Below are 57,671 nucleotides of genomic sequence, written 5' to 3' on the forward strand. Positions count from 1 at the left end.
CTCCTGCCGCCGTCGCTGCGCTGGCTGCCCGCTCCACCGCATTCCTGCTCCGCGGCCGCGCCGCCTGCGCACAGTACTTTGAGATCCCGCGCCAGAGTGGCCGGATCGCAGGAAACGTAGACGATGCGTTCCGGCGCCACCCGCAGGACCGCTTCCAACAGGGCGGGATCACAGCCTGACCGCGGCGGGTCCATGATGACCACGTCGGCGTTGATGCCGGACAGGCGTTTTGGCAGAATTTCTTCCGCTTTGCCGCAGATAAACTCCGCGTTGACGATGCCGTTGATCACCGCGTTCCGGTTTGCGTCCAGCACCGCGGGCTTTACGGACTCGATGCCGATGACTCTGCGGGCATTTCCCGCGCAATACAGACCGATGGTACCCACCCCGCAGTAAAGGTCCAAAACGGTCTCCTCCCCTGTGAGGGCGGCAAACTCCACAACTTTATCGTAAAGCTTTTTCATCTGGACTGGATTGACCTGATAAAAAGACAGCGGAGAAATTTCAAATTGCAGGCTGCCCAGGCGATCAGTGATCGTGGATTTTCCCGCCACGGGAATGCACTCTTTCCCCATCACCACCGCGCCTTTCGCCTTATTTACGTTGATGACCACGCTTTCCAGCGACCAGAACGGTTCCGCCTCTTCGCAGCCGGCTTCAGTCTTCCAACCTTCTCCGGCTTCAGCCCGCCGGTTATCGCCGTCTTCTTTTCCCTCTGCCGCAGATTGATCGCTGCATCCAGCTTCCATGCCAGCCGCCGCGGGCCTTGTTCCGGCCATGTCCAAATTGCCGTTGAAGTTAGACTCATATACCGCGTCGTCCAGCAGTTCCACCAGCCGCTCGATCCGCGGCAGATGATCTCCGTTGACCACAAGAACCACCATCACTTCGCCAGTGGCGAAAGCGGAACGCACCACTACATGTCTCAGCAGTCCCATGTGGTTCTTCTCATCGTACACGCTTACTGTGTTTTCCTCCACGTAACGCTTGACAGCTCCGGCTACAGCCACGGCAGGCGCTGTCTGGATCAGGCAGGAATCGCAGTGCACTACCTCGTGACTTCTGGCTTTATAGAAACCTACGCTGCAGGGACGGTCGTTCCGATATTTTCCTTCCCTGTTCTTTACCAGGCGGCCTGCCCGCACGGGAAATTGTGCCTTATTCCGATACCCTGCAGGAGTCAAAAGCCGCCTGTCCGGTTCCGCGCCGACTTCCGCAGGCATTTCCTGCATAAAGGAAGCCACCTCGCCCGGTTCCATGCCGATCACGTCCCCGATCTCCGGCAGCCCGATGCCGCCGATCCTTCTGAGACGGTCTTCCACCCACTTCTTTTTCAGCGCCAGCTGTCCTTCATATTTCACGCCGGCCAGCGAGCAGCCCCCGCAGACGCCGGCATGGGGACACTCCGGCTCCACGCGCATGGGGGAAGGCTGCCGCAGCTCCGCCACTCTGGCTCTGGCGTAGTTCTTCTTCACCTGTGTGATCTCCGCCAGTACTTTGTCGCCTGGAACAGCGCCGGGGATAAAAACAGCGGCGCCTTCCGCCCGTCCGATCCCCTCGCCCTCGGTGCCCATATCTGTAATATCGATCAAAAATGTATCATTTACTTTCATTTACTCCTCCATATCATAAAACTTGTTCTCCGCCTGTTTCTCAGATCTTTCATCTGCACGCGGAATTCCAGTCTATTCTCATCATCGGCCCTGCGGTCACTGACTCCATCCCGAAAAACGCTTTCCCATTTTCTCGGCGATCAGGCCGCCGATCTCTGTCTTCCGTGTTTCTGTCATGCGATTTTTCTGCAGGATAAACGCCTGGGAATTGTCCCTGAAAATATAAAAATAGCGGTTATTTTCAAAAGCTGACGGGAGATCCTCCCACTTTCCCTGGTGGATCACAGTTCCCCTTACTTCCTGTTCTTCTTCACCTTCTACAGTATCTCCCTGCGCCGTATGGACCGCATCGTCCCCTTCCTCCGGTTCGATCTCCTCGATTCCTTCCTCGTCCAGAACGATCAGCCGCAGACGGTTCTTCACGATCCAGTTTCCCTGAATGGCCTTTGCCGCCTGCAGGCGCTGCCTCCAGATCAGAAAAAGCAGGACCAGCAATGCGATCCCGCCCACAAAACTGATCCACCAGGGCAGATCGGTCTTGCGCAGAAGGATCAGCATCAGTCCCAATACCAGCACAGCGATGAACAGGTTCTGCTGACCGGAGTTCCTCTCAAGGGAACAAAAACTGATAAAATCTCTCTGGTCGGTATTGGACAGTATCACGTCTGTCACTATTTGCGATGTTTTATTCAAATGCCTGTCCTCCCGCCTTTCCGGCCGTTCCTCTATTTAAAGTCGTGACCGCCGCCCCTGCCAGCTGCGCCCTTTCGGCAGCGGTATCATCCCAGTCGCCGTGCCGTCCCTGAAGCAGCGCCATCCGGCCACTGCGTCGTCCCGACCGCTGTGCCATTACAGAAGCAGCGCTGTTATGCAACTCATTTTATCACATTAAAACAGATCCGTACATGGGAATATCAGCGCCGCCCTCACGCAAAAAGCCGCCCTTCAGGGCGGCTTGCCGTCATATTTGCTGCGTTCTCGATCCTCCTTCGCCTTCATCCCTTCTCGTTGGACGGGATAGACGTCTCTTTTGTCTCCGGCGTCTGGCTGCTCAGCCGCAGCAGCGTTTCCGCCAGAATGTCGGCGCCAAGGGCGATATCTCCGTAGTCCGTCCACCCGTCCATGTGATGGCTGATCCCGCCTCTGCCGGGCACGAAGAGGAAGAGCTGCGATCACTTCGCACCGAACACCAGTGTCCCCCTTTTCTTATCCCGCAGAAAGATGAACAGGACAACGGTGGCAACCACGGAAAGCGCGATACCGAAGCAGAAGGTGAGCGGGTAGGCGGCGACGCCCCACTTATCGAGCCAACTGCCGATCATGGCATGCTGGTACACATCGGGGATATAGCCGATGGCCGAGCCAAGACCGATAGCCGAGGCCGCCAGATTCGCGGGCAGTTTTGCCTCTGCAGGGATGGCGAACTGCACGCCGTAGCACATGGAGTTAAACCATGCAGTGATCAGAATGATAGCCATCAGAACGGGCAGCGTCAGGGCCTCGGTGGGAAGAATAACGATAGCGACCAGACATACGGCGGCGACGAGATTGCCAACAATAACAACCTTTGCCGGGGAGCCGATCTTATCAGAAATCATGCCGCCGAGAGGCGCGCCGACGATCTTCATGCCATAAGAGCGGAAGATAGAGAGGACCGCGCCAAAGGTGACCGTGATCCCCAGAACATCGGTAAAGTAAGAAGTGGTATAGCTGATGCAGATCTCAATGCCATACACACAGAACAGGCAGATACCGAAGACCCAAACAGCTTTGTACTTGGCAACAGCTTTGAATCCCTCCAGCAGACCTTTGATGCCGCCGATCTGCTCTTGCTCCTCGTCAACGAAGTTCCAGCCGTTGGCCTTCTGCTCGTCCAACGCGGCTTTGACCGCAAAGTAGCAGAAAACAGCAATCACAAAACAGAAGATCCCAAGGAATACGAACACGGCTCTCATGCCCTGACCGTCGCTGATGGAAGCGAAGTAATCATATATGGGCACCATCGTCAGACCGATGATGAAGTAACCGAGACCGGAGGCGCCGGAATAGAAACCATTCATCCTGCCCTGATACTCAGTGGGAGCCAGGATACGCAGACCCTTGAAAATAGCACCCCAGAACATAAACAGGCTGGTGAAGATCAGACCGAACCAGACCAGGGCTGTGGTCGCATAACTGGGGAACAACACGATCAGGAAGCACAAGAGGCCGGTACCAATCGTGGAAAACAGCAGGACTTTTTTCACATCGTACTTTTCCACCAGAAGACCGCCGATCGGAAGGGAAAAGACTTCGCCCAAGCCGTAGATCGTCAGAAGGAGCCCGAGCTGCTCATTGGTACAGCCGGTCAATTCGATCATGCCAAAATAAAAGGTATATTTGATATATGGGATGGTGAATACGATAGAGTTGATCAAACCGATGGATATAACTGCAAGAACGACCTTTGGGGTCAGCCGGAATGGAGGTTTCTCTAACATGGCAACTTCTCCTCTCTTTGTGAACACATCACATTTTGTGTTACTGTTTGGCGGAACAATTTATCCTATTCCTCTATTTTTCGGGTTCATCAGGCTTCTCAAGCCTGGTTATGGAGATCCCCGTGATACCAAGGAAGATCGAGACCAACGGAGAAATAAAACTAAAGAAACAATAGGGCATATACTCTACCGCAGGGATGCCCAGGGCCGCGACCATCACGGCCGCACAGGAGCTCCACGGCACGATGGGAGAGGTGACCGTAGCCGAATCCTCCAGTGCTCTGGAGAGATTCTGCGGCGCAAGACCCTGCTCCTCGTAATTCTTCCGGTACATCTTGCCCGGCAGGATGATGCCTAAGTACTGATCGCCGGTGATGATGTTGGTCGCAAGACAGGTCAGCACCGTACAGGTGATGAGCCCTCTGACCCCCTTGGTGATCGACAGCACCTTGCTGGCCAGAACATGGAGGATCTGCGTCGTATCAAGGACGCTGCCGAAGCAGATCGCGCACAGTGTCAGAGACATGGACCACATCATTTTCTGGATGCCGCCGCCGGAGAGAAGAGATGAAAGCATCTCGTTTTCACACTCAAATGTGAAGCCATAGTTTAACGCAGTACTGATCGCGCCCAGGTCGTACTTCTGGAACAAGCTGCAGCACACTGCGCCAAGGACCACGCCCAGAAACAGGCTGGGAACTGCCGGCATCTTCAGCGCGCCCATGGCGATGACTACGCAGGGTACGATCAGCAGAACAGGTGAAATGTAAAAACTGGATGCGATGGTCTCCCCGATTTCCGCCACGATCCTCAGATCGCCGCTCCCGCCGCCGTACTTCATTCCCATGAAGAGGAATATGATCCCTGAAATCACAAAGGAAATGCCGCTGCTGACCAACATATGCCGGATATGATCAAAAAGCGTTGCGCCGGATACCGCCGGAGCCAGATTCGTAGTGTCAGACAGCGGGGAGATCTTGTCGCCGAAATAGGCGCCGGAGATAGCAGCGCCTGCTGTGACCGGCATCGGTACGCCAAAGCCGGCGCCGATCCCCAGAAATACAACGCCCATCGTGCCCACAGCGGTCCAGCTGCTGCCGGTGGCCATTGATACGATCGCGCTGACGATCATCGTCATGACCAGAAAGAACTGCGGGTTTAGAATCTTCAGCCCATAGTAGATCAGCGTCGGGACGATCCCGCCCATGATCCAGGCCGCTATCATCATGCCGATGATGCCGAATATCAGGATCGTTGTTGCGATCTCCTGAATACCGTTTCTGATGCTGTCCATGAGGTCATCCCATCTGAATCCCAGCCGGATGATCGCGTACACAGAGATCACCGTGGTGGCAGCGATCAGTGGAATGTGCGCATCACCGCCCAAAATGAAGATGTTGTACATCAGCAGGGCAAGTGACAATGCCATTAAAAGTAAACTCTCTATGAAGGGCGGTTCACTCGTTTTTTTAGCCATAGGGCCCCTCTCTTTCTTATTCTCGAAGAATCACGAGGGCATCAGCTGCCGCAACTCCTTCCCCCTCTGGATAGACGAATACCGGGTTGATATCCATTTCAACCAGATCATTCGCATGGTCCACAGCAAACCTGCCGACGTTCACCAACAGCTGGGCAAGAGCGTCCACATCCAACTTCGGCTGACCCCGATATCCGGTCATCATTTTGAATGCCTTGAGGCTCTGGATCATCTTCAAAGCATCTGCCCTGCTCAATGGCGCCGGGAACAGGGACACGTCTTTGAACACCTCGGTGAAAACGCCGCCCATCCCGCAGAGGACCATCGGCCCGAGGGCCGGGTCGTTAGTCACGCCAACGATCACTTCAGTTCCGCTTTTGAGCATCTGCTGCATCAAAATTCCATTGATCTTTGCATTCGGGCAGTGTTGGACGCAGCTTTTCATGATAGCCTGATATGCGGCCCTTACTTCCTCTTCACTGCGGATATTCAGTTTTACGCCGCCTGCATCCGTCTTATGTAAAATGTCTGCCGATTCTACTTTCATGACCAATGGGAACCCAAGCTCTTTCGCATGGGCAACGGCGCCCTCTTCTGATGTTGCGACCACTTCGTCCGGCACCGGTATGCCGTACCCCTTCAACAGCTCCTTCGAGGAATGTTCGGACAGGGCGGCTTTTCTGCCAGTGTTCTCCGTCTCCGGGATCGCAGCTTCCAGAGAATCGATGTCAGTCTCCTTGAGCCAGTTGACGTATTGAGCCAACTTTGCGATATGCTTGTAGCCGTAGGAACATGGAGCGGTTACCGGTATGCCGACTTCCTTGAGTCTCTGGACGTATTCCGGCATCCTGCCGGACTCCACCGCGGGTATCACGAAGATCGGCTTTGTTACTCGACCCTCCTTTCTCAATTTGATCAGCCCTTCCGACATGTGCTTGACGCACAGGTCCGTCAACTCATTGACGATCGTGATGCCAACGACTGCCATGTCGAAGTTCTCATCATTGATGATGAGTTCCGCGGCATCGGCAAACTGATCCGTGTCGTAGCAGATGTCTGCTGTGGTGTCCAGGGGATTGTTGATTGTGGCAAATTCTGCTAACACGCCCTTGAGGGCTTCCTTGCCCTGTTCTGAGAAATCGGGGTAATTGATGTTGTACATCGCGCCCACATCGCAGGCGACACCGTTCTCGCCGCCGGAGCCGTTCAGCGACACCACTCTGTCGCCCTTGGGCAGTGCGGGGATCGTGTCGATCATGTTGGCAAGGCTGGCCAGATCCTCCAGGTCATCCACCCGAATGACGCCGTACTTTTTGAAGATAGCTTCAAAGGCAGCATCCGATCCGGAGAGACTCCCGGTGTGGGAGGAGGCCGACTTGCTGCCCTTCTCCGATCTTCCGATCTTGAGGAGGATGACGGGCTTCTTTTTCAGCGCGGCCTTCTTCAGGATACTGACAAACTTTTGGGGATTCGTCACACCTTCGATGTAGGAGACGATCACCTTGGTATCCTCATCATCGACCAGGAAATCGATGTAGTCGATGACCTCCACGATCTTGCTGTTGCCGCAGGAGATAACGTAGGAGAAATCTGTTTTTCCACTGTCAAGGAGCAATGTGCAGATCATCCCGCTCTGGGATACCAGGCCCACATGGCCCCGCTTGTGGGGGACTGTCGTCATAAAACCCATGGCGGGGATACTGTCTGGCACGTTGATATACCCGGCGCAGTTGGGCCCCATCAGGGCGATGTCCAACTCTTTGCACAGCGCCTTTAGATCCTGCTCGGCGGCCTTGTCCTCGGGCTTGCCGGTTTCCCCATATCCAGCGGCAAACACCACCGCACCCTTTGCGCCCTTTGCCGCCGACTGACGCAGAAGATCCGGGACTGTTTTCTTGGCTGTCGCAATGATGACCATATCGATGTCGGACGGACAATCCGCGACGCTCCTGTAACACTTGTGACCAAACACCTGGTCTCTGCCGGGATTGACGAGATAGATATCCTTCTCCAGCCTGTCCGCCGCGTGCAGTTCCATCAACTTAACGGCGAAGCCGCCGTAAGTCTCCTTTTCCGTCGCTCCAATGATGGCGAATTTTTCAGGCTTCAGCAGTTTTGTGAGATTCAAAATCGCCCCTCCTTTCCCGTTTATTCCAGGTTATACCCTGCCATGAATGTTTCTATATTCTTTTCGTTGTATTTGCCCTTCCCTGAGGTCTCGAAGTATTCACACATCGATGCAGAAAACTCTTCTCCGGTAAAGATCCCCGCCTTTTTGCAGAAATATCCCAGCATCACGATGTTGGCGCTTCGTTCATTCTTCAGAGAGATCGCAATGTCCGTAACAGGTGCGCAGAATACTTCCACATCGCTCCGGGTGATCTTGTCCTTATCGATGAGCGAGGTGTTCACGAAGAGCGCGCCGCCTGCTTTCATGGTCTCCTGGAATCGGTCAAGAGACGGCCCATTCAGCGCGATGAGAATATCGGGATGGTCGACATATGGGCTTGCGATGCGCTCATCCGAAATCACCACATTACAGTTTGCGGAGCCCCCCCTCATCTCATTTCCGTAGGAGGGAAACCAAGTCACTTTTCGCCCCTGTTTGTATGCTGCGTACAACAATAATTTTCCTGCGGTCAAGACGCCCTGGCCGCCAAATCCCGCACAGACGATACCTTTCAGCACTTGTTTCACCCCCTATTTGTCAATGATCTCACCGGTCTCATAGTGCGGGACCAGTTCTTCTGTGATACGCTTCATGGCCTTGGGCGGCGTCAGGCCCCAGTTGGTTGGACAGGGCACCAGAACTTCCACCAGAGAGAACCCTTTGTTGTCGCGCTGCTTTTCAAGGGCTTTCCTGACCGCCTTCTTGGTTTTGTTCACCTCTCCAGGGCTGGTGATCGTGGTCCTGGCCAGATAGGCAATGTCAAGGTTACGCATGACCTTGATCACGTCAAGATCCAGGCCGTGCTCCTCAAAAGTCCTGCCGTCGGGGGTGGATGCGGACCACTGGCCGAGCAGGGTGGTCGGCGCCATCTGACCGCCGGTCATTCCGTAACAGGTGTTGTTCATGACAAAAAATGTCACGTTTTCATTGCGGGTGGCACAGGCCATGGTCTCGCCCAGACCGATGGCATATGCGCCGCCGTCGCCGGCGATCGTCAAGCAGTACTTATCGGGGCGGACACGTTTCATAGCGGTCAGCGCGGCCCCCATTTTCCCGTGGGGCGGGACGATGGCGTCCACCGCCATGCTGTACTGGAACTGGTGGTTGCACCCGATGTCCGAGCATATGATGGTATCCTGGATGATATCCATTTCGGTGAGAACTTCCCCCAGAATGCGGTCAAAAATGGAATGGCCGCAGCCTGCACAGAACATATTCTCACACTTCATGATTGCAGGAGCCTTTTTCGCAGTCGTTCTCGCCATCTCAGAACACCTCCTGTTCTTTTGCCGTACCGGCCAGAATGTCCTGCGCAAAAGCGACGATCTCATCGATGGCAGGGACCTGGTAGGCGGTGGTTATGGCATAAGTCGGATATTTACTCTTCGTGTAAAGCATAACGTCCTCGCAGAGCTGACCCATCATGTTCATCTCAACGGTCACCAGGGCTTTGCAGCTTCCGGACAGTTCTTCAAAGGCCTTACGGGGAAAGGGCCACAAGGTGATCGGGCGGATCAGGCCCAGCTTGATGCCCTGCGCCCTCGCCATGCGCACCGCGCCCTCCGCCACACGGGAGGAGATGCCGTAGGCGATAAGGACGACCTCCGCGTCCTCGACCATCGTCGACTCCCAGCGCTGCTCCTCCTCGATGATCTTGCGGCACTTGGCGAGATATCTGGCGTTCCACTGATCGATGTCCTCGTTATAAGTCTTGTCGGTTATCACCTTGTTCTTGATTCCGATGGGCGTCCCCTTCACCGCCCAGTCGTACTGGTCGATGCTGTATTCTTTATAGGGTCTCGCCTGGCAGGGCTCGATCATCTGCCCGATCGTCGCGTCCGAGAGGATCAGGACCGGATGCATCCATTTCTCTGCCAGTTCAAAGGACTCATACGCCATATCCATGTTTTCCTGCACGCTGTTCGGGGCAAGGGTGATCAGATGATAATCGCCGTTGCCGCCGCCTTTGACGGCCTGCCAGTAGTTGTCCTGGCCGGCGCCGATAAACCCGTCGCCGATACCGTAGCGCTGTACACAGGCCACCACGCCCGGGAGCTCGGCGCTGACCCAATAGGCGATGCCCTCCTGTTTCAGCGTGAAGCCGGGACCGGAAGAGGAGGTGAACGCGCGGGACCCAAGGGCTCTGGCCGCAAACACCATGTTGACGCTGGCGATCTCCGACTCGCCCTGTACGAATACACCGCCTACTTCCTTTTGGCGCTTCGCCATCCACTCCAGGATCTCGCTCTGCGGTGTGATGGGATAACCGGCATAGAAACGGCAGCCGCCTCTGATGGCGCCCTCTGCCAGGGCCTCATTTCCTTTGATCAATAATGTCTCTGCCATATCGCCACCTCCTACAGTATCTCAAAGACAAGGTCAGGACACATGGCGTAACAGCTTCCACACTGCACGCACTTGCTCTGATCGACCTGAATGGTCACGACTCCTTTTCCGTTTGTATAATCGGACAGAGAGATCGCCCCGATCTTGCAGTTTTCAATGCAGAGGTAGCACCCCTTGCACCGCTCTACATTCAACTTCATTTTTTCTTCCATAGTATATTCCTTCCTCGCGAATCGTCCCGGGATCACATGCCCTGCTTTGCCATCTCCGCCTTAAAAACCCCGGCCAGACGCCGCACGCCCTCCTGCAGCTTGGGGATGTCGTTGGCGGTAAAGTTCAGACGCATCGTATTCTTGCCGCTGCCATCTGCGTTAAAAGACGCGCCGGGGATATAGGACACCTCCGCGTCGAGGGCGTCCTTCAGCATCTTCCCCGTGTCAAAGTTCTCAGGACAGGTCACGTAGAGGAACATGCCTCCATCGGGAACGGTGAACGTTACGCCCGTGGGAAACTCCTTTCCCATGATCTCTACCAGGGCGTCGCATCTCTTCTTGTAGTTCATGCAGATCTTCTGCACATGGGCGTCGATATCGTTTGCCTTCAGGTACTCGCGCACATGGACCTGGGTGAACTGGTTGGACTGGAGGTCGGCGCCCTCCTTGATTTCTTCCAGGCGATCAATAAAATGAGTGTCGTCCGAGACTACATAGGCGATGCGAAGACCGGGAGCCAGGATCTTGGAGAAGGAGCCGAGGTAGACCACCTGGCCCGTCTTATCCAGCGACTTCAGGCAGGGGACATGCTCTCCTCTGAATCTGACCTCGCCGTAGGGGTTATCCTCCAGGATGGCGATGTGTTTATATTGGGGCCGGCTCATGAATTCCAAGAACTCCTCGCGCTTCTCAAGGGGCCACGCCTTGCCGGTAGGATTCTGGAAGTTGGGGATCACATATACTATCTTGGTGTTTGGATTGGCCTCAATAGCGGCCTTTAGAGCATCGATCCGGATCCCGTGCTCATCTGTATCGACGCCTACGATATTGGGTTCGTAGGGAAGCATGGCGTTGAGACCGTCCAGATAACTGGGCTTCTCGATCAGGATCGTATCACCAATATTGACCAGCGCGGTGGCGCACAGGGAGATACCCTGCTGGCAGCCGGTGACGATCAGCATGTTGTTGGGCGTAATTTTCATGTTTTCCAGCCGGTTCAGACGCTCCGCCAGGAGATCGAGCAACTCAGTATCACCTCGGGTAAGACCATATTGCAGCGATTCCATGTAGAGCTCCGGATTGTTGAAAACTGTTTCAGCGGCTTCCTGCAGCTCCTTCATGGGAAACAGGTTTTCATCAGGAAGGCCGCCGGACAGTTTGATCAGGTTGGGGTTGTTTCTGCTGGCAATTTCCGTCGCAACGTCGCGGATAACGGAGCCTCTTACGGTCATCATTCTGTCTGCATAAATCATAATATCCTCCTTTATGTTTTTAGGTCGACAGGTTGAGCAACGGACGATCTTGGCCTGGTCAGGATAAAGGGCAAACATACAGTTATCCCGCCTTCAATTCCCTATAGCAGAATTGAATTCTTATTTTGTGTTTATGATTATTATAGTTAGCTTTGGATGCCTTGTCAACAGCGTTTACGCTTTGCTTTGATTTTTATATATTTTTCAATTACCGCCCAAATAAAAACAGAGAACAGGTCACGAAAGACGCTGTCCTCTGTTTCATTCCGGGGTTATGCACAAAAACCACCGATGGGTGATCCATCGAAACATGAAGAAACACATTTTTACAAAAGAGGTCATCCCCTTTCGTGGAGATGACCTCTTTCGACTGACTCATCAGAGAAGTTGTTGACTCATTTCTGCGCTTACTTCCTGAAGACTGTGTATGATCTTTTCTATTCCGATATCATGGATCTGTCCCATATATCCGCTGACACTGATGGCCATGACGGCTTTTTTTTTGCTCTTCAGCACCGGGCAGGCCAAACAGTACAGCCCCTTTTCATTTTCCTCGTTGTCAACGGCATATCCAAGTTCACGGATCTTTGCGATCTCTTCGATAAACCGCTCCGGGTCAACGATGGACTTATCCGTATGGCGCTTCAGCTCAATCCTGCGAACCGCATCCTCGTCATAGTCCTCCGAAAATGCGAGCAGGGCTTTGCCCACGCCGGAATAGTAGCACTCGTAAGGCTTGCCTAGAGTTTCCGTCACGCCCAGCGCTCTCTTGCCTCCTCGCTCTTGAAGGATGGTGACCGCGTAATATCCCGGGCCTTCTGTATACTCTCTGACCGCGATATTCACTGTCTCCCTGAACTCCTTCGCGATCCTGATCGCATACGGCTTTGCCAACTGGATCAGCGCGGAATTTTCGCTGACGCTCTTTCCCAGCATACAGAGCTTATAACTCAAACCATATTTGGAACTGTCCATGTCCTGATAGACATATCCACGTTCCTTCAGCGTGGATATCGACCGGTGGATCGTACTCTGGTATTCTCCCAGAAATTGGGCGATCTCATTGATGCCCATGAGCCGCTCTTCCTGACAAAGCAGCTCCATAATATCCAGCGCTCGATTGACAGAACTGATCTTCGTGCGTTTCTTTTCTGAATTTTTGTCCATTTACGTATATCCTTCAGCTTTATATTTGGTTAATTATACTACTTGGCCGTGTAAATAAGCAAGAGTTTTTCCCGGGCGTTTGACACTTTGAATTCCGAAAGATCGCGGAAAGCATTGCAATATCCCGCATCCGTGGCATTGTCCACTCCCTCTCAATGGAAAAAACGGGAAATGAGTATAACTGTTCTGAACCGCGCGTCTGACGGGTAAATCGCCTGTACAAAAAGAACGGGCCGAAGCCCGTCCTCATTCTTCATTGCCCAGCCGCACCGGAGCGTCCTGGCCGCCCTGAGGTCTGGCCGCAGGGCGGCCGCTCTGCCGATCTGCCGCCTGCGTGGAACAGCCTGAAGCGCCTGCCTTCCCGCCGTCTCCCATCCTCATCGCTGTCTGGCCGTCATACCGGCCATCCTTTTGCCCCGCGGGCTTCAAACCCTTTTCACAGGTACGCTCTTCAAAAATCTCACGAAGGGCAGCAGACCGATCAGGCATCCCACTATAGCCGGAACGATCCATCCCACCCCCAGCGTATAGAGAGGGATCCTGGCCGCCAGTTCTCCCAGGTACCCCAGGGACAGACCTGCGTTTTCCAGCCCGTTGAGGATCCCGACGAGAAAGGCCAGGATCATGGAAAGCGCATAACACTCGGCTTTTCCTCCGATCAGACGATCCGCAAAGGACAGCAGCACCAGTGTGATCACCGGCGGATAGATCATGATCAGCGCAGGCAGAGTGATCTTGATCATAGCAGTCAGCCCCACGTTGGAAACAGCAAAGCTGAACAGGCAGACCACAAGTAAGATCTGCTTGTAGCTAAACCGCGGCAGAATGGTCTGAAAGTAATCGGAAAAGGAGGAAGCCAGACCGATGGAAGTGGTCAGACACGCCAGCAGAACCGCCACGCCGAGAATGATATTTCCCGCGTACCCGAACAGCTGGTTCGTGACCGCCGCAAGCAGCTTCCCGCCGTTCTCAAACAGCGCCGCGGAAGACGTGACGGCCCCCACATAGCCCAGAGCAAGATAGGTGATCCCCAGGCCGATCCCCGCAAAAACGCCCGTGATCAGCGTATATTTTGCAATATTTCCCGGCTCTTTAACGCCGTAATCCCTAATGGTATTGATGACCACGATGGCGAAGGCCAGCGCGGCCAGTCCGTCCAGAGCCAGATAGCCCTCCACCATTCCCTTGAAAAAGGGCATGGTAGCGTAGTCCCCCACAGGAGCTCCGATGGCCCCGCCAGGGTCCATAAAGCATCCGGCGAATATCACCGCGATGGACACCAGAAGCACCGGCGTCAGGATCTTTCCCACCACGTCCACCAGCTTGCTGGGGTTCAGGCAGAGCAGATAGGTCACAAGAAAAAAGACAGCCGTAAAGAGCAGCGATACCAGAAATCCCGGAGCGCCTTCCGGCAGAAAGGGCGCCGCGGCCATCTCAAAAGATACGGTGCCGGTCCTGGGCAGCGCGAACAGCGGGCCGATCAGCAGATAGACGACGATACCGGGCGCCGCGGCGAACTTCGGGCTCACCTTTGCGCCCAGATCGTTCAGATTCGTTCCCACCAGTACGATGGCTGCGATCCCCAGCACGGACAACCCCGCGTCGGTCACCATAAACCCCAGCACGCCGGATATGAAGTTGGTTCCCGCCTGCTGTCCCAGCGCCGGCGGAAAAATCATGTTTCCGGCTCCGAAAAACATGGCGAACAGCATCAGCGAAAGGGAAAGGATCTTTCCTCCGCCCAATTTTTCTTTCATGATACGTTTCTCCTTCACAGTGATAAAATGTGTGTCTGCAGCCTCCAGAGGAGACGTATCCCTATTTTACCACAATTCGGGGAAAAAGAAACGGGTATCGCTCTTCCATTTTCACCGCCCGCTCTGCGCGGCCCCCATGCTGCGGCTATTCGGCTTACGCCGGCCATACAGCGGCCACCTATCCGTCCCGGGTATTCAGTATTTCTTTCTCTGGATCGCTTTCTCGATCTTGTGAAAACCGTCCACATACCGTCTGTCTCTCACGGCGATCAGCGTGTACAGCGTGTCGATGATCGCCTCCTGGGCGATGCGTGAACTCAGCGCCACGATCCTGTACTGGGTTTCCTTGCTGGCCGTATACAGCTGGATGTCCGTTGTCTTGCTCAGCGGCGAGCTGCCGATGCTGGTCAGCGAAATAGTGACCGCTCCGTTGCTTTTCGCCAGCTTTGTATTGGATACCACGTCCTTGGAGCTTCCAGAATGGCTGATGGAAAAAACCACATCCTCTTTGGTGAGCAGAGATACGGCGATCGTCTGCATGTGGGAATCGGTAAAAGCCGCCGCATCGATCCCCAGACGCATCAGCTTGTGCTGCAGATCCACCGCCACGGAATGAGAGTTGCCCATTCCCAGGATGATGACTCTTCTGGCCCGGGTGATGCAGTCGACCGCTTTGATCAGCGAATCCATATTCAGAGAGTCGTGGGTAAATGACAGTGCCTGCATCGTTCCCTGAAATACCTTGTCCACGATGGCAGAGACGTCGTCGTCTTCAGTGATCTCTTCATGAATATTCTGCATCGGCGTTACAATATCCTGCGCCAGGGTCACTTTAAAATCCTGATACCCGCTCAGCCCCAGTTTACGGCACGCGCGTACCACCGTAGCCACGCTGACGCCGCTGGATTCCGCCAGCCCCGCAACAGACAGATATATTACCTTTTCCGGATTTTCCAGAATATAATCAACTACTTTTTTCTCCGCCTGTCCCAGGGAATTTTTCATCGCTTCCATTCGCAGAAGCAAGGTCGGCAGTCTTTCCGCATTCAAATTCTCACGCCCTTTTCCAATATTTTGTGGCTACATTCTATCAAGATTTTACTGAAAAGACAACAAAAACGGATTTATTTCACGTCGCCCGCAGGCGCTTCTTTTACATCCTTCCCTGCGGCCGCGCGCCGAAGTACGTCTCCAGCTTCTCCAAAAACACCAGGCAGTCCGCGATGATACCAACATCAGCGCAGTCGAAGACAGGAGCTTTTTTGTCCAGATTGACCGCGATCACCCGCGCAGCTCCCCTGACTCCCGCCATGTGCTGGACCGCCCCCGAAATACCGCAGGCGATATACAGCTCCGGGCGGATCGTTTTGCCCGACAGCCCCACCTGCCAGGAATACGGAGCGAGCCCCGCGCCTACCGCCGCCCGGGAGGCGGCCGGAACGGCGCCGATCCTGTCCGCAGCCCGTTTCAGCGCCCGAAATCCTCTGACGGATCCCAGCCCCATCCCCCCCGCCAGCACCACCTTCGCTTCGCTCAGACTTTCCTCCGCTTTTCGCTCAGCGCTGCAGCCTATGAGTTTCAGTGCGGAAGGTCCTGCTGCGGGGAGCGCACAGTCGATAATAACGCCCTGTCTGTCCGCATCCGGCTCCGGTCTGGGAAAGACGCCGCTCTGCACGGAGGCCATCTGGGGCAGCGAATGCCTGCATAGAATATCCGCTATCAAACTGCCGCCGAAGGCAGGTCTGGTCTGCAGCAGCCATCCGTCCTCGACGGAGAGACCCGTGCAGTCCGCCGTCAGGCCTGTTTTCAGCCTGGCAGCAAGGAGAGCGGAGGTCAGCCTCCCGTGGGTCTCCGCGGGAAAAAGACACGCCCAGGGCCTTCCTGACTCCATCAGATCTGCGATAGCCCACGCCTGCAAGTCTTCCTCCGTCCGGAAAAAACGGCTGTGACAAAATCGGTATACGATATCCGCTCCCAGCCCGATCGCTGTCTGCGCTGCGCTTTCCCCCGACATATCTTCAAAGATGACCGCCGCAGCAGAATACCCCAGCGAATCTGCAAGTTCACGGGCTTTTCCGATCAATTCACTGCTTGCAGCCGTCAGCCGGCTCTGTCTTTTTTCGCAGCAGACCCAGATCTCAGAACGTCTGTCTTCCATTCTTTTTATCATTTTGGCTCGCTTTTCTCCTCCGCCTTCCCCACGCTTTTTCTTATCAGTTCAATTCCCTCTTCCACGCTGCAGAAACGGCAGCTTCTTTTCCAGTCCGGGAAAAAGATCCGCCGTACCTCGGTGAAAGACCCGCTGCTCCCCACCTGCTCCCGCGGCAGATCCAGATCTACCCTGCCAAGACAGACCACACTGCGTCCCCCCGCGTGCTGCATGCTCTGTAACGAAGGGAACCTGGGATGGCCGATCCACTCCATTCCCTCCATCACGCCGACCACTGCCGGCAGCGCTGCCTCCACCGTCTCTTCGCAGTATTCCAGCATCCGGCGGAAGCGCAGTCTCCCCTCACCCGCATCTTCTATAGCTACCACATTCGTCACCGCAGGCAATCCCATCATAACCGCCATCTCCGCCGGGACTTGTCCTGTCTCCCCGTCCTGAGTCCGTCTTCCACAGAGGATCAGATCATACGGCCCGCTCATTCTCAGTGCCGCGGCGAGCACGTGCGCCGTGGCGTAGGTGTCCGCTCCGGCGAAATCCGGGTCGGACAGCAGAAACAGTCCGTCGGCGCCCAGCGCTCCCGCTTCATCCAGCAGGGCTTTGGCCGCCTCTGTCCCCATGGTAAATACATCCACTGCGCCGCCCCGCTTCTCCTTTATCGTAAGCCCTGCTTCCAGCGCAAAAACATCAGAGGGGTTGATGACGGAAAAGCGTCCGTCCCTGCGGATCTTTCCGTCCCCGGTCACACTTTTTTCCGCGTTCTCCGGCACTTGCTTCATGCAGACCGCCGTTCGGATCGGCGGCGCGCAGCTCCTCCTTTCCTTCTTTTCCGGCTTCACGCCCTTTTTCCACTCACCCATCATCCTTACCGCTCCATATCCGTGTAGATCTCCGCCAACGCGTCGTGGATCCTCTTGTATATTTCAAAACCCCGCTGATAACGTTTGAAATTTTGCGAGTCCGGCCTGACTACTGTCTCTGTCTCCACGCATTTTTCAACGCTCTCTTCGTAGGAGCTGAAAATGCCCGACGCCACGCCGGCCAGCATGGCGGAACCCAGGGATGAATCGTTGTTTTTTGTCTTGATCATTTCGATCCCAAGCACATCGCTGACGATCTGCCTCCAGAGAGCGCTCTTTGCGCCGCCGCCGATGATGACTGCCTGACTGATATCCAGACCTTCGCGCTCAATGACCTGATAGCAGTCTTTCAGGGAATAGGCGACCCCTTCCAGTAGCGCTCTCGTAAAATGCCCCCTGGTGTGAAAGGATCGGATCCCGGTGAAACTGCCACGCAGACTTGCATCAAAATAGGGAGTCAGTTCACCCTGCAGATAAGGGTGGAAGTACAGGCCGCCGCTCAGCGGCGGTATTTCCGCAGCCGCCCGGTTCATCCGTTCATAGGCGCCTTCCTCCGCTTTTCCGAAAACGTCCCGATACCAGCGATATGACGATGCACAGGATTTGGTCCCTGTACCGGGATACCACAGCCCGGGAATGATATGCTGATAATTCACCAGCCGCCGGTTGTCCAGCGCCCGGTCCGTGACCGGGCAGATCCTGCCTGCCGTGGCCAGCTTGACAGTCATCTGTCCGGTGTGGACTGCACCGTTGGCGTAGATCTCCATCACCGTATCTGTGGATCCTGCAATGACCTTGGTGCCCGGCCAAAGACCTGCCTCCTGACATGCCTTTTCCCCGATGGGACTGAGGATCTCCAGAGGTTCTACGATCTGCGGAAGCATTCCTCTGCGAACGCCTGCCAGCGCACACAGCTCTTCCGACCAGCACCGGTTCGGCACGTCCATCAGCATGGAACCCATGGCCTCTACGCGGTCTGTGACAAAGTCTCCCGTCAGCCGGTATCGCACGTAATCCTTGACGAACATGATCCTGTGTATTTTTCTGAAGTTCTCCTGCTCGTTCTCCCTCAGCCACATGAGCTGAGGAAGAGTCCACATCTCGTTGGGCACATTGTAAGAAAGCGCATAGATCTTTTCTTCCCGGCATTCTCTGAGAAAGGCCGCTTCTCTGCGGCTTCTGGTGTCCGTCCAGTAGATCGACGGCCGGATCACTCTGTCCTCTTCATCTAACAACACCGCCGTGTGCGTGGCTGCGTCAAGACAGATGCAGACGATATCCTCCGGGGCTGCCATGCCCTTTTTCATGACATCCCTGACGTTTTGTACAAACGCCTGGTAGGCGTCCTCCGGATCCTGCTCTGCCCAGCCATTCTGCGGATAATTTGTCGGATATTCTCTCGCCGCGACAGCTGCGATCTGTCCCTCCTGCGTGAGCAGGGTGGCCTTGGCGGATCCTCCGCCAAAGTCAGCTCCGATCAGGTATTTCATGAGTTTTCCCCCTCCCTGCCTGTCTGCTTCAGTCTTCGTAGGGAGGCATTTCCGCGTCTGCCTCCAACACCGCTTCCGCGTAAGCCTCCATTCCTTCCTCCAGCGCATCCTCGGGAATGGTCAGCGGCGGAGTCAGCTTCATGGTGATGCCGGCGCCTACAGCTGCGTAGAACATGAGCCCCTTCTCCACACATTTTTTTGTGACCTCCAGCGCAAATTCAGGCTGCCCTTTTTTCGTCTTCGGATCTGCAAAGGTGCAGGCCCAGGCCAGTCCCAGGCCGCCCACGTAGCTGATCCTGTCCGGTACCTGTTCCTTCAACGCCTTCAGATGCCGTTCTATGATCCTGCCCTTCTCTGCTGCGGCCTCGTCCAGTCTTTGTTCCTTCATATAGCGGATGTTTGCGGCAGCAGCGGCGGCCGCCACCGGACTGCCGGAATGGGTGGATGTCATGGTATTAGGTGCGTACATGTCCATGATCTCCCTGCGGGCAAACACGCAGGACATGGGCAGAGCCCCGCTCAGGCCTTTTGCCGCGGTGATGATGTCGGGAAGAATGCCGTAGTGCTGAAATGCGAACCATTTCCCCGTACGGCAGAAACCGGTCTGGATCTCGTCCATGATCAGCAGAATATCATACTGATCGCAGAATTGCCGAAGTTTCCTGGCGTAACTTTTGGGAATGGGGTAGCACTGTATGCCGTTGTACGCTTCTATGACGATCCCTGCGATGTTTTCATATTTGACTCCGTGGGCGTCGATGGTCTCAAGCAGCGTGGAAAACATCTTATCTTCGTCGAAATCAGGGCTGCTCTCATCGGCCCAGTGATGCTCATAGCCATTGGGCCAGGGGGCCTGAAACACATCCCTGTCCAGGTTGCCGATCCAGTCCTTCAGACTGTCCATTCCGCCTACCAGCTGAGAAGCAAGCGTTCTGCCGTGGAATGCGCTCTCATAGGAGACGATGACCTTCTTCTCCGGCCCGCCCTTCTGCTTTCCGTAAGTTCTGGCCAGTTTGAAGGCGCATTCCACCGCCTCCGTTCCGGCGCTGAGCATAAAGACCTTTGCCTCAGGGATAGGACAGACGCCTACCAGCTCTTTCGCCGCTTCCACCCGCTCTGCTGTGGGAAAGGCGTAGGACGCAAGCAGCGGTTTGTCTGTCATCCGCCGGATCGCGTCGATCAGTTCCTGATTTCCGTGGCCGGAATTGGTGATCATGACAGCGGATGAAAAATCAATAAACCGATTGCCGTACGGGTCGCAGATCTTATAGCCGTCCTCCGTGTGGTCCCACACGATCAGCGGCTGTCCCGCCATGGCCCTGGGTTCGTATTTCTGCATTTCCTCCAGCAGCGGAAAAGATCCGGGGACGGGGATAGGCGTACAGATCCGCCTGTTTGCCGTCTCGATGTGCTTTACATTTCTGGCCTCCATTTCAAAGCCTCTGCCGTTCATAAAGATACCTCCTTCTTCTCCGGGCACTGCAGTCCGGCGTTTTACCTGATCCTCTTGAAGATCTTGTCGATTCTGTCCAGTGTAAAATCGATATCCTCGGCGCTGTGGGCGATGCCGAATCCGTTGTGAGCCGGTACGGGACTGGTCCCGTAATTGTGGAAATAGATCCCTTCCTCCAGGGCTCCTGTCAGAAAACGGCCGTTCAGGTCCGCATCAAATTTTTTCTTTACGGTCCTCCAGTTAAAGTCATCCTCCGGGTCCTCCACACCGAAGTAGAGGCCGAACCGCGCTCCCACGCCTCTCACATGACCCTTGATGCCGTGTTTCTTCATCAGACTGTCGATCCCGCTGTAAAGGGCGTTGCCGATCGATTCCAGACGGTCGTAAAAATCCGGCTCCTGGACCATCTTTGCGCATTCCAGGGCCGCCATCACAGACATGAGCGCTCCGGAATAGGTGCCGCTCACTCCCGCCGGCCCTGTGGGGCCGCCCATTTCCATGATCTCTTTTTTTCCCGCCACCGCCGCGATGGGAAAACCGCCGCCTATGGCCTTTGCCAGCGTAGTCAGATCCGGCGTCACGCCGTAGTAAGCCTGAGCGCTGCCTGGCCGCATACGGTAGCCGCAGATCACTTCGTCGAAGATCAATACGATTCCCTCGGCGCTGCAGAGACTGCGGACTTTTTCGAGGTATTCTTTCTTTGCCGGATAGCAGCCGCAGTTATAAGAGATCGGCTCCATGATGACAGCCGCCGTTTTTCCCCTGCAGCGTTCCACCACCCGTTCCAGCGCTTCGAAGTCATTGAACTCCACGTTCTTTACCACATCTCCGAAGCACGCGGGGATCCCCGCTCCGTCGGGCACGTTGCGGATCTCTCCCACGCTGTCCATGTCGCCTTCTCCATTGTGGTTGTACCAGAGCAGCTCATGCATTCCGTGAAAATGGCCTTCGAACCGGATCACGATCTCTTTTCCCGTGTAGGCCCTGGCCAGACGCAGCGCCGACAGGGTGGCCTCGCTTCCCGTATTTACCAGACGCACCCGCTCCGCGCAGGGGATGATCCTGCACAGCTGTCTTGCCAGTTCAATGGTCTCCTGTGTATCGTATCCCCAGAAAAATCCCCGTTCCATGGCCTCCAGGGCCGCCTTTTTCAGCCTGGGATTCTTATAGCCGAACAGCGCCGGGCCGGCGGAAGAATGATAGTCGATATATCGCTTTCCTTCCGCGTCGTAGAGGTAAGCGCCCTCGCAGCGGTCCATGTAAAGGGGTTGGCCCAGCGTAGCGTTGAAACGCCCTCCCGCAGAACCTCCTCCCACCATATATTTCTGCGCTTCCAGATACATCTCTTTTTGAATTCCCATGCGATCTACCTCCCAACATATTTTGTGATGCCGCCATAGATCAGCGGATCAGCAGGTTCGGCAAAAATGACGTGAGCCCTGGAACGAAAGCCGCTGTCAGGATCACCGCTACAATGATTCCCACTACCACCAGCAGATACGGTATGATCTCCTGGATCTTCGCCTTTGCGATGGTCATGGACAGAAACAGATAAATTCCCACAGGCGGCGTCAGACCGCCCAGCACGGTACACAGGCAGAACATAACGCCAAACTGCGTCATATTGGCCCCCATACTTTCCAGCAGCGGATAGACGATGGGAAGAATGATCGGCATGGCCGCCAGGCTCTCCATAAAGCAGCCCACAAAGATCATAAAGCCGGCGGTCAACAACATGATCATGGTGGTGCTGTCCGTCAGTGAGAGGATGAAACTGCAGATCGTATCCCCTACGTTGGCCAGGGAAAAGATGTAGCCGTAGATGGTGGAAGCGCCGATGATCATCATGACCTGACAGGTATTTTCCGTGGCTTTTTTGAACAGAGGGATGATATCCTTCCACTTCAGCTCTTTATACACGAATGCACCGACGATCAGCCCGTAAATGCAGGCGATGACGCCGGCCTCCGTGGCGGTAAAGATGCCGAAAATGACGCCGCCGATCACAATAAACGGCATGATCAGTCCCCAGATAGAATCCTTAAAGGATCTCCACACCGTTCCCAGATCGAATTTCCCTCCGTAATCGATTCCGTTTACCCTCGCGTAGACATGGCAAAATACCATGAGACACAACCCGATCAGCATGCCGGGCAGTATGCCGCCCATGAACATCCTTCCCACGGACAGGCCTGTGATGGAAGCGAAGACGATCATATCGACGCTGGGAGGAATGACAGGCCCCAGGGATCCGGCCCCGCTGATGAGCGCGGCCACAAACCCAGGTCTATATCCCTTCTCCTTCATCGCCGGCGCCGTCAGACCGCCGATGGCGCTGACCGCCGCCGCGCCCGATCCCGAGATCCCGGCAAAGATCATGTTGGCCGCCACGCAGACGATGCTGAGTCCGCCGCGCAGCCAGGAGAACAGAGAGGATGCAAATCCTACGATCCGCTTGGAAATGCCCGCTTTGTCCATGATCGCGCCGCCCAGAATGAAAAGCGGCACGGCCATAAGCGAAAAGGAGTTCACACCGCTGATGAGCCTCTGCACGATGATGAACAGATCCAGATCCGTTCCGAAATAAATGGCCAGAAAGCCGGAAAGGCCGATGGCGAAGCAGATAGGAACACCCAGAATGATCATCACGATCAGCGATATCACAACGATCGCGATCATTTTGCCTCACCTCCTTCTTTGATCCTCCATGCATGGTAAGGGATGGCGCTGGCAAAGGACAGCAGCATGGATACCGCCCCCACCGGAAAGGACAGATAGACAATGGAATAGGAGATCCCCACCGCAGAAGAATAGGAGCTTCCCATTTTCATCACCAGCTCAACGGACGCGGGCAGCAGCAGCACCAGAAATGACGCGGCCACCAGCCTGGTGATCACATAAAGCACGAACTTGATCGTTCTGTTCTTCAATATGCTCTGCAAAATATCGATGGAAACGTGCCCATCCACCCGGATCGTCAGGGATGATCCGATAAAGACCATCCAGATACAGATAAATCTCATCGCTTCTTCCGCCCAGGTCAGGGAGTCGTTCAGGACATAGCGGCAGAAGACATTCAGGCCCCCGATGGCGATGATCAGCGCGAACAGAATGGCGCATACATACGTCTGGATGTCCGTCAGGGCCTTGTCCAGCCTCTTCAATAACATCATATAGGAAAACACCTCCTTCAGAGGGATGCGGCGCGGGACGCCGGAAAACAGCCGGCATCCCGCATTCCACATTATTTACCGCTGCCCGCCTCCTTCAATTTACCGATCAGATCTCCCAGACCGTAGTCCTCCGCATACTGATCGTAAATGGGCTGCTGCGACGCTACCATTTTTTCGTATTCGCCGTCCTCCAGTTTGTTTACCTCCACGCCGGCCGCCTCCATCACGTCTACGGCCTCATCGTCGGCGGTCTTCCTGGCCTTCACCTGCTCTTCCTGCACTTCCGCGCCCACCTTCAGTATGACCGACCGGTACTCTTCCGGGATCGTCTGCCATTTCTCTTCGTTGACGGCGACGATATTGATAGAACTGATATGCCCGGTCAGCGAGTAGTATTTGGTGATCTCCTGAAGATTGGAGTCCACGATCGTACATGCATCCACTTCCGCTCCTTCGACTACGCCCTGAGAGATGGCCGTATAGACATCGCCCCAGGGAGTCGTGGTGGGATTTGCGCCCAGGTTCTTCCAGGTGTCTACGAACAGCGATACCTCCGGCACGCGGATCTTTACGCCCTTGCAGTCTTCCAGCGTATAGATGGGCTTCGTCTTCATGATCGCGTTTCGGATCGATCCAGAGAAGGAAAAAATGGGACGGACGCCGCTGGGCACCATCATATCGGTCCCCTCCTGCAGCACCAGTTCTCTCATTATCGCCGCCTGACCGTCAAGATCGGAGCACAGGAACGGCAGTCCGAAAACGCCCAATTCCGGTTTATTGATAGCGTTCGCCCAGGATGAACCTTCGCCGAAGGCCATGTCGGTGGTGCCCAGTACCACCTGCTGCATGGTCTCCGCCTCGGAGCCCAGCTGACTGTTGGGAAAGATCGTGATCGTCACTCCGCCTTCCGTCTCCTCCTCCACACGTTTTTTGAATTCCTGGAAATACTGATCTTCGTTGCTGTTTGTGGAATAGATATGTGCCAGTTTCAGTTCGATGGTTTCCGCGCCATCCCCTGCGTCCTGACCGCCGCCCGCCGACCCTCTGGCTCCGCAACCTGTTACCATAGACATCAGCGCTGCCATCGTCAGACATACTGCTGTTCGCAAAAACTTTTTCATAGAATTCCTCCCGTCTGCCGAACCTCAGCGAGCGCTGCATACGCCCGCGTTCTGTCCGGGCTTTGTTCATTCGCTGCACCGTATCCTCTCGTTCAGAAATACAAAAATATCCTTTACCTCTGCCGTCCCGCTGCCTCCCCGAAGCACGGACAGACAGCCCGGACACGCCGTCAGGATCGATCCGGCGCCGATGCGGTCCGCGTCGGCCCGTCTCCCTGAAGCGGTCTGCTCCGCCAGACGGGGCGAATGGGACGCCAGTACCGTACCGCCGCAGCACTTGGTGATCTTCCTGCTCTGTATCATTTCCCTCAGCTCGCAGCCCATGGCCGCAATGATGTCCCTGGCCGCTTCCGTTTCATCCAGATCTCTGGCAAGACGGCAGGGGTCGTGGAAGGTCACGGGGCCTTCCATATCCGCCCTCTCAGCTTTTACTTTCCCCGACTTCAGGAGCTCCGCCGCAAAAACCGTGGCCGTCACCACCTCCGCAGAGAGCTCCAATCCCCAGGCAGGATACTCCTGCCTGAACATGCGGGCGGAGGAAGGATTCAGCACCACGACCCGCTCTGCCCCGCTGCCGTTGATCGCCTCTGCACATCTCACGGCAGTACGCTTCACTTCCGCAGTCTCGCCGATCAGATCAAACAGCTCGTTACCGTCGGCGGGCTCTTCCTCGAACATCAGATAGGAGACCCCTGCTTTTTCCAGTATCTCTCCGAAAGCATCCGCCATCTCCCTGTTTTTCTCAGACAGCCGGGCTCCCCTAAAGAACAGCGTGTCCGCAGTACCCGCGGCCCCGGCGCTTCTCACCTCCCGGACTGCCGCTGCACCGGGTGCATCTCCTGCTTTTAAATGATCGCCGATCACATCGGAGATTTCCCTAGGAGCCAGTCCGCCGGAAGCGATATTTCTTCTCGCCTCCCTGATAAAAACTGGCGGTTCATAGCCTGTCTCACAGGAAGACGCGCATGCGCCGCACAGGCAGCACTGAAACATATCCTCCGCGTATTCCCCCATCAGTTCCCTTCCTTTTTGTTCCATATCCAGCAGCAGCGCTTTTGCTCTGGGCGTATTCGCCTCCCTCCCTGTGACCAGCCCCACCGGACAGAGATGCCTGCACATCCAGCAAAACCGGCAGGCCCTGATTGTATCCATTGCCTTTCCAGATAACATTTTCTTTCCCTCCTTTCCTCGCAATGTCTTATAAGCCCAGCTTGAACGGATTCATAATGCCGTTGGGGTCCAGTTCCTTTTTCAGCGCTTCGAGCGCGATCATGCTCTCACCGTACTGCTCCTTCATCAGCCTGCCGAGCTTCAGACCCACGCCGTGGTGATCGTTCACCACTCCCCCGTTTTCCAATACGGCCCGGATACCGGCGTTCCAGATCTCATTGTGCAGACGCATGGCTTCCTCCGGATCCTGCGGAGGATCTTCGATGATAAATCTGTCATAGATCATCACCCCCCATTCGTACCAGTGAGAGAAATGAGCGATAAAACGAACGCCGCTGAAACTCTCAATGGTTTCTTTTAAGGCCCAGTAAATTTTTTCTATATTCGAGTATGTAGCTACCGTGTCAAGAGTACCGAACATCTTCGGCAGGTCTAGTGCGTGATCGGGATAGAAGAAGGTCACTCTGCTGTCCCACCATTTCTCTCCGTAATCCGACCCCAGATCCATTCCGCCGCGCTCCGCACACATGCGCAGGGCGATCTTCTCTTCGATCTCCACGATCTCCGCATTTCCTTCTACGGCAATATTCATGAAAGCTCCGTCCTTCTCCACCCCCAGAATGCTTTTGATGATCGATCTCGTCTCTTCCTCGTTGTACAGACGCATGATCGAGGGACGGAATTCCTGCAGCAGATCTCTGCCGAAGGCCAGTCCTGCCGGTACGTCAGGAAACAGGAATGCTCTGAATCTTCGGGTCTCAGGCCGCTTAAAGATCTTCATCGTAGCCTGCGTGATCACGCCCAGCGTGCCTTCAGAACCGATAAACATATGTAAAATTCCCGGACCGGAGGAGTGTTTCGGCACCGGAGCGGACCGCAGTATCCTGCCGCTGGGGACCGCCATCTCCAGATTCAGACACTGATCGTCGATCTTTCCGTATTTTGTGGACAGCACTCCTATGCCGTTGTGGGCGAGAAATCCGCCCAGCGTGCTGCAGGTGAGAGAACTGGGGTAATGCATCAGCGAATACCCCTTCTCATTTACATACCACTCCAGCTGCATATAATTGATCCCCGCCTCTGCGGTCACGCACATGGATCTCTCGTCAAATCTGATCACTCTGTCCATCCGTTTCATGTCCAGAAGGATACCGCCCTTTACCGGCAGCGCTCCGCCCTGCGAACCCGCGCCGCCGCCCCAGGGGAACACAGGTATCTTATAATAATTGGCGATGACCAGTATCCTCGACACTTCATCCGCACTGCCCGGGTACACCACAATATCCGCCAGCGGCATCGTCCTGCTCCTGTCCTCCCAGAGCCTTGAAAGCCAGAAATAGTCCACGCTGTGGGTGAGCCGGTCGCTTTCCGAAACTGAGACGTGTTCCCTGCCCACCACATCTTCCAGCTCACTTCGTATCATATGAGACATAAAATCATTCATAGCGCGCTCCTTCCCCTTATGTAATATTAATTCATTATTCAGACAATTATTTTGTAATAAATATATCATACGAGAAACAATATTTCAACTTATTATATTGAAAAATGTAATATTTTTTTATTTCATATTTTCGTTACCGCCCGGAGGGATATCGAAGCCGCAACGGCCATTTGGCTGAAGTCATTTTGCCCCGGCCGTACATGGACCAGGGCTGAGGGCGCACAACAAAAGGACAGCTCTCACGCGCCGATACCGGCGCCCAAAAGCTGTCCTTTTCTTTCTGAATACTATTTCTGCGGTTATTTTTTCCCTGCTCCCGGTCCTCCGTAGGCCGCGCTGCAAAGATCTCTCTCGTCTGGTCCGCACACCTACGTATCTAATTCAAAATAATACAGGATCTTCGTTTCTTCATCGTAGATCGCCAGCGTAAAATTGTAGGAATTCCGTTCAAAGAGCTGGGAATCGTCCTGGGGGTCCAGGCTCTGACTGCTGCGGTCCACAAACCGGTAATACCCCCGCGTCACCGGGGGAATGGCCGGTATGCCTTCCTCCGGTGATTCCACCAGCGATGCGTAATACGTCGTTTCATCGGGCTGCTGGCCGTAGACGGCTCTCTGCAGAGCATCCGTCAGCGGCAGCGGCTTCCAATCCGGGTCTGCGGCCAGCACCGCTCCCAACTCTGTGTCCGCAGCGGAATAATCCATCTCGATATAGGTCCTTCCGTCTCCGTGAAACCCGCCGTGCGTGTCCATACCTCTGATCACCTGGCCGCTCCACACGTCAAACCCCATCAGGTCCGCCGCCCGAAAGAGCTCGTCTCCGCCGGTCCTCTCGCCCGCTCCCCCTGTGAGCTTTTCTGCGATCCGCTCCGCCTGGGCTTTCTGGTAATTCCAACTGCGAAGATCTGTCCGGCTGTACGCCGGCTGTAAGAAGTCTCCCCGTCCCCTCTGGATCAGCGCCGTGTAGAGCTCCTGCTTCAGCCCGGGGTCTTCCGTCTTCTCATATAATTCGTACATGGGCGCGGCCGCAGCGTCGGACAGCCCGCTGAGAGCCGGCACATCCAGATCAGAGAGCGTTCCCTCCTGATAACGTCCGATGTTATAGGAGGCGATCAGACCGTCCGCATTGCTGTAGGTCATAGCCAGAAAACCGATCATACAAGTCAGGGCCAGCCACTTTCCGCAGTTGAAGACTCTCGCCTGCCGGGCCAGAATGATCACGAAGCAGAGGAACATCAGCGCCATGAACGCCGTGGTGTACAGGCGCAGCTGCGTCAGACCGTAGTAATGAATATACATGCCCATCTTGCTCACCGCGGTGGCGATCAGCAGCATGGTCAGCACGCAGAGCGCTGCTGTCACGGCCCGAAGCGCTGCAGGAAGTTCCCCTCCCCTCTCCGTCTCTCCCTTTTTCGGTTTTTCGATCAGCTCCACTGCGCTCCCAGGGTTTTCACCCTGCCCTGGTCCCGATGGGATCGGGCCCTGCATTGTCTCCCGCGCCGACCCTTTCGGCGTCGGTCCGCCCCCGCTTTTTTCTGTGGACTCCGAGAACAGAGCTGCAGCCGCGATCACCGTCAGATTGATCCCCGCCACCGTACAGAGCTGAAAAAATCCCCGCCGGGCGTATTCCGCATAGGTCATGGTCACAGGCAGACTGTTTCGGAAGGCGGAAAACAGGTACGCCGCCTGTGTGGCAAAAAACACCGCATAGATCAGCGTCAGCGCCCCCATGGCCGTCAACGTCATCGCTTTTGGCATGAACCGCACTGCCCGGGCCGCCCTGTCCATCGAATCCTTCGTGATGGCGTCCGTTCTCCTGCCCGTCACATCGCCGTACACCAGTCCGAACAGATAGCAGGCCACCGGGATTCCGAAGATGAATTCCGCCACATATCGAAACATATTTTCAGGAAGAGACCATTCAAAGGTAAAATGGATGCGGCTTATGAGTTCCTCAAAGGCTGCGTCCGCGTCGGCCAGCAGCTCCGTGACCAGTATCAGGACGGGAAGTATGACGACCAGCCCAGCCGCCGCGAACAGAATATTCATCTTTCTGCCTCTGTTGGCAGCCTTCTGTTCGGCGCTGAGAGTCTTTTTTCTGCGCATGCTCTCGAAGAGAGATACGAAATGTCGGCCAAAATTTCCGAAGGGGACCAAAACCATCTGACTGAAAAAGTCGCCCGCCGCATAAAAAGACAGATCGCCGCCGATCCGCCGGCCCGTGGTCACGCACACCCAATAAGCGGTCATACAGTGCAGAAATATCATGTTGAAGGCTCCCAGCACAAAGTTATCGAAAACTGCGAAATTCGCAGCCGACAGCAGCACGACAGCCAGATAAAACAGGCTGGTCCCAGTCTGGCCATAACCGTTCTTTCCCATGTAGCACAGCGCAGCTCCGCAGAAAACCACCGCGAAAAGCGCAGTTCCCAGCCCGGCGGCGCTGACGAAGACCCAGTCCATATAGAGAAAGCCGATGAGCAGCATGCCCCACGCCATCAGCCCCTGTCCCTCTGTCCTCCGGTGTTCCGTCAGCGGCAGGCTCACATTTCCGTTCATTCCCCCCGTCATCTCCGTATCCATATCCCCATTCCTCCGATCTTTCTTTACCGGCGCGCGCGTCCGCCCTCACTCATCCCGATACTCCAGAATATCTCCCGGCTGGCATTGCAGCACCCGGCAGATCTCCTCCAATGTGGAAAAACGAATGGCTTTCGCCTTGTTGTTTTTTAAGATCGACAGATTTGCCGGCGTTATGCCCACTCGCTCAGCCAGATCGCCCGCGGCAATTTTCCGCTTCGCCATGACTACATCGAGATTGACCACGATCTTTCCCACTGTCATCCCCCCCTATATCGTCAGATCATTTTCGTTTTTCAAAATGATCGCTTCCTCGATAACATTTTTTACTACCCGCAGGATCAGGCCGATGAAGGCCGCCGCGATGCCGGCTATGAGGAAGAAGAGATAATAATACGATACGAGAAGGATGACGGCGACGCCGAAGCAGCACCAGGATATCCTCCGCAGCAGAGCGACGTTTTCAGGTATGAAAACCTGGCTCTCTCTGATGTTGACCAGCAGACGGTCCAGACACAGCAGCGCCACCAGCGCTACCGCGCAGGAGGCGATAAGCGTTACCATCAGCGGTTGGGCCACAGACTGGCGTTTTTCCAGATAATACACATATCCGTTCACCAGCCAGGGAGTGCCCACAGCCACTGCGATCACTGCGGCGATCACCAGACGGTTGCAGACCAGCGACAGCGTTACCGATTTTTTCGCATTCCACATAAGTACTTTTCTCCTTGCAGTATAGAATTCTATTTGCGGCGCAGCCCCGAGAGACCAGTCAGGCCGGATCTTCCGTCCGCCGTCGCCCCGGGAATGCGCGCGGGGGTCATGACTTCCCCGCAACATGATAATACTACCAGTCCAAATGAAAGTCAATAATTATTTATCGAAAAACGATAAATAATTATTGACTTTCATGATCAGTTTACATGTCCGGCCATCTGTTCCGAGGATTCTGCAAAACGGGAACCGAACTGCGGCGAGATGCAAAAAAGAAAAAAAAATCTGACTATAACGTCCTGTGATTCGCCGCGCTTTAAACAGGGTAGAAAAATCACATCTTATATTAATCAGAAACTAACGGAGGTACCTCGCTTGAATCCAACCAATGAAGAAGCCACATCGGCACAGATGAATACGGGAACGGCCATCGGATCCGGCCGTCCCTTTGCCTCGCGCACCGCTGGGATCCTGCTGCTGGCCGTCATCGCCACCATGCTGTGGGGCAGCGCGTTTCCCGCCATCAAGATCGGCTATCAGATGTTTTCTATTTCCCCGGGCGACACGGCCGCTCAGCTGCTGTTCGCGGGCCTGCGCTTTGCTCTGGCCGGTCTCATGACGATTCTGTACGGTCTGTTTACCCAGCGCAAGATGGTGTTCCCCTCCCGGGCGAACCTGGGGCCGATCGCCCTGCTGGGACTGGTCCAGACAGCGGTCCAGTATGTATTCTTTTACGTTGGGCTCAGCCATACCAGCGGTGTAAAGGGTTCGATCATCGCCAGCTCCGGAGCGTTTTTCGCCGTTCTCACCGCCCATTTTTTCTATCGCAGCGACCGTCTGAACCTGCGTAAGGTCCTGGGCTGTCTGGCGGGATTTACGGGGATCATTCTCGTCAACCTGCAGGGAAGCGGCGGCCTGGGCGGCGGCTTCGCTCTCAACGGCGAGGGCTTCATGCTCCTTGCCGCCGTTGCCTTCGGATGCAGCTCCATCATCAGCAAGACGGCCACAGAGCGGGGCGATTCCATCACCGTCACCGGTTACCAGCTGCTGATCGGAGGCGTCCTTCTGATCCTTCCCGGACTCCTGCTCGGCGGCCGGTTCAGCGCCGCAGATCCGGCCGCCCTGGCCGTACTGTTTTACCTGGCGCTGCTCTCAGCCGTGGCTTTTACTCTCTGGACCGTGCTGCTCAAATACAATCCCATCGGGAAGGTGGCTCTCTTCAACTTCCTGACCCCTGTATTCGGCGTTATCTTATCGGGGATCTTCCTTGGAGAATCCTTCCTCAGCGTCACCACGCTGATCTCCCTTCTGCTGGTCTGCGCAGGCATCTATCTGGCAGAAACGCAGGGCGGAAAAAAGTCCGCGGCCATCGAGCCCCAGAGCGCGTGCCGATAGATCCGTTTCATCTGGAACACGCTTCGCGTTATTTCCTGCATAAAAAAGTTTCCTTCGGAAACATATTCGCCCTGCGGGCTCCCCTTCACAAGGTGAACTTTTTTGAAACATACGGAAATATCTGCGGACGATATTTCCTATGTTATAAAAAAACGGAGGATCCGCTGCAAATATGCGCGGGTCCTCCGGCCATGTTCCGGCTTTCTAACGCTTCTGATACGAATTCAGATAAAAATCCCTGTACTTCTCCGCTTCCTCCACCGTGAGCGCTCTGCCGCCTCCGGCGGTCTTCACCAGCAGATGGGTCTGGCAGGCCTTTTCCAGTATGAGGGCAGCAGCAAAGGCTTCCTCCATGTCCCTGCCCGCACAGACTGCGCCGTGATTTTCCAGCAGCGCGCCGAACCGTCCCGAGAGTGCGTCAAGAACGTTTTCTGTCAGCAGAGGGCTGCCCGTCAGCGCATGTCTGCTGATGCGGATGCTGGGTCCGATGATCTGCGCCATGTCTTCCAAATAGGGAGGAACGTCCTCTCCCAGCACCGACGCCGTACAGGCGTAGAGCGAGTGAAAATGGATCACGGCGTTTACCTCCGGTCGCGTCCGGTAGATCGCCGCATGCATGGGACTTTCCGATGAAGGTCTGCGTCCCTCAAAGGTGAGATCCTCAATTGACACTGTGGACATATCATCCGGCTCCAGCTTGTCGTAGGGGATGCCGCTGGGCGTGATCACCATCGCGCTGCCGCCGGCCCGGCAGCTCACATTGCCCCATGTCCCGGCCACCAGGCCCAGGCGCAGAAGCTCCTTCCCGCCGCCGCACACTATTTTCTTTGCTTCTTGACTATCCATTTCTGTTCTCCGTTTCGCCTCTCCGCTCCGCGGCCATGCCTTATTGCGCTTCCCTGCTCCGGAGTCAGGCCTTATTACGCGCCGCTCCTCCAGGGCCGGCCCTTGCCCGTCTCCGCCAGAATGGCGTCTAATATGGCGTGAGCCGTCTGCTCTTTACTCATCAGCGGCAGTTCCCGCTCCCAGTTCTTCGTGATCAGCGTCACCACGTTGGTGTCCGTCCCGAATCCGGCTCCGGAAACCTTCAGATTGTTGGCCGCGATCATATCCGCCTTTTTCTTTTCCAGCTTTGCTCTGGAGTTTTCCAGCATGTCCCTGGTCTCCATGGAAAACCCGCAGAGGAACTGTCCCGGCTTCTTGTGTTCGCCCAGCCAGCTCAAAATATCCCGTGTCCTCACCAGCGGTATGCTCATATCGTCCTCTGTCTTCTTTATCTTGTCTCCGCTGCACACGGCGGGCGTATAATCGGCTACCGCCGCCGCTTTGATCACGATATCCTGCTCCCCGGCCTCCGCCTGCACCGCCGCAAACATTTCCGCCGCGCTGAGGGCCTCCACTTTCTTCACAAAGGGCGGAGCCTGAAGGGTGGACCAGCCGCTGACCAGGGTCACCTCAGCGCCCCGCAGCATGGCGGCCCGGGCCAGCTCGTAGCCCATTTTCCCGGTGGAGTGGTTGGAGAGGAACCGCACCGGATCCAGCGGCTCTCTGGTCGCCCCGGCCGTTACCAGGACCTTCCTGCCGCACATATCTTTTTCGCAGGCTATCTCCTTTACAATATAAGAGAGCAGCACGTCCTCCGAGGGCATCTTCCCCTCCCCTGTGTCTCCGCAGGCCAGATATCCGCTGGCCGGATCGATGACCTGAAAACCGTAGCGCCGCAGACGTTCCATATTGTCCTGCACCACAGCGTTGCGAAACATATTGGTATTCATGGCCGGCGCCACGATCTTCCTGCAAGTGCAGGCCAGCGCGGTGGTGGTCAGCATATCGTCCGCCAGTCCCCACGCCAGCTTTGCGATCACGTTGGCGGAGGCCGGCGCGATCAGCATGACGTCTGCTTTCTTGGCCAGCGACACATGGGCCACGTGAAACTGGAAATTCCGGTCGAAGGTATCGACCATACATTTGTTTCCCGTCAGCGTCTCAAAGGTGATGGGATTGATAAAATTCACCGCGTTCTCCGTCATGATCACGTGAACGTCGCATTCCAGCTTCACCAGACTGCTGGCCAGCCCGGCTATCTTGTAGGCAGCGATGCTTCCCGTCACACCCAGCACGACTGTCTTGCCTTTAAGCATTGTCCTTCGTTCTCCTTCCGCTCCATTATCTGCTTCCCGTTTAGCAATGGCAGGATCTTCTGCGCCCTGTCCCATTACCTGCCGGAACGCCGTCTGTCCAGCTCCTTCAGCAGCTTCTTTCTCAGGCGGATGTCGCCGGGCGTTACCTCCACCAGCTCGTCGTCCGCGATAAACTCCAGCGCTTCCTCCAGAGAGAATACCCGAGGCGGAGAGAGTTTGATCGATTCGTCGCTGCCGGCGGCCCGCATGTTGGATACCTTCTTCGCTTTGCAGGGATTGACCACCATGTCTTCGCTGCGGCTGTTCATGCCTACGATCATTCCCTCGTAGACCTTGACGCCAGGATCCACGAACATGGTGGCGCGCTCGCTGATATTGTTCAGCGCGTAACCGGAGGTGGTCCCTTCTTCCTGGGCGATGATCACGCCGTTGGCGCGCTTGGGGATCTCTCCCTTGTATTCCTCATACCCGGCAAACCGGCGGACCATGGTCCCCTCTCCCCGGGTCTCGTTGATAAACTGGCTGCGGTAGCCCAGAAGGCTCCGCGTGGGAACGATGTATTCCAGTCTGGAACGGCCGTCCCTGCCGGACATGGATTTCATCATGCCCTTTCTCAGATTCAGCTCAGAGATCACAGTGCCGGAATACTCGTCGGGCACCTCGATGACTACCTCTTCAACAGGCTCCACCTTGTGTCCCTTCTCATCCCGGTGCATGATGACCTCCGGCTTGGAGACCGCCAGTTCGTAACCCTCCCGGCGCATGTTCTCGATGAGGATGGACAGATGCAGCTCGCCCCTTCCGGACACCTTGAATCCGTCGGTAGTGTCCAGCGGCTCTACCAGCAGGCCCACGTTGACTTCAAGCTCCTTTTCCAGACGCTCCTTGATGTGGCGCGAAGTCACGAACTTGCCCACCTGCCCTGCAAAGGGAGATTTGTTGACCATGAAATTCATGGACAGCGTGGGATCTTCGATGTGGATCATGGGAAGCGGATCGGGATGCTGCGCGTCGCAGATCGTCTCCCCGATGGTGATATCGGAAATTCCGGAGACTACCACGATATCCCCGCAGTCCGCTTCATCCACAGCGACACGTTTCAGTCCTCTGTAGACGAAGGCCTGATTGATCTTGCGCATGACCACGGAACCGTCTTCCTTCGTCACCGCCACCTGCTCCGCCGTGTGGATGGTGCCCCGGTCCACGCGGCCGATGCCCAGTCTTCCAATGTAGTCGTCGTAGCCCAGAGCGGAGATCTGGAACTGCAGCGGCTCCTCTCTGCGATCCGGATAGGCCTCCACATGCTGGATGATCGTATCAAACAGCGGCATAATGTTCAGACCGTTCTGTCCCGCGGCGCTCTTCTTGACTTTCGACTCGCCCTCTCCCACTTCCAGATCCGTGACTTCAGACGGGTCTCTGACTACGATACCCTGACGGGCGATGCCGTAAAGGATGGGAAAATCAAGCTGCGCGTCGTTGGCGTCCAGTTCCATGAACAGCTCGTAGACCTCGTCTACTACCTCTTTGATCCGGGCGTCTTTTTTATCTATTTTATTGATGAGCAGAATGGGGTTCAGCCCCTGCTCCAGTGATTTCTGCAGCACGAAACGGGTCTGGGGCATGGGACCTTCGCTGGAGTCCACCAGCAGGATCACCGTGTCCACCGTCTTGATGATCCGTTCTACCTCGGAGGAAAAATCCGCGTGTCCCGGCGTATCTACGATGTTGATCTTGTATTCGCCGTGCATAACGGAACAGTTCTTCGAATAGATCGTGATCCCCCTCTCCCTTTCCAGATCGTTGCTGTCCATAACGCAGTCGGTCATGGCCTCGTTTTCACGAAACACGCCGCTCTGAGCCAAAAAGGCGTCCACCAGTGTGGATTTGCCTGCATCGACGTGGGCGATCACCGCTATATTGATGATCTTCTGTTTTTCATTTTTACTCATTCGTTATCGCTCGCTTCCTTCAAAACTGCAGAGCCCCGTCAGCCCTCAGGCCGGCCGTCGTTCCCCGGCTCCGCCGGATCCCGCGCTCCATTTTTCGCTGTCTGCCCCTCTGCCCTCCGGACCGGATCCGCATGCGTAAAAAAATGGAAGCTGCAGGTGCTCTGCCTGCACTCTGATTATTTCAAACCGGGTCCGCCGGATGCGCACGCGGTCATTGTCCTAAATAACCTTTAAATTATATCATATAAAATTCCAAAACACAATTTTTTTATCCATATTTTTGCCCGCCTTACAGGAAAGACAGAGGATCACTCCACGATAATCCCGGAAGCAGTGAGCAGATTTACAGCCTCTGGAAACAGAAACCGGGCCTTCTTCAGCCGGTTGTTCTCCACGGACAGAGCGTAATTCCTGGCGTCACGAAAATCCGCCCCCATAAGATCGTTGTCCGAAAAGGCCGTATCCTTCAGCTCCGTATCACGGAACTTGCTTTCCGCCATCCGGCAGCCTTCAAAAAAGCTTCCCGACAGATCGCAGCCGCTGAAATCAAATCTCCGCAGTTTCAAATGATAGAAGCTGTTGTATTTTAAAGTGCACTCCTCAAAATAAAGAAACGGCAGCGTGGCGCTCTTTTCACGAAGCACCTGCGTCCAGTCCATTCCCACCAGCGTGCAGCGGCGGAATCCGTTTCCCGAAGCGTCCGTATACTGAAACCGGCAGCTGCGTATCGTACAATCCTCAAAAACACAGTCGCGAAACGTGCAGTTTTTTACCTGAAGCTCATAAAACCGGCACTTGACGAAGGTACATTCCCGAAACACCCCGTCCCGGACCATTTCCTCCTTCAATTCCAGATCTTCATATCGCTGGCACTCGTATTCCATCTCCGCTTCCCCTTCCCCTTCTTCTTATACTTCGCCGTGATCCGTCTTATTTTATCATACCGATCCGTCTCTTACAACAGAATACCGGCGGTCGGTCCGGCGGGCAAACGGCAGGCCGGAGGGACGGGCGGCCCGTGGCCCTGCCCGTACCCCTACGCCTCACGAAAGTAACAATTTTTCCGCCCGCCGCATACACTGACAGCAACCGAGCCCGTAAACCCGCAAAGGAGAACAGCTATGTCAAGTATTTATCTGAGTCCATCCGTACAGGAGCTCAATCCCTACATAACCGGCGGAAACGAACAATACTATATGAATCGGATCGCCGACGCCATGATCCCCCACCTCCAGGCAGGCGGCGTCCGCATCGCGCGAAACAGTCCTGGAGACACCCTGGAAGAGATCGTTGCGCAGTCCAACGCAGCAGACTGCGACCTCCATCTTGCCCTTCATTCCAACGCGGCTCCGCCCACTCTGCCCGGCGCTCTCCGAGGTCCCGACGTCTATTACTATGCTTACAGCGACGAAGGGGCCCGGGCGGCAAAATTCTTCTCCGACCGCCTGAAGGCCATCTATCCCCAACCGGACCTGGTGGCCGTCATTCCCAACACCACGCTGACCGAGCTCCGCCGGGCAGAAGCCCCGGCTATCCTCATCGAACTGGGCTACCACGATAACCGCGAAGATTCCCAGTGGATCTCAGACAGCACGGATGACATCGCCCTCGCTATGGCGCAGGCTGTCTTCGGATATCTGGGAATTCCGCTGGCCGGGCCGGATCCTTCTGCTCTGTGAGCAGGGAGGATCCCATCTTTTTTTCTCTTTCCATTGTAATTTCCGGACAACCTTGGTATGATATTTTCTGGACAAAACCCGCGCCGCGGGGCGCCGGACCGGCGCTCTTTTCCCCGCTGCGCACATGATCAAGGAAGAAAAGAGGGATCCATACCTATGCGAACGATTATCTGGTTTTTATACTTCTGGCTCTATCTTGTGAGCGTGCTTCCGCTCATGCTGTACGTAAAAAGCAAAATCAAAAACGGCAAAAAAGAAGAGATACGGCCCCTTGTGGAGCGGGTCGTTCAAAATTGGGCCTCCCGGCTGCTGAAAGCCGCCGGCGTCACTGTCACGGTGGACGGCGCGGAGCACATCCCCCAGGACGCCGCTCTCTTCGTCTGCAACCACCAGGGGAACTTCGATATTCCCATCGTCCTCTGCAAACTGGGCCCCCTGAAAAGCGTTGTGGCGAAAAAGGAACTGGCGAAGCTCCCAGGGATCCGCAGCTGGATGACCTTTTTTGACTGTCCCTTTATGGACAGAGAGGATCCGCGCCAGTCGCTGAAATGCCTGAACGACGCTCAGGCTCTGCTTCAGCAGGGCCAGTCCGTGGTCATCTTTCCCGAAGGCACCCGGAGCAAAGGTCCCCAGATGGGCGAATTCAAACCGGGAGCTCTCCGCTGCGCTCTGAAAGCCCAGGTCCCCATCGTGCCTGTGGCCATCGACGGCTCCTACCAGGCCATGGAAGAACACGGTTTTTCCATTCGCCCTGCTCACGTGCGGATCACCGTCCTTCCGCCCATCGTTACAAAAGATATGGCAAAAGAACACACGCGCACCATCAGCGAGGAGATCCGGCAAATGATCGCGGACGCCCTGAACGCGTCCGCCGTCAAAGATCGCTGATATACAGATAATATACAGAACAACGGGCCCGCCACAGGCGGCGCACACGGAGGAAAACAGAATGGACAAGTTCGCAGAGCTTCTGAGATCGCTCATCGACGGTCAGACTCTCATACAGCTGGTATTCGGAGCGCCGCGGAAAAAGAGCGCCCCCTGCCGCAAGGTGACGCTTCGCCCTCTGACGCTGCGCGGCGTCCTGCACTATCAGGCGGAATATCATTACGAAAAAAAAGCCACCCACGAAAACCTGACCGCCGCGGACGCGGCGGAGCTGTGTCTCCGCCTGCTGTCCGAAGAGTTTAAGCAGGCGAATATTTTCAGCCGCGAGGCAGACTATCAGGTGCTGGCCGCCAGACCCGAAAAACCAAAAATAATCAAAAAGCCGCCCACAAAGACCATGGGGGCTCTGTCACACGATCAGGAAAAGCGCTATCTCATCCCCGAGGGAAGACCCTGCGACTTTCTCATCCGTCTGGGCGTGATGACCAGAGACGGACAGGTGATCCCCAAACACTACAATAAATTCAGACAGATCAACCGTTTCCTTGAGATCGTATCAGACGTGATAGGCAGTCTGCCAAACAGTCTGCCGGACAGGCCGCTGAAGATCATCGACTTCGGCTGCGGAAAGGCCTACCTGACCTTTGCCCTCTATTATTATCTGAAGATCCTTCTGGGGAAAAACGTGAACATCGTTGGCCTTGATCTGAAAGAGGACGTGATCGAATTCTGCAGCCGTGTGGCCGGAGATCTGGGCTATGACGGACTGCGCTTTGAGATGGGAGACATCGCCGAGTACGACGATACCGCCTGCGCCGATATGGTCGTCACGCTCCACGCCTGCGACACAGCCACGGACTTCGCGCTGATCAAAGCCGTCAGATGGAATGCCTCCATCATTCTGTCCGTACCCTGCTGCCAGCACGAGCTGTTCGATCAGATACAAAACGATCTGAACGGACCCATACTGCGGCAGGGCATTCTAAAGGAACGGTTTTCCGCCATCCTCACCGACGCCCTGCGGGCGCTGAAGCTGGAGGAACACGGTTACGACGTCTCCATGATCGAATTTACCAGCCTGGAGCACACGGCGAAAAACATCATGCTGCGCTGCGTCAGACAGCCGGACGCGGAAAACGGCCCCGCCGGTCAGGCAGAAAAAGCCCGCCGGGAGTATCAGGCTCTGATCGACTTCTGGCAGGTGGATCCCTCCATCAGCAAAATGGACGGCGGCGCGTAACGCGCGGCCGTTTATCCTCAGTTCTGCATGAGTTTTCAGAAAAGGATCGAAAGGGAGCAGATGAATACTGAATTTATAAACGTGACAAAAGAAAATCTTGCGGATGAGCATCTTTGTTGTATCATCCGCAGCAAGAAGCCCCATCCGGGCGTCGAAGCAAAGCGGCAGTGGCTTTCTGACCGGCTGGATGAAGGCCACGTCTTTCGCAAGTTAAATGCAAAGGCCGTGGTGTTTATCGAATACTCCCCTCTCGAAACAGCATGGGTCCCCATAATCGGCGACAACTATATTTATCTGTACTGCCTGTGGACTTCCGGCAGTTACAAAGGAAAAGGGTATGGAAAATCGCTGCTGGAGTATTGTCTGGCCGACGCAAGACAAAAGGGGAGATCCGGCGTCTGCATGCTCGGGGCGAAAAAACAGAAATCCTGGCTTTCTGATCAGGCCTTCGCAAAGAAATACGGCTTTGAGGTGGTCGACGAAACAGACAATGGATATGAACTGCTCGCTCTGTCTTTTGACGGAACCGCGCCAAAGTTCGCAGAAAATGCGAAAACCGGAAAAATTGAAAACCAGGAGCTGACGGTTTATTATGATATGCAGTGCCCCTACGTCTGCCAGAACATCGGGATGATCAGGCAGTACTGTGACGAAAACGACGTTCCCGCATCTCTGATCCAGGTAGATACGCTTCAGAAAGCCAAGGACCTGCCTTGTGTTTTCAACAACTGGGGCGTATTTTATAAAGGTGAATTCCAGACCGTGAATTTACTGGACGCCGCATACTTAAAGAGAATACTCAAGAAATAACGGCCTCCTGATCCAGAAAGACCTTCGATCCCGTGGCGCCTTTCTGTCCCTGATACTTTCCGTTGTACGGATTCAGCGCCCGCTGGTCCATTTGGGCAAACACCAGCTGCCCCACTCTCCTGCCGGCCTCAAGCTCGATGGCGCAGCGGTTGGCGTTGAACAGCTCCAACGTGATCTCTCCCTGAAACCCGGGATCGACCCAGCCGGCGTTCTGAATGAACAGTCCCATGCGCCCAAGCGAACTCCGGCCCTCTACAAAAGCCGTCAGATCGTCCGGAAGCGAGATGTATTCCATGGTGGTGGCGAGAACGAACTGTCCAGGGAGCAGCAAATAACGCTCCGTCTTCATCGTCCTGTAAGGGATCTCTTTTCCCATGGTGATGACCCCGCCGGTGGAATCGTCCACCACGCTGAACGTATCGCCCAGGCGGATGTCCACGCTGGCCGGCTGTATCTGTTCTCTCTCAAGGGGCGAAATGGAAAGCGTCCGCTCCTCCAGCATCTTCAGGATCGTCTTGTCTGATAAAATCATTTTAACTCTCTTTCCTTATCTATTGTGTTTTGAACGGGGGCATATTTACCGTCCGCATATGCTCCGCACAGCCGCCGCCGCTTCTCTGATCTCATCCTCTGTATTGAAATATCCGAAAGAGAAACGCACGGTCCCCTGAGGAAACGTGCCCAGGGTCCGGTGAGCCAGCGGGGCGCAGTGCAGTCCGCACCGCGTCATGATCCCGTACTCCTGTTCCAGCGCAAAGCTGGCCTCCGCGTTGTCCAGCGTCTGAAAGTCAAGAGAGACCACTGCCGTACGCTGCGGCGCATTCTCCCCGGAGCCGCCCGGCAGCCTAAACGGAACTCCCGCCACGCGGACGCCCTTCACCTCGGCGATCTCCTGCAGAAACAGATCGGTCAGCCGCGCTTTCTTCTCTCTCATGGCGTCCATACCCTCGGATTCGATAAAGCGCAGCGCGTGATTCAGCCCCACGATCCCGGGCAGATTGATGGTGCCGGCCTCGAATTTGTCGGGCAAAAACTCTGGCATGGTCAGCTTATCGGAGGTGCTCCCCGTCCCCCCTGCCAAAAGCGGTCTCATGTCCGCCGCCAGCTCCGCCGAAACTATAAATCCCCCGATCCCCTGAGGCCCCAGCAGTCCCTTGTGGCCTGCGAAGGCCAGTATGTCGATGCCGCATTCCTTCATATTCACAGGGTATGTCCCCGCAGTCTGCGCCGTATCCACAACAAAGATCAGGTCATGTTTGCGGCAGATCTGCCCCACCTGGGCGATGGGCAGCAATGTGCCGCAGACATTGGACCCGTGCAGCATAAGGACCATTCTGGTCTCCGGCCGGATCGCCCGCTCCACATCGGCAGGATCAAGCTCCCCCATTCCCCCGCACTTTACAGCCTCCCAGCAGATCCCCTCTTCCTCCAGCTGTACCAGAGGACGCACCACGCCGTTGTGCTCCATGGAGCTGACCAGCACGTGATCTCCGCTTTTCAGCAGACCCTTCAGTATCATGTTGATCGACATGGTGATGCCCGCCGTAAAAATAACATTCCGGCTCTGCTCACCGCCGAACATCCGGCAGAGACGTTCCCGCGTATCCAGCACCGTCTCAGCCACCGAATAAGCGCTGTTGTAGCCGCCCCGGTTGATGTTGTAGCCCGCGCAGTCCAGATGCTTTCCGATGGCTTCACCCAGTCCCGGCGCCTTCGGAAAAGACGTGCTTCCATTATCGCAGTAGATCTGTCTCATTTTTTCTCTCCTTATAATACCTTCAGTTGACAAGGACCCACACGCCTGAACAGCCCAAATTTCAGCGCTGACTGTGTTCTCGTCCTCGCCTTGCCCCAGCAAGGTTTCGTCCTGCGGCCTTGTCATCACTGAAATTTGGGCTGTTCAGGTCCGCAGGAGTTTTCAGAGAACAAATTTTTCACAGAGCGCGGCGGATGAGCGAGGCGCAGCCGTTGCTGCGTAGAGCGAAGACAACGCTCACTCCGTTCGCTCCTACGGTCGCGTTGCTCCCTACGCTGTCCCATTTTACACTGCGGCTACAGCCGCGTAAAATGGGCAACAAAGCTCTGGGGGAAATTTGTCTCTGAAAACCGTGTGTGCTCTTGTCAACTGAAGGTATGCATCACTGTATGTCCTGCAGTCTAAATCGCCTGTCAGCCGCCGCGGGGCGGCTCTGCTCCCAGCGGATCCGCCCATGGCGTCCGCCGCGCACGGAATATTGGTATAATAACCGCTATGCGGTTATTATACCGTATTCTTCGCCTGCGGTCTCTGTTTTCCCGCCTTTTTGACCGCCGGTGTCCATAGATTTTTTCAATACCATCTCCGTGCTATATCGATATTTTCTTCCCCCTCCTCACCGGCCGGGCGGACGGCCCCGGCGGCGGATTGGCGGCCCCGGCGGATATTCTCCTCAGCTAATGTTATGTTTACCGGGGATCAGTATTTTTTAGGATCCGGGTCAGAAACGCCTGTGATCATGACGCCTGCTGATTTCTTGCATTTTGATCTGCCTGCGATCATCGAACCGCAAGCCCTTTCCCGCCCATAGATTTTTTCAATCTCCAACGCCCACATATCGAAATTAACGAATTTATGCGCCCCTCGATCTGTGGTAGATTTGGATTGGAATAATCATGTAATTTTGAAATGCAGAGCTGGCGGCCCTTCTTTTAAGGCTGCACATCGTGATCTGATCCGACGGTCCCAGCTGCATTTCCAGTGTGAAAGGAGTTTTCCGGATGCAAAACAACAAATTGCTCGTAGTCTTGACAGGGATCGCAGTGGGCGCCATCGCCGTCGCTTTGGTTGCTCTCGGAAATCCCGGAAATATGGGTTTCTGCATCGCCTGTTTTCTGCGCGACACCGCGGGAGCCGTGGGACTGCATCGAGCCGAGGTGGTTCAGTACGTGCGGCCGGAGATCATCGGCCTGGTGCTGGGCGCGTTTATCATGGCCTTCGCGGGGAAAGAATTTTCGCCCCGGGGCGGCTCGGCTCCTGTGACCCGGTTTACGCTTGGCTTCTGCGTTATGGTAGGCGCGCTGATGTTTCTCGGCTGTCCTCTGCGCATGATGCTCCGCATCGGCGGCGGCGACCTGAACGCCTTGGTGGGGCTGGCAGGATTTGTAGCGGGGATCGGCTGCGGTATCTTCTGCCTGAACAGGGGATTCACTCTGAAGAGGACCTACAGTGTCAGCAAGCTGGACGGTTATCTCTATCCGGCGGCTAACGTGGCAATGCTGGCCCTGCTGTGCGCCGCGCCGGCACTGCTCTTTTTCAGCGAAAGCGGTCCCGGTTCCATGCACGCGCCCATAGCGGCGGCGCTGATCGCCGGTCTTGCCGTGGGTGTTCTGGCCCAGAAATCCAGATTCTGTACAGTCGCGGGAATTCGTGATACAATACTTTTTAAAGACACACATATGCTGATCGGTTTCATCGCCGTCATCGCAGCTGTGATCATCGGCAATCTCATTATGGGCAGCTTTCACATCGGTTTTGAAGGTCAGCCCGTAGCCCACACCGACGGCCTGTGGAATTTCCTGGGGATGCTTCTCGTGGGTCTCGGTTCCGTGCTTCTTGGCGGCTGCCCTCTGCGCCAGCTCATTCTGTCCGGGGAGGGCAACGTGGATTCCGTGGTCACCGTACTGGGCTTTGTAGTGGGCGCAGCTTTCTGTCACAACTTTAAGCTGGCGTCTTCCGGAGACGGACCTACCTCCGGAGGCCAGATCGCCGTCATCATCGGACTGGCGATCACCGCGGCCATCGCTTTTGCCAATATCCAGAGAGAGACAAAAGCGAAGGCGTAGATCCCTGCCCCCAGGGGCCGCACCACGTACTGGACGGCTCCGATCCGGCAGCCGAAATCAATTAGCAAACAATGATAGACCGTTTAAAAGGAGGACCCGACAGATGGACAAGATCATCGTAGACGCAAGGGGCTGCGCCTGCCCCGAACCGGTATTGAAAACCAAGAGAGCCGTCGCTTCCGGCGCGGAAGTTCTGACCGTTCTGGTAGACAATAACACTGCTGTGGAAAATGTAAAGCGCTTTGCCGCTTCCAAAGGCTATCAGGCGGACGTCACGCAGGAGGGCGGCGATTTTCACATCGAATTAAAGAAATAGAGGATCTGATCCATGACATACTTAGCCACATTTCACACTCATTTTGATGCCATGAATTACCTCCGTTTTTTAAAAAAGAAAGGGATCGCCGGCGCTCTGAAACCGGTTCCCCGCAGGGTGAGCTCATCCTGCGGCACCTGCGCTGTCTTTGAGACCTCTCAGGAGATAGAGACTGCCGATCTCACGCAGGAAGAGGTGGCCGGTCTCTACCTCGTCGAAGGCGGCCGGCATACGCAGATCTACGCCCAGCAGGATGAAGCCTGAATCCTACGGCCTTCCCACGCCCGTATCTCTTAACGGCATGGGGCGGCCGTTTTTTCTTATCATAAAATACGGAACATAACCGCTGATGATCTACGTCTCCCCTCCCTTCCTCCCGGTCCCGAGCCCGACGAAAAGTCAAAACAGTCGGGAAAACCGGCCATGTCCTTTTCCAACTTTTTATATGAAAAACCGTTGTAGCGTTTACATGGAAAAACCTTACACGGCCCCGGAACAAAAGAGAATTGACAGGCGAAGTTCCGGATAGTATACTGAGATCAATATCAATTGTGAAACGAGGTACTTTGTGGAGATTGTTCTGTAAGAAACACGAATTGCATTAGCACAGAAGGGGGATCCTGATCCCTTTATTTTGTTGTGCATTCCTGTTTCATGCAGAGCTGTGTTCCAGATCGGTACTTTTTGAGTTCCCGGGACATAGTCGTATGACTGTGTCTTTTTTTGTGCGGCTGCGCGCGTTCTGCCGGTTCCACCGGCCTATTCTGCGAATGCAGGCCCACATACGGGAAAATAGAAATTAAGAGGTAAAACAATTGAATCAATTTAAGATAGATCAAACAAATGAACAAAATCTTTTAGTCCGTTACGGTGCAGATCCAGGCCGCTTTGCCGAGGCCTCCATGTATCCCGGGCTTCATCTGGCCCGTGTGGTCTCTCAGTATAAGGATCTGTACCGGATCGCAACCAGCGAGGGAGAATGCATGGCAGAGATCTCCGGTAAATTCCGTTATGGCTCTTTTGCCCTCTCCCAGTACCCTGCCGTGGGTGACTTTGTGATGACAGACCGGTCCGGGGACAGCTCCGGCAACGCCATCATCCATCAGGTGCTGACCAGAAAAAGCGTATTTGAACGGGCCGCCGCCGGCACCGCCCGTCAGACGCAGATAGTGGCGGCCAACGTGGATACGCTGTTCCTGTGCATGTCGCTCAACAACGATTATAATCTCAGCAGGCTGGAGCGCTATCTTTCCGCAGCATGGAGCAGCGGCGCATCCCCTGTGATCGTGCTGACCAAAGCAGATCTGTGTAAAGATCTGGACGTGGTCATGGCCGAGATCGGCGCCGTCGCCCCCGGCACGGATGTGGCCGTCACCTCAGGCAGCGATAACTGCTCCTGCGACCGTCTCCTGTCCTGGCTGCGACCGGGAATGACCGCCTCCTTCGTGGGCTCCTCCGGTGTGGGCAAATCCACGCTGATCAACCGGCTGGCCGGCAGCGAGGTCCTCCGGACCTCAGAGATACGTCAAGACGACAAAGGAAGACACACTTCCACCCGCCGGGAGCTCCTCGTTCTGCCTCAGGGCGGCATCGTCATCGACACCCCCGGAATGCGCGAGTTCGGCGTGGAGAACGTCGACTTGACCAGATCCTTCACGGACATCGACGCCCTCACAGAGCTGTGCCGTTTTCGGGATTGCACTCACACCTCGGAACCGGGCTGCGCAGTCCTGCGAGCCCTGGAAGAAGGCCGGCTGGACGCCCGGCGGCTGGAAAGCTATCGGAAGCTGAAACGGGAGGCCAAATACGACGGCCTGTCAGCTAAGGAGATCGAAACAGAAAAGCTGAACGCCATGTTCGAAAAGGCAGGCGGCATGAAAAACGCCCGCAAATATCTGCGCGAAAACGATAAAAGAAAGAGAAGAAAATAGATCTTTTCCTTTCGCTTTCCCTCACCATTTAACGAACGGGAAACTCTATCCCGTATTTTTCCATTTTATATCGCAGTCCCTGTTTTGTGATCGAAAGCGCCCGGGCGGCCCGCGTCAGTGTGCGATAATGATTTACCGCGTCCTGGATCAGCTGCTTTTCATAGCAGTTCACCTTTTCCTGCAGAGACTGCCGGGGCCTGTCTTCATCGTCAAAGGAAAATGACGTTTCAGGAAGCATATACTGCGGCAGATCAGACATTTGAATGTACCTGCCGGACATGATATTGAAACAGCCCTCGACGACGTTTTTCAGCTCCCGCACATTGCCCGGCCAGCTGTAGCTGCAAAAGAACTGGAGCACCTCTTCCGAGACTCCTACCACGTCCCGCTGCATGGAATTATTGAACATTTCTATGAAATGTTCAGCCAGCAGCGGGATGTCTTCTTTTCTGCGCCGCAGAGGCGGCAGAAATATCTGGACTGGCGAAAGGCGGTAATACAGATCGCTGCGGAAAAACTCCCCCGACAGCAATTCGGCCGGCGGCCGATTGACAGCTGAAATCAGGCGTACATCAAAGCAAATTTCCTTGTCTCCACCGATCCTGCGGACCTTTCGTTCCTCCAGGACCCGAAGGATCTTAGCCTGCATTCCGATCTCCATCGAATTGATCTCATCCAGAAACAATGAGCCCCCATCAGCCATCTCAAACAGACCTTTCTTATTTTCCGCGCCGGTATAGCTCCCCCGGGTCGTCCCAAAAAGAAGGCTTTCCAACAGTGACAGCGGGATCGCCGCGCAGTTTTGGCCGATAAACGGTTTTGCGGCGCGCAAACTGCTGGAATGGATAGACTGTGCGATCATTTCCTTTCCGCTTCCGGTCTCTCCGTAGATCAGGACGGAGGAGCCTGTGACCGATATCTTCTCGATCTGCTCCTTGATCTTCAGCATTTCCTCCGAATTGGTTATGATATCCTTCAGCGTAAACAACGGCTTTCCCAGATGAGAGAAGTCTTTTTTCACATCCAGACGCAGGTCGGCCGGCGGTTTTTCGGAAGGGAGATAGATCGACACATCCACGGCGCCGATCAGCTTTCCCGCCTGGTTGGTGATCGGCATGGTCGAATTGATGGAGTGAATGACGTCGCCCATATAGGTGTGATTCGTCTGGATCACATTCAGCATGGGCTTTCCTGTGCGGAGAACGTTCAAAAGCGTGCTGGACTCCTCCGTCAGGTTGGTCCACACGTCCAGGACGTGCTTTCGGGCGACCTTCTCATTTGTCAGATGATTCGAGCCCGGCCGGTGGGTCACATAGTATTCAATGAATCCGTCACAATTTACCACTACGATACCATCAACATTTTTGTACAGGTCCAGCATCTGTTCGATATATCTCCACAACATATGTACATCCTTTCTCCGGACCGAGATCCTCCAGTGATTCCAGGCGTCTGTCATACCGCCCCTCCGGCTGCGTTTTCGGCTTGTCCCCGCGGGTACTCATACGAACGTGTCCCCGCGCTGGCCTGCGGCCGTCATAGTATGATCCGGCCATGACGTCCGCCGCGGGCAGGATCTGTATAATACCCACTCTGTGGATATTGTACCATGGGCAGGCACCAATTTTGTGAAAATATTTTCACAAATAAGTTAAAATTTTTTCACTCACCTATCTGACCAACATGAGGATCTCTGTCATGATACGCAGATCTGACCGGACTCCTGCGCTGGCAGTTAGACCGCTGGGGCCGGCAGTCCAGTTGCCGATGCCGGCGGCCGGTTCGTTAACCGCATTTGGCATGAAACTTGCTTTGTTAGGAAAGCAACAGCCATGGCGAAACACCAGTAAAGGAGGAAATGTATTTATGGAAAAGTGTACGGCAGGCAGCCCGGAGAGTTTCGATCCGCTGGGCGGCGATCTATGGTTTCCGAAAGAGACGACCACAGAGGAGGAGATGCTGGATTATTGGGGCGATTGGGGCTGCAGCTCGGAATACGAACCGCTGAAGGCGGTCCTGATGCGCCGTCCCGGAAAAGAGATCGACGACTTTGATTACCGGGAGGTACGCTTTCGCAGCGCCGTCGATCCGGAGATCTTTCGCCGGCAGCACGACGGGCTGGCGCAGTTTTACCGCAGTCACGGTATAAAAGTTTACTATGTGGAGGAACAGCGGCCGGACAAACCCAACGCCGTATTCTGCCGCGACCTCTGCCTCATGACCCCGGAGGGGGCCATCGTATGCCGGCCGGCTCTTGAGGCGCGCAGGGGCGAGGAAGCCGCCGTGGCAAGACAGCTTGCCGCCCTGAACATTCCCATCGTGCGGACCATTGTCGGCGACGGCTATTTTGAAGGTGCAAACGTCATGTGGATCGACCGCAGAACGGCGATCCTGGCCCTGGGATCAAGGGCGAATCGCTCCGGCGCGGAGCAGGTGGCATTTGAACTGAAGCGCATGGGCGTCGAACTGGTCTATATGCAGACGCCCTGCGGTCAGGCCCATATCGACGGAGTATTCAACATAGCCGGCCCCGAAACTGTTTACATGTATCCGCCTCAGGTGCCCTACGATATCTCGGCTTTCATGAGGAAGCGCGGTTTTAAGATCCTGGAATGTCCTGAGACAAAGGAATGCAAAGAAGGCTTCGCCGTAAATTTTGTGGCCATAGCCCCCAATGAAGTGGTAATGCCCGCAGGAAATCCTCAGTCCCAGGAGCTCCTCGCAGCAAACGGCATCAAGGTCCATACGCTGGATTATTTCGAAGTTGTCAAGGCATGGGGAGGCATGCACTGCTGCACCGCTTTTCTGAAACGGGAAAAATGAGCATGCTGTTTTTAGAGATGATCTTTTTCCTGGGGTATTTCGAGCAGCAGATCACCGGTTTCGGAGCCGCGCTGTTCTGTCTCCCTTTTTCACTGCTGATCTTGCCCCGGGAAATGTTCGTTCCCATCACGCTGTCCTTTACGCTGCTGCAGTCCCTTTGCATCGCGGTGCGCTGGCGGCGGCATATCGTGAAAAAACAGCTGGCGTTCGTGCTGGTCTGCGCACTGCTGGTGGGCATTCCCGCCGCCGATATGCTGATTCTGCATCTGCCGGAGAAAACGCTCAAACTGATGCTGGCAGCGTTTACCGCGATCTATTCCATTCACTGCCTGCGTCAGCTCAGAAAACAGGACGAACAGAAATTGAGACCTGCGTCGGTCAGTTGGTGCGCCTGCCTTATGCCCATGGCCGGAGGGATCATACAGACCGCCTACGGCGCGGGCGGACCGCTGCTGATCGCCTACCTTTCCCGCACGGTAAAAGGCAAGCCGGAGCTCCGAGCCACGATCTGCTGCTGTTGGGTGGCTTTAAACAGCATCATTCTGTGCAAATATTTATGGGATGGTCTCCTCGACCCGGAGACTCTCAAAACAGGTCTGTTTCTGCTGCCCGCCGTACTGGCCGGCACCCTTACAGGCGAAAAAGTGGTCAGCCATATCAGTCAAAGAAAGTTTTCGATCCTGATCTATTATATACTAATCATATCTGCGGGATTTCTGCTGTTATAAGCAAGAGCGGAAGCCACAGAGAGGAGGAAGAACATGGAATACGGTATTATGTCTCTCGTTCCCACAATTGTAGCTGTGGGCATGGCATTGATCACACAAAATGTATACGCTTCGTTATTGCTCGGTCTCTTCTTAGGTAATGTCATCATCAGCGGCTATCATATATTCGCCGGCGTAGACGGCACCATCAACTCCATAACCGGGGTCTTCGCATCCGGCGGAAATGTGACCACAATGCTGGCCATCACCCTTCTGGGCGGCATGATCTACATGATCCAGACGGCGGGAGGTGTCAACGGCTTTGTGGAATTGCTGACCACCAGGACCACTCTGGTCAAATCAAAAAAATCGGCGAATCTCTTCACATGGCTGATCGGTATCATCGTATTCGTATCCGCCAGTATGAGCAGTCTCATCGCAGGCTCCATCACAAAGCCGCTGAACGACAAGTATCTCACATCTCATGAAAAACAGGCCTACATCGTTCACTCCGTAGGCGTGCCCGTCTGCGTCCTCATTCCGCTCAGCAGCTGGGGCGCTTACATGATCAGCGTTCTGGAGGGCGCCGGAGTGGAAAACGCGGCCGGAGTTCTGGTGAGATCCATCCCCTGCTCCATCTATGTGCTCCTAGCCGTCTTCACAGTGCCCGTCATGATCCTGACCGGATTCGATTTCGGTCCCATAAAAAAAGCTGAACTGCGTGCGGCGCAGCAAGGGCTTTTAGACGCACCGGGAAAAGGCGTCAAGGCCGAATCAGGGGACGCGATCACTGATAAGGTCAGCAGCGTTACAATCCTGGGAGTCCCCGTACTGCTGATGATCGCAGTGACCGTTTGGGGAATGTACACTACCGGAGACGGGAATATCCTCAACGGCGCCGGTATGAAATCGTTCCTCTGGGGCGTCCTCGCCGGCATCGCTGCGGGCTTTATCATGATCACAGGCAAAAAAATACTGACGCCAAAGGAGGTCAGCGCCGCGCTCTATAAAGGCTGGATCAATATGATCCCCATCGTCATCATCCTGACCTTTGCGCTGGGCGTCGGAGATATCGTCGCCACTCTGGGAACCGGGGAATATCTGGCCCACGTTTTTTCCGGCCTTCTGAACCCGGCCCTTCTGCCTATGATCGTATTCGTCATTTCCATGATCATCGCCTTTTCCACCGGAAGTTCCTGGGGAACCATGGCGGTCATCATACCGCTCTCCATGCCCATCGCCTTCGCCATGGATGTGAATATCGCCCTTCTCGCCGGCGCGATCTGGAGCGGCGGGATCTTCGGCGATCAGTGCTCCCCCATTTCAGACAGCACCATCGTCAGCTGTGCGGCCACGGGCTGCGACGTCATCGATCACATCAGATCGCAGCTGCCCTACACCCTGACCATGGCGGCCATTTCAGCGGCAGCGTTTATCCTTTTGGGCTTTGTGATGTAGGGCAGGGGCGCTGTACAAGGCTGACCGTCGGCAGATCGTCGCTCCCCCGCAGCTTTCGGTCCTGCGGCAAACACAGGCTCTGCCGGTAAATAGGCCAAATCTACATTTTTTCTCCGATCTCACCGAAAAAGAGCTGCCAAATAGGTGAAAAACTATTTCTTGACTCGTTTTCACCGATTTGGCAGCATGTATTGAGAAATGATCGCTGATTTTCACACGGATTTCAGCGAAATCTAATTTTTTTTTTGCTGTTTTCACCTATCCCGGCACCCAGCTCCCAGCTCTCGGCTTCCGACGGGCCGGCGGGCCAACTGACCGCAGGCCCATCCCCGTCCCTCAGCCTATACTCAGACCGCCGGCACAGGAACAAAAGGGCCGCTTATCCCAAGTTGCGGATAAGCGGCCTTTCAGTCATCTTTTTTCGGTTTTCATCCTGACGTTCTCAGTGGTTCCCAGTCTATTCCTGTATCCCCGGGATCTTCGGAAGCTGATCAAATCCGATCTGCAGATCAGCATCCGTAGGCACATAGTCGCTCATGGTCCCCTCGTGATAGGAGGTGTAAGCCGTCATATCGAAATATCCGGTTCCCGTCAGGCCAAACAGGATCGTTTTTTCCTCCCCTGTTTCCCGGCATCTCAACGCCTCGTCCATGGCGCCCCGGATAGCGTGGGCCGATTCCGGCGCGGGAAGGATCGTCTCATATTTTGCAAAGAAGGCCGCCGCTTCGAACACCTTCGTCTGTTCCACCGCCACGGCTTCCATGTATCCATCGTGATACAGTTTGGACAGGATCGGCGACATGCCGTGGTATCTCAGGCCTCCCGCGTGATTGGGAGACGGGATGAATCCACAGCCCAGCGTGTACATCCGCGCCATGGGCGTGATCCGCCCCGTATCGCAGAAGTCGTAGGCGTACTTTCCTCTGGTCAGCGACGGACAGGAGACAGGCTCCACGGCCACGATGCGCGGATCAGCCTTACCCAGGAGCTTATCCTGCATGAAGGGGGCGATCAGGCCGCCCAGATTGGAACCGCCGCCGGCGCAGCCGATCACTACGTCGGGATATTCGCCCAGGATCTCCATAGCTGCCTTCGTCTCCAGTCCGATGATCGACTGATGGAGCAGGACCTGATTCAGCACCGATCCCAGCACGTACTTGCAGCCTTCCGTCGTCACAGCCTTTTCCACCGCTTCCGAAATGGCGCAGCCCAGGCTCCCGCCCGTGTTCGGATGCTCCGCCAGGATCCTCCTGCCGGCTTCCGTGGTCTCGCTGGGACTGGGGATCACATTCGCGTCGAAGGTCTGCATAATGGCTTTGCGGAAGGGTTTCTGCTCATAGGATGCTTTTACCATATAAACGGTGAGGGGGATCCCGAAATACGAGCAGGCCTCTGCCAGCGCCGTGCCCCACTGGCCGGCGCCGGTCTCAGTGGTAAGTCTCTTCAGACCCTGCTCCTTAGCGTAATACGCCTGCGCGATAGCTGAATTGAGTTTATGGCTTCCAGAAGTGTTGTTGCCCTCGAACTTGCAGTAGATCTTCGCCGGCGTTCCCAGCGCTTTCTCCAGATTGTACGCCCGGATCAGCGGCGACGGCCGGTATATCTTATACATCTGCTGGATCTCCTCGGGAATATCCACATACCGCGTTTTCCCGTCCATCTCCTGATGGGCCAGCGCCTGGCAGAATACCGGATAGAGATCCTCTTCCACAGCCGGCTTTCCGGTGGCCGGATTGATCATGGGATCGGGCTGTTCTTTCATGTCCGCCCGCAGATTATACCATTGTGTGGGCATCTGGTCTTCCGTCAGATAAAAACGATGGGGTATTCTCGTAGTCTTCAATGTCATTTCTGTTTCCTCCTGTGTTCGGCCAATTCCTTATTCTCTGGTCTTCCGGCCCTATGACTGCCGCCGAAGCGGCTTTTGCTTCTGAAACCGTGTGATCCTCGCTGTTTGTTCCGTGCTGTTCCCTTTCGCATGGCGGACGATCGACCGTGCAGCTCATCCTGCATTTTCTCTGCCAGTCTCCGACACGCCGCGAAACGATCCGGCCGTTTCTGAACCAAACAAAAAAGACTTTCATCTCAGCTCCTGCTGGGACAAAAGTCTTGAACTTCTGCGGTACCACCCAAATTGACGTATACGACGCCCACTTGTTCTGCATACAACATGATATGCACTCCCTTGATAACGGGCGGAGATCCCGTCAGGCATTACTCAGCCGGCGCCCTTGCCGTCAGCCTTTCTTCCTGCCCTCATAAGTCCATTCAGTTTCAGCTTCCCTGCCGCGTTTCCACCCTCCGCGGCTCTCTGTAAGTGACCGGCTCAAACCTACTCTTCTTAATCAGCGGTTTCATTTGATTTATTGTTTACTACATTAAAGCATTTTCCCTCCCCTGTCAACCCATTTTTTCAGGAGGGAAAGATTTATTTTCTCCTGCTCCGTCCCGAAAGACGGTCTCGTGCTAGAATTTCCCCGCCTCGTCTATATCGTAGAACTGTTTTCCCTCTCCGATGACGCAGACCACGGGGAACACTTCGATGAAGGCGCGGGGATCCACCTGGCCCACATATTCCTTCAGCAACACGAATTCCCGCGGCGAACAGACGCAGTCCAGCTTGATCTTATCCTCGCCGGTGTAGCCGCCTACCGCATGGTGCACGGTGACGCCGCGGTGGAGATCGTTCAGGATGTAATTCCTGATCTTCTCGGGCTCTGAACTGATGATGTGGATCTGATAGATCTGCATTCCAAAGTCAAAGACCACATAGTTCATGACATTGGCGTATACGATCTGGCCGATGATCGCATAGGCCGCCAGATCCAGTCCATAGGTGAAAAACAGAATGGCGCAGATGACCGCATCCAGAAGCATGAAAATGACTTTCAGGGGAACAAACCGCAGCACGGTGGCTTTCAGGATCTTTCCCAGAGTGTCCGTTCCGCCGTAGGAATAGCCCAGCCGATAGGATATCCCCACCCCAAGCCCATAGAGGATGCCGAAGGCCAGGATCGCCACCAGCTTGTTTTCAAAGGTGATGCTCACGTTTATGAACTGTGTCACCAGCAGGACGGTGGGATACAGGATCGACAGAAATATTATGTTTACAAGCTCTTTTTTCCCCAGTATGGCAAAGGCCGCGATCACGATGACCAAGGTGATGGCGTAGCAGACAATGGTAAAGTTGACGCCGGTCAGCCCCTCCAGCACGATGGAAAGTCCCGTGGTTCCCGTGGTCACAAATCCGTTGGGAAGCAGTATCCAGTTTACAGCTGTCCCGCAGGCCAGGCAGCTGAGCACCAGCAGTAAATATGTCTTGATCTGTTTCTTGATTTTTTCGCCCATGGTTCCCTCCGGGATTCCCTTCACTGCCTGATATTCTGCCCCGCCCCAGCCAAAGCCGACGGGCGGGGCGTCTCTGCATTCTGATAATAAAAATCAGGTATGTCAAATAATAAAATGTATCCTGCTGCCGGCGCGCAGGCCTTCATTGATCCGTGCTGACGATCTCACACTGGCCGCTGCCGCAGGAAAGAAATATCTTCCTCATATAATACATGGCCTTCTCGGCCTGTCTGTCAGGCTTCCAATCAGGCTTTTTCTCCACCAGCTCGGAGAGGAGACCCTTAAAGAAGAAGATAGACAGCTCGTTGATCTCGTCGATGCAGGCGGTCTCCAGCATATCCTCCGCGGCGCACTTCTCCAGAAGCTTCCGATTGCGCTGAAAAATGTTTCCCTCCGTGAGCATGCCGATCAGCGGAAGGGACAGACCCTCCAGTTCCTCGGGAAAGATGTCGTAGTACCTGCGAATGACTTCCGGCGTGGAACTGCTGAGTTTTCCAAAAAACACACGGTAATAAAAATCCGGCAGCTGAAAAGCATGCTTGCTGAAGCACTCCCAGATGGCCAGGTATTCCTCGAAGGCGTTACCCGCCTGACTCAAATAGTTCGGCAGGTCTCTGATATACTCCTTCAGCCGGCTCACCGACGCGTAGACGATCAGGTGATCCAGATTATCGAAGTAATTGTAAAGCGTCGCGCTGTTGTACCCCGCGGCGTCTGCGATCTTTCGGATGGTTATGCTCTCCACATCCTCCTTATCCATCAGATCGATGGTCGCTTCGATAAAGTAGCTCATGATTCGCCGTTCCTTCAAGCTTTTATTACTCATATGGTCTCCCTCTTCTGTCCTCTACCCGTGATCCAACCTCAATTGTGATTTTAATCTTTTTCCCCCTATTTTTCAAGGTTTGCCGGGATATTTGTATATTTCCCCAGAATTCACGGTTAATAACACTGTCCCACGCCGTAAAACTCCTTTGAATTATTCAATATTTGGCATTCCGCCATGGGATATATGACTACTTTCTTCTTTTTCCCATCGTCCACAAGATCGATGATAGACATCTACTTTTGTGTATGGTACTCTAAAAACAAATTAAATCATGATTATTTAATAAACACGATTGACAAACTGTCTGTACAGATTATAATGACAGTAAGAAGGGCGGACGTACCGCCGAAAATGAAGCATGGGAGAAGGGACAAGCAGAATGAAACTGAAGATCGGAAATTTTCACGTAAAAGATATTGTGTTTGGGTCGGAGCTGTCCTATAGGGACGGCGTGCTGACCATCGACAAAGAGAAGGCGTTGGATTTTGTGCGGCAGGATCCTCATATCACAGAGGCCCAGCTGCACATCGTAAAGCCGGGAGATATGGTCAGACTGTTTCCGGTAAAGGAGGCGGTGGAACCCCGGATCAAGACCAACGGCGAACCGCTGTTTCCCGGTTTTTCAGGGCCGGTGACCGGCGCGGCCGAAGGAGAGACGAAGGCTTTAAAAGGCTGCAGCGTTCTGGCCGTAGGTCGTCACTGGGGCGGCTTCCAGGACGGACTGATCGATATGGGAGGAGAAGGAGCAAAGTACACCTACTTTTCCGGACTGATCAACGTAGTTTTGGTGGCTGATACGGATGAGACCTTCGAGCAGAAGGAACAGCAGAAGAAGAACCATGCGGTGCGTCTGGCGGTCCACAAGCTGGCCGAGTATCTGGCAGCCTGCGTGAAGGATCTGACGCCTGAGGACACGGACGAGTATGACTTTGAACCGGTGACAAAAAGGGACAGCGGAAAGAACGGCCTGCCCTCTGTGATCTATGTGATGCAGCTCCAGTCCCAGATGGAAGAGGACGGATACAACGATCTGGTGTACGGATGGGACGCCAATCACATGCTGCCCACCTTCATGAATCCCAACGAGATCCTGAACGGCGCCGTGGTCTCCGGCAGCTTCATGCCCTGCTCATCCAAATGGTCTACCTACGATTTTCAAAACGCTCCCGTCATTCGCAGACTCTATGAGGAGGACGGGAAGACGCTGAATTTCCTGGGCGTGGTCATGTCGAACCTGAACGTGGCTCTGGAGCAGAAGGAGCGTTCGGCAGTATTTGTGAAGGAGCTCGCCCGCTCTCTGGGTGCGGACGCGGCCATCGTTGCGGAGGAAGGATACGGCAACCCGGACGCGGATTTTGTGGCCTGCATCGCGGCGCTGGAGGACGCGGGGGTGAAGACCGTGGGCATGACCAACGAGTGTACGGGAAGGGACGGCCAGTCCCAGCCTTTGGTCACGCTGGATGAAAAGCTCACGGCGATCGTCTCCTGCGGCAACGTCTCTGAGCTCATCGAACTTCCGCCCATGCCGGTGGTGCTTGGCGAGCTGGAATCCCTGGCCAGGGACGGCGTATCCGGCGGATGGTCCGACGACGAACTCCTAGGACCCTCGGTGCGGCCCGACGGCTCTATTATAATGGAAAACAACGCCATGTTCTGCGGTGATCAGGTCATCGGCTGGTCGCAGAA

General features: G+C 55.2%; 50 protein-coding genes and 1 other annotated feature (1 of these 51 running past the window's edge). Of the genes, 13 read left to right on the forward strand and 37 right to left on the reverse strand.

Annotation, left to right across the window (positions count from 1 at the left end; translation table 11 throughout):
- The 27 genes from rlmD to E0E37_RS00155 all read right to left on the reverse strand — a co-directional run.
- The coding region (gene rlmD / locus E0E37_RS00030) for a 23S rRNA (uracil(1939)-C(5))-methyltransferase RlmD (protein ID WP_130860936.1) at positions 1-1,613 on the reverse strand (1,613 nt) is incomplete at its 3' end.
- 96 nt (positions 1,614-1,709) lie between these two features.
- Positions 1,710-2,306: a hypothetical protein gene (locus tag E0E37_RS00035; protein ID WP_130860937.1), complete on the reverse strand. Its 597-nt coding sequence runs from the start codon at positions 2,304-2,306 to the stop codon at positions 1,710-1,712.
- A gap of 302 nt (positions 2,307-2,608) precedes the next feature.
- The gene (locus E0E37_RS18965; RefSeq protein WP_281275506.1) at positions 2,609-2,737 is read right to left on the reverse strand and encodes a hypothetical protein; all 129 of its coding nucleotides are present in this window, start codon (positions 2,735-2,737) and stop codon (positions 2,609-2,611) included.
- A 48-nt stretch (positions 2,738-2,785) separates the two neighbouring features.
- Positions 2,786-4,093 carry an MFS transporter gene (locus tag E0E37_RS00040; protein ID WP_130860938.1) on the reverse strand — a complete coding sequence of 436 codons (1,308 nt, stop codon included), beginning with the start codon at positions 4,091-4,093 and terminating at the stop codon, positions 2,786-2,788.
- A gap of 73 nt (positions 4,094-4,166) precedes the next feature.
- Complete coding sequence (gene nhaC, locus E0E37_RS00045; RefSeq protein WP_130860939.1) at positions 4,167-5,570, reverse strand: Na+/H+ antiporter NhaC; 1,404 nt, start codon at positions 5,568-5,570, stop codon at positions 4,167-4,169.
- Positions 5,571-5,586: 16 nt separating this feature from the next.
- Complete coding sequence (locus E0E37_RS00050) at positions 5,587-7,698, reverse strand: acetate--CoA ligase family protein (protein ID WP_130860940.1); 2,112 nt, start codon at positions 7,696-7,698, stop codon at positions 5,587-5,589.
- Between the two features lie 20 nt (positions 7,699-7,718).
- Positions 7,719-8,258 carry a 2-oxoacid:acceptor oxidoreductase family protein gene (locus E0E37_RS00055; RefSeq protein ID WP_130860941.1) on the reverse strand — a complete coding sequence of 180 codons (540 nt, stop codon included), beginning with the start codon at positions 8,256-8,258 and terminating at the stop codon, positions 7,719-7,721.
- Between the two features lie 12 nt (positions 8,259-8,270).
- The gene (locus E0E37_RS00060; protein ID WP_130860942.1) at positions 8,271-9,005 is read right to left on the reverse strand and encodes a thiamine pyrophosphate-dependent enzyme; all 735 of its coding nucleotides are present in this window, start codon (positions 9,003-9,005) and stop codon (positions 8,271-8,273) included.
- A 1-nt stretch (position 9,006) separates the two neighbouring features.
- Positions 9,007-10,086 (reverse strand): 3-methyl-2-oxobutanoate dehydrogenase subunit VorB, encoded by a 1,080-nt coding sequence (gene vorB / locus E0E37_RS00065; protein WP_130860943.1) that lies wholly within the window; start codon positions 10,084-10,086, stop codon positions 9,007-9,009.
- 11 nt (positions 10,087-10,097) lie between these two features.
- Positions 10,098-10,298, reverse strand: a complete 201-nt coding sequence (locus tag E0E37_RS00070; RefSeq protein ID WP_130860944.1) for a 4Fe-4S binding protein — start codon at positions 10,296-10,298, stop codon at positions 10,098-10,100.
- A 32-nt stretch (positions 10,299-10,330) separates the two neighbouring features.
- Positions 10,331-11,551: an aminotransferase-like domain-containing protein gene (locus E0E37_RS00075; RefSeq protein WP_165445126.1), complete on the reverse strand. Its 1,221-nt coding sequence runs from the start codon at positions 11,549-11,551 to the stop codon at positions 10,331-10,333.
- A 378-nt stretch (positions 11,552-11,929) separates the two neighbouring features.
- Complete coding sequence (locus E0E37_RS00080; protein ID WP_130860946.1) at positions 11,930-12,718, reverse strand: IclR family transcriptional regulator; 789 nt, start codon at positions 12,716-12,718, stop codon at positions 11,930-11,932.
- Between the two features lie 425 nt (positions 12,719-13,143).
- Entirely contained in the window at positions 13,144-14,475 is a 1,332-nt protein-coding gene (gene brnQ / locus E0E37_RS00085) for a branched-chain amino acid transport system II carrier protein (RefSeq protein WP_130860947.1), read from the reverse strand.
- Positions 14,476-14,670: 195 nt separating this feature from the next.
- Positions 14,671-15,525, reverse strand: a complete 855-nt coding sequence (locus E0E37_RS00090) for a MurR/RpiR family transcriptional regulator (protein ID WP_130860948.1) — start codon at positions 15,523-15,525, stop codon at positions 14,671-14,673.
- Between the two features lie 103 nt (positions 15,526-15,628).
- The gene (locus E0E37_RS00095) at positions 15,629-16,645 is read right to left on the reverse strand and encodes an electron transfer flavoprotein subunit alpha/FixB family protein (protein WP_130860949.1); all 1,017 of its coding nucleotides are present in this window, start codon (positions 16,643-16,645) and stop codon (positions 15,629-15,631) included.
- Positions 16,642-17,505 carry an electron transfer flavoprotein subunit beta/FixA family protein gene (locus tag E0E37_RS00100; protein WP_130860950.1) on the reverse strand — a complete coding sequence of 288 codons (864 nt, stop codon included), beginning with the start codon at positions 17,503-17,505 and terminating at the stop codon, positions 16,642-16,644. The genes E0E37_RS00095 and E0E37_RS00100 overlap by 4 nt, the downstream gene beginning before the upstream one ends.
- Positions 17,506-17,507: 2 nt before the next feature.
- The gene (locus tag E0E37_RS00105; RefSeq protein ID WP_165445127.1) at positions 17,508-18,992 is read right to left on the reverse strand and encodes a xylulokinase; all 1,485 of its coding nucleotides are present in this window, start codon (positions 18,990-18,992) and stop codon (positions 17,508-17,510) included.
- A gap of 28 nt (positions 18,993-19,020) precedes the next feature.
- Positions 19,021-20,445: an aspartate aminotransferase family protein gene (locus E0E37_RS00110; RefSeq protein ID WP_130860952.1), complete on the reverse strand. Its 1,425-nt coding sequence runs from the start codon at positions 20,443-20,445 to the stop codon at positions 19,021-19,023.
- Positions 20,446-20,486: 41 nt separating this feature from the next.
- A complete protein-coding gene (locus E0E37_RS00115) occupies positions 20,487-21,806 on the reverse strand; it encodes an aspartate aminotransferase family protein (protein ID WP_130860953.1) in 1,320 nt (439 codons plus the stop codon).
- A gap of 40 nt (positions 21,807-21,846) precedes the next feature.
- Positions 21,847-23,124 carry a TRAP transporter large permease gene (locus E0E37_RS00120; RefSeq protein ID WP_130860954.1) on the reverse strand — a complete coding sequence of 426 codons (1,278 nt, stop codon included), beginning with the start codon at positions 23,122-23,124 and terminating at the stop codon, positions 21,847-21,849.
- Entirely contained in the window at positions 23,121-23,618 is a 498-nt protein-coding gene (locus tag E0E37_RS00125; RefSeq protein WP_165445128.1) for a TRAP transporter small permease, read from the reverse strand. The genes E0E37_RS00120 and E0E37_RS00125 overlap by 4 nt, the downstream gene beginning before the upstream one ends.
- A gap of 71 nt (positions 23,619-23,689) precedes the next feature.
- Complete coding sequence (locus E0E37_RS00130; protein WP_130860956.1) at positions 23,690-24,739, reverse strand: TRAP transporter substrate-binding protein; 1,050 nt, start codon at positions 24,737-24,739, stop codon at positions 23,690-23,692.
- Between the two features lie 66 nt (positions 24,740-24,805).
- Positions 24,806-25,909 (reverse strand): (Fe-S)-binding protein, encoded by a 1,104-nt coding sequence (locus E0E37_RS00135; RefSeq protein ID WP_130860957.1) that lies wholly within the window; start codon positions 25,907-25,909, stop codon positions 24,806-24,808.
- Between the two features lie 28 nt (positions 25,910-25,937).
- Positions 25,938-27,353, reverse strand: coding sequence for an FAD-binding oxidoreductase (locus E0E37_RS00140; RefSeq protein ID WP_130860958.1), 1,416 nt, complete (start codon positions 27,351-27,353; stop codon positions 25,938-25,940).
- 368 nt (positions 27,354-27,721) lie between these two features.
- On the reverse strand, positions 27,722-29,935 hold the full coding sequence (locus E0E37_RS00145; protein WP_130860959.1) for a DUF4153 domain-containing protein: 2,214 nt from the start codon (positions 29,933-29,935) through the stop codon (positions 27,722-27,724).
- A gap of 45 nt (positions 29,936-29,980) precedes the next feature.
- Positions 29,981-30,190, reverse strand: a complete 210-nt coding sequence (locus E0E37_RS00150) for a helix-turn-helix domain-containing protein (protein ID WP_408608637.1) — start codon at positions 30,188-30,190, stop codon at positions 29,981-29,983.
- 12 nt (positions 30,191-30,202) lie between these two features.
- Positions 30,203-30,646 carry a DUF2975 domain-containing protein gene (locus E0E37_RS00155; RefSeq protein ID WP_130860961.1) on the reverse strand — a complete coding sequence of 148 codons (444 nt, stop codon included), beginning with the start codon at positions 30,644-30,646 and terminating at the stop codon, positions 30,203-30,205.
- Between the two features lie 375 nt (positions 30,647-31,021).
- On the opposite strand from E0E37_RS00155, the gene E0E37_RS00160 reads away from it, so the two are divergent.
- The gene (locus tag E0E37_RS00160) at positions 31,022-32,041 is read left to right on the forward strand and encodes a DMT family transporter (protein WP_246019590.1); all 1,020 of its coding nucleotides are present in this window, start codon (positions 31,022-31,024) and stop codon (positions 32,039-32,041) included.
- 204 nt (positions 32,042-32,245) lie between these two features.
- Here E0E37_RS00160 and E0E37_RS00165 read toward each other — a convergent pair whose 3' ends face one another.
- The 4 genes from E0E37_RS00165 to E0E37_RS00180 all read right to left on the reverse strand — a co-directional run bounded on the left by E0E37_RS00165 (position 32,246) and on the right by E0E37_RS00180 (position 37,018).
- A complete protein-coding gene (locus E0E37_RS00165; protein WP_130860962.1) occupies positions 32,246-32,887 on the reverse strand; it encodes a class II aldolase/adducin family protein in 642 nt (213 codons plus the stop codon).
- Between the two features lie 74 nt (positions 32,888-32,961).
- The gene (gene coaBC / locus E0E37_RS00170) at positions 32,962-34,182 is read right to left on the reverse strand and encodes a bifunctional phosphopantothenoylcysteine decarboxylase/phosphopantothenate--cysteine ligase CoaBC (protein WP_130860963.1); all 1,221 of its coding nucleotides are present in this window, start codon (positions 34,180-34,182) and stop codon (positions 32,962-32,964) included.
- Positions 34,183-34,256: 74 nt separating this feature from the next.
- On the reverse strand, positions 34,257-36,134 hold the full coding sequence (typA, locus tag E0E37_RS00175; RefSeq protein WP_130860964.1) for a translational GTPase TypA: 1,878 nt from the start codon (positions 36,132-36,134) through the stop codon (positions 34,257-34,259).
- A 308-nt stretch (positions 36,135-36,442) separates the two neighbouring features.
- Positions 36,443-37,018 (reverse strand): pentapeptide repeat-containing protein, encoded by a 576-nt coding sequence (locus tag E0E37_RS00180; protein WP_130860965.1) that lies wholly within the window; start codon positions 37,016-37,018, stop codon positions 36,443-36,445.
- A 237-nt stretch (positions 37,019-37,255) separates the two neighbouring features.
- Between E0E37_RS00180 and E0E37_RS00185 the strand changes: the two genes are divergently transcribed.
- The 4 genes from E0E37_RS00185 to E0E37_RS00200 all read left to right on the forward strand — a co-directional run bounded on the left by E0E37_RS00185 (position 37,256) and on the right by E0E37_RS00200 (position 40,751).
- The gene (locus E0E37_RS00185) at positions 37,256-37,813 is read left to right on the forward strand and encodes an N-acetylmuramoyl-L-alanine amidase family protein (protein WP_130860966.1); all 558 of its coding nucleotides are present in this window, start codon (positions 37,256-37,258) and stop codon (positions 37,811-37,813) included.
- 156 nt (positions 37,814-37,969) lie between these two features.
- Complete coding sequence (locus E0E37_RS00190) at positions 37,970-38,701, forward strand: lysophospholipid acyltransferase family protein (protein ID WP_130860967.1); 732 nt, start codon at positions 37,970-37,972, stop codon at positions 38,699-38,701.
- Positions 38,702-38,762: 61 nt separating this feature from the next.
- Entirely contained in the window at positions 38,763-39,941 is a 1,179-nt protein-coding gene (locus E0E37_RS00195; protein WP_130860968.1) for a class I SAM-dependent methyltransferase, read from the forward strand.
- A 60-nt stretch (positions 39,942-40,001) separates the two neighbouring features.
- Positions 40,002-40,751: a GNAT family N-acetyltransferase gene (locus tag E0E37_RS00200; protein ID WP_130860969.1), complete on the forward strand. Its 750-nt coding sequence runs from the start codon at positions 40,002-40,004 to the stop codon at positions 40,749-40,751.
- On the opposite strand, the gene dcd is transcribed toward E0E37_RS00200, so the two are convergent.
- Entirely contained in the window at positions 40,741-41,283 is a 543-nt protein-coding gene (gene dcd / locus E0E37_RS00205) for a dCTP deaminase (protein WP_130860970.1), read from the reverse strand. The genes E0E37_RS00200 and dcd overlap by 11 nt on opposite strands.
- 45 nt (positions 41,284-41,328) lie before the next feature.
- Positions 41,329-42,507, reverse strand: a complete 1,179-nt coding sequence (locus E0E37_RS00210; RefSeq protein WP_130860971.1) for an aminotransferase class V-fold PLP-dependent enzyme — start codon at positions 42,505-42,507, stop codon at positions 41,329-41,331.
- A gap of 1,001 nt (positions 42,508-43,508) precedes the next feature.
- Here E0E37_RS00210 and yedE point away from each other — a divergent pair.
- From yedE to rsgA, 4 genes are all read left to right on the forward strand, one after another.
- Positions 43,509-44,573, forward strand: a complete 1,065-nt coding sequence (yedE, locus tag E0E37_RS00215) for a YedE family putative selenium transporter (protein ID WP_130860972.1) — start codon at positions 43,509-43,511, stop codon at positions 44,571-44,573.
- A 103-nt stretch (positions 44,574-44,676) separates the two neighbouring features.
- Positions 44,677-44,889, forward strand: coding sequence for a sulfurtransferase TusA family protein (locus E0E37_RS00220; RefSeq protein WP_130860973.1), 213 nt, complete (start codon positions 44,677-44,679; stop codon positions 44,887-44,889).
- 12 nt (positions 44,890-44,901) lie between these two features.
- Positions 44,902-45,153, forward strand: coding sequence for a DUF3343 domain-containing protein (locus E0E37_RS00225; protein WP_130860974.1), 252 nt, complete (start codon positions 44,902-44,904; stop codon positions 45,151-45,153).
- Between the two features lie 551 nt (positions 45,154-45,704).
- Entirely contained in the window at positions 45,705-46,820 is a 1,116-nt protein-coding gene (gene rsgA, locus E0E37_RS00230) for a ribosome small subunit-dependent GTPase A (RefSeq protein ID WP_330548516.1), read from the forward strand.
- A gap of 28 nt (positions 46,821-46,848) precedes the next feature.
- Here rsgA and E0E37_RS00235 read toward each other — a convergent pair whose 3' ends face one another.
- Positions 46,849-48,225, reverse strand: a complete 1,377-nt coding sequence (locus tag E0E37_RS00235; RefSeq protein ID WP_165445129.1) for a sigma-54 interaction domain-containing protein — start codon at positions 48,223-48,225, stop codon at positions 46,849-46,851.
- Between the two features lie 461 nt (positions 48,226-48,686).
- Here E0E37_RS00235 and E0E37_RS00240 point away from each other — a divergent pair, with 461 nt between their 5' ends.
- The 3 genes from E0E37_RS00240 to E0E37_RS00250 are packed head-to-tail and all read left to right on the forward strand — an operon-like array spanning position 48,687 to position 51,808.
- Positions 48,687-49,643: a dimethylarginine dimethylaminohydrolase family protein gene (locus E0E37_RS00240; RefSeq protein WP_130860976.1), complete on the forward strand. Its 957-nt coding sequence runs from the start codon at positions 48,687-48,689 to the stop codon at positions 49,641-49,643.
- 2 nt (positions 49,644-49,645) lie between these two features.
- Positions 49,646-50,371 carry a sulfite exporter TauE/SafE family protein gene (locus E0E37_RS00245; RefSeq protein WP_165445130.1) on the forward strand — a complete coding sequence of 242 codons (726 nt, stop codon included), beginning with the start codon at positions 49,646-49,648 and terminating at the stop codon, positions 50,369-50,371.
- Positions 50,372-50,404: 33 nt separating this feature from the next.
- A complete protein-coding gene (locus E0E37_RS00250; RefSeq protein WP_130860978.1) occupies positions 50,405-51,808 on the forward strand; it encodes a Na+/H+ antiporter NhaC family protein in 1,404 nt (467 codons plus the stop codon).
- A gap of 457 nt (positions 51,809-52,265) precedes the next feature.
- Here the strand turns inward: E0E37_RS00250 and E0E37_RS00255 are convergent, their stop codons facing one another.
- The 3 genes from E0E37_RS00255 to E0E37_RS00265 all read right to left on the reverse strand — a co-directional run bounded on the left by E0E37_RS00255 (position 52,266) and on the right by E0E37_RS00265 (position 55,982).
- A complete protein-coding gene (locus E0E37_RS00255) occupies positions 52,266-53,657 on the reverse strand; it encodes a TrpB-like pyridoxal phosphate-dependent enzyme (protein ID WP_130860979.1) in 1,392 nt (463 codons plus the stop codon).
- 244 nt (positions 53,658-53,901) lie between these two features.
- Positions 53,902-54,166, reverse strand: a binding site (T-box leader).
- A gap of 108 nt (positions 54,167-54,274) precedes the next feature.
- Positions 54,275-55,156, reverse strand: coding sequence for a YitT family protein (locus tag E0E37_RS00260; RefSeq protein WP_130860980.1), 882 nt, complete (start codon positions 55,154-55,156; stop codon positions 54,275-54,277).
- A 142-nt stretch (positions 55,157-55,298) separates the two neighbouring features.
- Positions 55,299-55,982 (reverse strand): TetR/AcrR family transcriptional regulator, encoded by a 684-nt coding sequence (locus E0E37_RS00265; protein ID WP_130860981.1) that lies wholly within the window; start codon positions 55,980-55,982, stop codon positions 55,299-55,301.
- 382 nt (positions 55,983-56,364) lie between these two features.
- Here E0E37_RS00265 and E0E37_RS00270 point away from each other — a divergent pair, with 382 nt between their 5' ends.
- On the forward strand, positions 56,365-57,671 hold the 5' portion of the coding sequence (locus E0E37_RS00270) for a glycine/sarcosine/betaine reductase component B subunit (protein WP_130860982.1). Its footprint extends 19 nt past the window's final position; 1,307 of the gene's 1,326 nt are visible here — the first part of the coding sequence; its start codon is at positions 56,365-56,367; its stop codon lies beyond the right edge, outside the window.

Origin of the sequence: Bacilliculturomica massiliensis (assembly GCF_900605495.1) — a bacterium.
In the GTDB taxonomy this organism is placed as follows: Bacteria; Bacillota; Clostridia; order Peptostreptococcales; family Anaerovoracaceae; genus Bacilliculturomica; species Bacilliculturomica massiliensis.

Excerpts from the sequence above, each read along its gene's own strand:
- E0E37_RS18965 (WP_281275506.1), bottom strand. The coding sequence starts at position 2,737 with ATGGACGGGTGGACGGACTACGGAGATATCGCCCTTGGCGCCGACATT.
- E0E37_RS00040 (WP_130860938.1), bottom strand. The coding sequence starts at position 4,093 with ATGTTAGAGAAACCTCCATTCCGGCTGACCCCAAAGGTCGTTCTTGCA.
- nhaC (WP_130860939.1), bottom strand. The coding sequence starts at position 5,570 with ATGGCTAAAAAAACGAGTGAACCGCCCTTCATAGAGAGTTTACTTTTA.
- E0E37_RS00060 (WP_130860942.1), bottom strand. The coding sequence starts at position 9,005 with ATGGCGAGAACGACTGCGAAAAAGGCTCCTGCAATCATGAAGTGTGAG.
- vorB (WP_130860943.1), bottom strand. The coding sequence starts at position 10,086 with ATGGCAGAGACATTATTGATCAAAGGAAATGAGGCCCTGGCAGAGGGC.
- E0E37_RS00070 (WP_130860944.1), bottom strand. The coding sequence starts at position 10,298 with ATGGAAGAAAAAATGAAGTTGAATGTAGAGCGGTGCAAGGGGTGCTAC.
- E0E37_RS00075 (WP_165445126.1), bottom strand. The coding sequence starts at position 11,551 with ATGATTTATGCAGACAGAATGATGACCGTAAGAGGCTCCGTTATCCGC.
- E0E37_RS00080 (WP_130860946.1), bottom strand. The coding sequence starts at position 12,718 with ATGGACAAAAATTCAGAAAAGAAACGCACGAAGATCAGTTCTGTCAAT.
- brnQ (WP_130860947.1), bottom strand. The coding sequence starts at position 14,475 with ATGAAAGAAAAATTGGGCGGAGGAAAGATCCTTTCCCTTTCGCTGATG.
- E0E37_RS00095 (WP_130860949.1), bottom strand. The coding sequence starts at position 16,645 with ATGATAAAAAGAATGGAAGACAGACGTTCTGAGATCTGGGTCTGCTGC.
- E0E37_RS00100 (WP_130860950.1), bottom strand. The coding sequence starts at position 17,505 with ATGATGGGTGAGTGGAAAAAGGGCGTGAAGCCGGAAAAGAAGGAAAGG.
- E0E37_RS00105 (WP_165445127.1), bottom strand. The coding sequence starts at position 18,992 with ATGAAATACCTGATCGGAGCTGACTTTGGCGGAGGATCCGCCAAGGCC.
- E0E37_RS00110 (WP_130860952.1), bottom strand. The coding sequence starts at position 20,445 with ATGAACGGCAGAGGCTTTGAAATGGAGGCCAGAAATGTAAAGCACATC.
- E0E37_RS00115 (WP_130860953.1), bottom strand. The coding sequence starts at position 21,806 with ATGGGAATTCAAAAAGAGATGTATCTGGAAGCGCAGAAATATATGGTG.
- E0E37_RS00120 (WP_130860954.1), bottom strand. The coding sequence starts at position 23,124 with ATGATCGCGATCGTTGTGATATCGCTGATCGTGATGATCATTCTGGGT.
- E0E37_RS00125 (WP_165445128.1), bottom strand. The coding sequence starts at position 23,618 with ATGATGTTATTGAAGAGGCTGGACAAGGCCCTGACGGACATCCAGACG.
- E0E37_RS00130 (WP_130860956.1), bottom strand. The coding sequence starts at position 24,739 with ATGAAAAAGTTTTTGCGAACAGCAGTATGTCTGACGATGGCAGCGCTG.
- E0E37_RS00135 (WP_130860957.1), bottom strand. The coding sequence starts at position 25,909 with ATGTTATCTGGAAAGGCAATGGATACAATCAGGGCCTGCCGGTTTTGC.
- E0E37_RS00140 (WP_130860958.1), bottom strand. The coding sequence starts at position 27,353 with ATGAATGATTTTATGTCTCATATGATACGAAGTGAGCTGGAAGATGTG.
- E0E37_RS00145 (WP_130860959.1), bottom strand. The coding sequence starts at position 29,935 with ATGGATACGGAGATGACGGGGGGAATGAACGGAAATGTGAGCCTGCCG.
- E0E37_RS00155 (WP_130860961.1), bottom strand. The coding sequence starts at position 30,646 with ATGTGGAATGCGAAAAAATCGGTAACGCTGTCGCTGGTCTGCAACCGT.
- E0E37_RS00165 (WP_130860962.1), bottom strand. The coding sequence starts at position 32,887 with ATGGATAGTCAAGAAGCAAAGAAAATAGTGTGCGGCGGCGGGAAGGAG.
- coaBC (WP_130860963.1), bottom strand. The coding sequence starts at position 34,182 with ATGCTTAAAGGCAAGACAGTCGTGCTGGGTGTGACGGGAAGCATCGCT.
- typA (WP_130860964.1), bottom strand. The coding sequence starts at position 36,134 with ATGAGTAAAAATGAAAAACAGAAGATCATCAATATAGCGGTGATCGCC.
- E0E37_RS00180 (WP_130860965.1), bottom strand. The coding sequence starts at position 37,018 with ATGGAATACGAGTGCCAGCGATATGAAGATCTGGAATTGAAGGAGGAA.
- E0E37_RS00185 (WP_130860966.1), top strand. The coding sequence starts at position 37,256 with ATGTCAAGTATTTATCTGAGTCCATCCGTACAGGAGCTCAATCCCTAC.
- E0E37_RS00190 (WP_130860967.1), top strand. The coding sequence starts at position 37,970 with ATGCGAACGATTATCTGGTTTTTATACTTCTGGCTCTATCTTGTGAGC.
- E0E37_RS00195 (WP_130860968.1), top strand. The coding sequence starts at position 38,763 with ATGGACAAGTTCGCAGAGCTTCTGAGATCGCTCATCGACGGTCAGACT.
- E0E37_RS00200 (WP_130860969.1), top strand. The coding sequence starts at position 40,002 with ATGAATACTGAATTTATAAACGTGACAAAAGAAAATCTTGCGGATGAG.
- dcd (WP_130860970.1), bottom strand. The coding sequence starts at position 41,283 with ATGATTTTATCAGACAAGACGATCCTGAAGATGCTGGAGGAGCGGACG.
- E0E37_RS00210 (WP_130860971.1), bottom strand. The coding sequence starts at position 42,507 with ATGAGACAGATCTACTGCGATAATGGAAGCACGTCTTTTCCGAAGGCG.
- yedE (WP_130860972.1), top strand. The coding sequence starts at position 43,509 with ATGCAAAACAACAAATTGCTCGTAGTCTTGACAGGGATCGCAGTGGGC.
- E0E37_RS00220 (WP_130860973.1), top strand. The coding sequence starts at position 44,677 with ATGGACAAGATCATCGTAGACGCAAGGGGCTGCGCCTGCCCCGAACCG.
- E0E37_RS00225 (WP_130860974.1), top strand. The coding sequence starts at position 44,902 with ATGACATACTTAGCCACATTTCACACTCATTTTGATGCCATGAATTAC.
- E0E37_RS00235 (WP_165445129.1), bottom strand. The coding sequence starts at position 48,225 with ATGTTGTGGAGATATATCGAACAGATGCTGGACCTGTACAAAAATGTT.
- E0E37_RS00240 (WP_130860976.1), top strand. The coding sequence starts at position 48,687 with ATGGAAAAGTGTACGGCAGGCAGCCCGGAGAGTTTCGATCCGCTGGGC.
- E0E37_RS00245 (WP_165445130.1), top strand. The coding sequence starts at position 49,646 with ATGCTGTTTTTAGAGATGATCTTTTTCCTGGGGTATTTCGAGCAGCAG.
- E0E37_RS00250 (WP_130860978.1), top strand. The coding sequence starts at position 50,405 with ATGGAATACGGTATTATGTCTCTCGTTCCCACAATTGTAGCTGTGGGC.
- E0E37_RS00255 (WP_130860979.1), bottom strand. The coding sequence starts at position 53,657 with ATGACATTGAAGACTACGAGAATACCCCATCGTTTTTATCTGACGGAA.
- E0E37_RS00260 (WP_130860980.1), bottom strand. The coding sequence starts at position 55,156 with ATGGGCGAAAAAATCAAGAAACAGATCAAGACATATTTACTGCTGGTG.
- E0E37_RS00265 (WP_130860981.1), bottom strand. The coding sequence starts at position 55,982 with ATGAGTAATAAAAGCTTGAAGGAACGGCGAATCATGAGCTACTTTATC.